The sequence below is a fragment of the Rhodococcus chondri genome, assembly GCF_036327435.1.
GTDB lineage: Bacteria > Actinomycetota > Actinomycetes > Mycobacteriales > Mycobacteriaceae > Rhodococcus > Rhodococcus chondri.
The window spans coordinates 1-48,492 of sequence record NZ_JAUZMZ010000014.1 but is presented as its reverse complement, the minus strand read 5'-3'; the positions used below and the strand labels follow the sequence as shown (position 1 = coordinate 48,492).

General features: G+C 66.3%; 42 protein-coding genes and 1 pseudogene. 18 read left to right on the top strand and 25 right to left on the bottom strand.

All coding sequences use genetic code 11. The annotated features are described in order from the left end of the window. The 5 genes from Q8814_RS04490 to lhgO all read right to left on the bottom strand — a co-directional run. Nucleotides 1-615 (bottom strand): response regulator transcription factor (locus Q8814_RS04490; RefSeq protein ID WP_330150811.1); only part of this gene is annotated, 615 nt, incomplete at its 3' end. Next, nucleotides 612-1,832, bottom strand: a complete 1,221-nt coding sequence (locus Q8814_RS04485) for a sensor histidine kinase (protein WP_330150810.1) — start codon at nt 1,830-1,832, stop codon at nt 612-614. The genes Q8814_RS04490 and Q8814_RS04485, both read right to left, overlap by 4 nt. Further along, nucleotides 1,829-2,395, bottom strand: coding sequence for a DUF1772 domain-containing protein (locus Q8814_RS04480; protein WP_330150809.1), 567 nt, complete (start codon nt 2,393-2,395; stop codon nt 1,829-1,831). The genes Q8814_RS04485 and Q8814_RS04480 overlap by 4 nt, the downstream gene beginning before the upstream one ends. Nucleotides 2,396-2,477: 82 nt before the next feature. Continuing rightward, the gene (locus Q8814_RS04475; protein WP_330150808.1) at nt 2,478-3,128 is read right to left on the bottom strand and encodes an SDR family oxidoreductase; all 651 of its coding nucleotides are present in this window, start codon (nt 3,126-3,128) and stop codon (nt 2,478-2,480) included. Nucleotides 3,129-3,225: 97 nt separating this feature from the next. Then, nucleotides 3,226-4,434, bottom strand: coding sequence for an L-2-hydroxyglutarate oxidase (gene lhgO / locus Q8814_RS04470; RefSeq protein ID WP_330150807.1), 1,209 nt, complete (start codon nt 4,432-4,434; stop codon nt 3,226-3,228). 167 nt (nt 4,435-4,601) lie between these two features. On the opposite strand from lhgO, the gene Q8814_RS04465 reads away from it, so the two are divergent. After that, the gene (locus Q8814_RS04465; protein WP_330150806.1) at nt 4,602-4,940 is read left to right on the top strand and encodes a winged helix-turn-helix domain-containing protein; all 339 of its coding nucleotides are present in this window, start codon (nt 4,602-4,604) and stop codon (nt 4,938-4,940) included. Between the two features lie 6 nt (nt 4,941-4,946). Here Q8814_RS04465 and Q8814_RS04460 read toward each other — a convergent pair whose 3' ends face one another. Together Q8814_RS04460 and Q8814_RS04455 are read right to left on the bottom strand one after the other, a co-directional pair. Beyond that, entirely contained in the window at nt 4,947-6,143 is a 1,197-nt protein-coding gene (locus Q8814_RS04460) for an FAD-dependent monooxygenase (RefSeq protein ID WP_330150805.1), read from the bottom strand. A 53-nt stretch (nt 6,144-6,196) separates the two neighbouring features. Further along, nucleotides 6,197-7,450, bottom strand: a complete 1,254-nt coding sequence (locus Q8814_RS04455; RefSeq protein WP_408015829.1) for an MFS transporter — start codon at nt 7,448-7,450, stop codon at nt 6,197-6,199. Nucleotides 7,451-7,498: 48 nt separating this feature from the next. Here Q8814_RS04455 and Q8814_RS04450 point away from each other — a divergent pair, with 48 nt between their 5' ends. The 4 genes from Q8814_RS04450 (at nt 7,499) to Q8814_RS04435 (ending at nt 11,053) form a co-directional block, all read left to right on the top strand. Then, nucleotides 7,499-8,353, top strand: a complete 855-nt coding sequence (locus Q8814_RS04450; protein WP_330150804.1) for an IclR family transcriptional regulator — start codon at nt 7,499-7,501, stop codon at nt 8,351-8,353. 75 nt (nt 8,354-8,428) lie between these two features. Then, complete coding sequence (locus tag Q8814_RS04445) at nt 8,429-9,499, top strand: cupin domain-containing protein (RefSeq protein WP_330150803.1); 1,071 nt, start codon at nt 8,429-8,431, stop codon at nt 9,497-9,499. Nucleotides 9,500-9,504: 5 nt separating this feature from the next. Further along, nucleotides 9,505-10,326, top strand: coding sequence for a fumarylacetoacetate hydrolase family protein (locus tag Q8814_RS04440; RefSeq protein ID WP_330150802.1), 822 nt, complete (start codon nt 9,505-9,507; stop codon nt 10,324-10,326). Nucleotides 10,327-10,339: 13 nt separating this feature from the next. After that, nucleotides 10,340-11,053: a maleylpyruvate isomerase family mycothiol-dependent enzyme gene (locus Q8814_RS04435; protein ID WP_330150801.1), complete on the top strand. Its 714-nt coding sequence runs from the start codon at nt 10,340-10,342 to the stop codon at nt 11,051-11,053. 113 nt (nt 11,054-11,166) lie between these two features. Here Q8814_RS04435 and Q8814_RS04430 read toward each other — a convergent pair whose 3' ends face one another. The 3 genes from Q8814_RS04430 to Q8814_RS04420 all read right to left on the bottom strand — a co-directional run bounded on the left by Q8814_RS04430 (nt 11,167) and on the right by Q8814_RS04420 (nt 14,500). Continuing rightward, a complete protein-coding gene (locus tag Q8814_RS04430) occupies nt 11,167-11,550 on the bottom strand; it encodes an excalibur calcium-binding domain-containing protein (protein WP_330150800.1) in 384 nt (127 codons plus the stop codon). A gap of 118 nt (nt 11,551-11,668) precedes the next feature. Beyond that, nucleotides 11,669-13,612 carry a 3-oxoacyl-ACP synthase III family protein gene (locus tag Q8814_RS04425; protein WP_330150799.1) on the bottom strand — a complete coding sequence of 648 codons (1,944 nt, stop codon included), beginning with the start codon at nt 13,610-13,612 and terminating at the stop codon, nt 11,669-11,671. Between the two features lie 54 nt (nt 13,613-13,666). After that, on the bottom strand, nt 13,667-14,500 hold the full coding sequence (locus tag Q8814_RS04420) for a 3-oxoacyl-ACP reductase family protein (protein WP_330150798.1): 834 nt from the start codon (nt 14,498-14,500) through the stop codon (nt 13,667-13,669). 667 nt (nt 14,501-15,167) lie between these two features. Between Q8814_RS04420 and Q8814_RS04415 the strand changes: the two genes are divergently transcribed. Beyond that, nucleotides 15,168-15,989: an alpha/beta fold hydrolase gene (locus Q8814_RS04415; protein WP_408015830.1), complete on the top strand. Its 822-nt coding sequence runs from the start codon at nt 15,168-15,170 to the stop codon at nt 15,987-15,989. A gap of 111 nt (nt 15,990-16,100) precedes the next feature. Here Q8814_RS04415 and Q8814_RS04410 read toward each other — a convergent pair whose 3' ends face one another. Further along, nucleotides 16,101-21,596 carry an ATP-binding protein gene (locus tag Q8814_RS04410; protein WP_330150814.1) on the bottom strand — a complete coding sequence of 1,832 codons (5,496 nt, stop codon included), beginning with the start codon at nt 21,594-21,596 and terminating at the stop codon, nt 16,101-16,103. A 799-nt stretch (nt 21,597-22,395) separates the two neighbouring features. On the opposite strand from Q8814_RS04410, the gene Q8814_RS04405 reads away from it, so the two are divergent. The 5 genes from Q8814_RS04405 to Q8814_RS04385 all read left to right on the top strand — a co-directional run bounded on the left by Q8814_RS04405 (nt 22,396) and on the right by Q8814_RS04385 (nt 26,544). Next, nucleotides 22,396-23,580 carry a hypothetical protein gene (locus Q8814_RS04405; RefSeq protein WP_330150797.1) on the top strand — a complete coding sequence of 395 codons (1,185 nt, stop codon included), beginning with the start codon at nt 22,396-22,398 and terminating at the stop codon, nt 23,578-23,580. 152 nt (nt 23,581-23,732) lie between these two features. Next, a complete protein-coding gene (locus tag Q8814_RS04400; protein ID WP_330150796.1) occupies nt 23,733-24,194 on the top strand; it encodes a hypothetical protein in 462 nt (153 codons plus the stop codon). Between the two features lie 84 nt (nt 24,195-24,278). Next, nucleotides 24,279-25,136 carry a ParA family protein gene (locus Q8814_RS04395; RefSeq protein ID WP_330150795.1) on the top strand — a complete coding sequence of 286 codons (858 nt, stop codon included), beginning with the start codon at nt 24,279-24,281 and terminating at the stop codon, nt 25,134-25,136. After that, nucleotides 25,133-25,654 carry a hypothetical protein gene (locus tag Q8814_RS04390; RefSeq protein WP_330150794.1) on the top strand — a complete coding sequence of 174 codons (522 nt, stop codon included), beginning with the start codon at nt 25,133-25,135 and terminating at the stop codon, nt 25,652-25,654. Before Q8814_RS04395 ends, Q8814_RS04390 begins: the two co-directional genes overlap by 4 nt. 128 nt (nt 25,655-25,782) lie before the next feature. Beyond that, nucleotides 25,783-26,544: a hypothetical protein gene (locus Q8814_RS04385; protein WP_408015828.1), complete on the top strand. Its 762-nt coding sequence runs from the start codon at nt 25,783-25,785 to the stop codon at nt 26,542-26,544. Between the two features lie 4 nt (nt 26,545-26,548). On the opposite strand, the gene Q8814_RS04380 is transcribed toward Q8814_RS04385, so the two are convergent. The 6 genes from Q8814_RS04380 to Q8814_RS04355 form a co-directional block, all read right to left on the bottom strand. Beyond that, entirely contained in the window at nt 26,549-26,968 is a 420-nt protein-coding gene (locus Q8814_RS04380) for a CoA-binding protein (RefSeq protein WP_330150792.1), read from the bottom strand. A gap of 10 nt (nt 26,969-26,978) precedes the next feature. Further along, nucleotides 26,979-27,845, bottom strand: a complete 867-nt coding sequence (locus Q8814_RS04375; RefSeq protein WP_330150791.1) for a hypothetical protein — start codon at nt 27,843-27,845, stop codon at nt 26,979-26,981. Between the two features lie 30 nt (nt 27,846-27,875). After that, a complete protein-coding gene (fadD1, locus tag Q8814_RS04370; protein ID WP_330150790.1) occupies nt 27,876-29,444 on the bottom strand; it encodes a fatty-acid--CoA ligase FadD1 in 1,569 nt (522 codons plus the stop codon). Between the two features lie 3 nt (nt 29,445-29,447). Next, nucleotides 29,448-30,449 carry an alpha/beta hydrolase gene (locus tag Q8814_RS04365; RefSeq protein WP_330150789.1) on the bottom strand — a complete coding sequence of 334 codons (1,002 nt, stop codon included), beginning with the start codon at nt 30,447-30,449 and terminating at the stop codon, nt 29,448-29,450. 7 nt (nt 30,450-30,456) lie between these two features. After that, nucleotides 30,457-31,773, bottom strand: a complete 1,317-nt coding sequence (locus Q8814_RS04360; protein ID WP_330150813.1) for a flavin-containing monooxygenase — start codon at nt 31,771-31,773, stop codon at nt 30,457-30,459. A 107-nt stretch (nt 31,774-31,880) separates the two neighbouring features. Then, complete coding sequence (locus Q8814_RS04355; protein WP_330150788.1) at nt 31,881-32,654, bottom strand: SDR family NAD(P)-dependent oxidoreductase; 774 nt, start codon at nt 32,652-32,654, stop codon at nt 31,881-31,883. A gap of 255 nt (nt 32,655-32,909) precedes the next feature. On the opposite strand from Q8814_RS04355, the gene ctaD reads away from it, so the two are divergent. Then, nucleotides 32,910-34,664 (top strand): aa3-type cytochrome oxidase subunit I, encoded by a 1,755-nt coding sequence (gene ctaD / locus Q8814_RS04350; protein WP_330150787.1) that lies wholly within the window; start codon nt 32,910-32,912, stop codon nt 34,662-34,664. A 56-nt stretch (nt 34,665-34,720) separates the two neighbouring features. Here the strand turns inward: ctaD and Q8814_RS04345 are convergent, their stop codons facing one another. Beyond that, the gene (locus Q8814_RS04345; protein WP_330150786.1) at nt 34,721-35,395 is read right to left on the bottom strand and encodes a TetR/AcrR family transcriptional regulator; all 675 of its coding nucleotides are present in this window, start codon (nt 35,393-35,395) and stop codon (nt 34,721-34,723) included. A 175-nt stretch (nt 35,396-35,570) separates the two neighbouring features. Here Q8814_RS04345 and Q8814_RS04340 point away from each other — a divergent pair, with 175 nt between their 5' ends. From Q8814_RS04340 to Q8814_RS04325, 4 genes are all read left to right on the top strand, one after another. Continuing rightward, complete coding sequence (locus Q8814_RS04340; protein WP_330150785.1) at nt 35,571-36,413, top strand: urea amidolyase associated protein UAAP1; 843 nt, start codon at nt 35,571-35,573, stop codon at nt 36,411-36,413. 1 nt (nt 36,414) lies between these two features. Then, a complete protein-coding gene (locus Q8814_RS04335; protein WP_330150784.1) occupies nt 36,415-37,065 on the top strand; it encodes an urea amidolyase associated protein UAAP2 in 651 nt (216 codons plus the stop codon). 7 nt (nt 37,066-37,072) lie between these two features. Beyond that, nucleotides 37,073-39,043 (top strand): 5-oxoprolinase/urea amidolyase family protein, encoded by a 1,971-nt coding sequence (locus Q8814_RS04330; protein WP_330150783.1) that lies wholly within the window; start codon nt 37,073-37,075, stop codon nt 39,041-39,043. A 103-nt stretch (nt 39,044-39,146) separates the two neighbouring features. Further along, the gene (locus tag Q8814_RS04325; RefSeq protein WP_330150782.1) at nt 39,147-40,625 is read left to right on the top strand and encodes a sodium:solute symporter family protein; all 1,479 of its coding nucleotides are present in this window, start codon (nt 39,147-39,149) and stop codon (nt 40,623-40,625) included. A 62-nt stretch (nt 40,626-40,687) separates the two neighbouring features. On the opposite strand, the gene Q8814_RS04320 is transcribed toward Q8814_RS04325, so the two are convergent. Further along, a complete protein-coding gene (locus tag Q8814_RS04320) occupies nt 40,688-40,999 on the bottom strand; it encodes an antibiotic biosynthesis monooxygenase family protein (RefSeq protein WP_330150781.1) in 312 nt (103 codons plus the stop codon). Nucleotides 41,000-41,267: 268 nt separating this feature from the next. Between Q8814_RS04320 and Q8814_RS04315 the strand changes: the two genes are divergently transcribed. Beyond that, nucleotides 41,268-42,188: a phosphodiesterase gene (locus Q8814_RS04315; protein WP_330150780.1), complete on the top strand. Its 921-nt coding sequence runs from the start codon at nt 41,268-41,270 to the stop codon at nt 42,186-42,188. Nucleotides 42,189-42,197: 9 nt separating this feature from the next. On the opposite strand, the gene Q8814_RS04310 is transcribed toward Q8814_RS04315, so the two are convergent. Continuing rightward, nucleotides 42,198-43,625, bottom strand: a complete 1,428-nt coding sequence (locus Q8814_RS04310) for a stealth family protein (RefSeq protein WP_330150812.1) — start codon at nt 43,623-43,625, stop codon at nt 42,198-42,200. Between the two features lie 265 nt (nt 43,626-43,890). Then, nucleotides 43,891-44,556 (bottom strand): class I SAM-dependent DNA methyltransferase, encoded by a 666-nt coding sequence (locus Q8814_RS04305; RefSeq protein WP_330150779.1) that lies wholly within the window; start codon nt 44,554-44,556, stop codon nt 43,891-43,893. 361 nt (nt 44,557-44,917) lie between these two features. On the opposite strand from Q8814_RS04305, the pseudogene Q8814_RS04300 reads away from it, so the two are divergent. Continuing rightward, a pseudogene (locus Q8814_RS04300) lies at nt 44,918-45,715 on the top strand (MBL fold metallo-hydrolase); the annotation flags it as partial. Between the two features lie 150 nt (nt 45,716-45,865). On the opposite strand, the gene Q8814_RS04295 reads toward Q8814_RS04300, so the two are convergent. The 4 genes from Q8814_RS04295 to Q8814_RS04280 form a co-directional block, all read right to left on the bottom strand. Continuing rightward, the gene (locus Q8814_RS04295) at nt 45,866-46,591 is read right to left on the bottom strand and encodes a hypothetical protein (protein ID WP_330150778.1); all 726 of its coding nucleotides are present in this window, start codon (nt 46,589-46,591) and stop codon (nt 45,866-45,868) included. A 230-nt stretch (nt 46,592-46,821) separates the two neighbouring features. After that, the gene (locus Q8814_RS04290; RefSeq protein ID WP_330150777.1) at nt 46,822-47,193 is read right to left on the bottom strand and encodes a hypothetical protein; all 372 of its coding nucleotides are present in this window, start codon (nt 47,191-47,193) and stop codon (nt 46,822-46,824) included. 34 nt (nt 47,194-47,227) lie between these two features. Further along, complete coding sequence (locus tag Q8814_RS04285; protein WP_330150776.1) at nt 47,228-47,803, bottom strand: DUF3558 domain-containing protein; 576 nt, start codon at nt 47,801-47,803, stop codon at nt 47,228-47,230. A 137-nt stretch (nt 47,804-47,940) separates the two neighbouring features. Next, nucleotides 47,941-48,276: a hypothetical protein gene (locus Q8814_RS04280; protein WP_330150775.1), complete on the bottom strand. Its 336-nt coding sequence runs from the start codon at nt 48,274-48,276 to the stop codon at nt 47,941-47,943. Between the last annotated feature and the right edge of the window lie 216 nt (nt 48,277-48,492).

Here is a 48,492-nt window from a genome sequence, read left to right as displayed (position 1 = left end):
TACCAGCCCCGCACGATCGCGCGCGGCGAGTTTGGCGAGAATCCGGGTGACATGTGTCCGCACGGTTGCCGGGCTGATGAACAGCTTCCGCCCGATCTCGTCGTTCGACAGGCCCGTGCCCACCTCGGCGAGGATCTCCCGCTCGCGTTCGGTGAGCACGCTCAGCCGTCCCGCGTCGAGCGGCTGCGCGCTACGGGCAGCGGCCTGCATGACGCGCTCGGTGACCGCCGGGGACAGCATCGCGTCCCCGGCGGCAACCGTGCGGATCGCCGCCCGCAGATCCGTCGGCGACGTGTCCTTCAGAAGGAACCCGACGGCGCCGGCGCGCACCGCGTCGAGCACGTTGTCGTCGGAGTCGAAGGTCGTGAGCACCACGACCCGGACGTCCCGCAATGCCGGGTCGCGAGTGACGCGGCGAGTCGCCTCGATTCCGTCGATGCCGCGCATCCGGATATCCATCAACACCACGTCCGGAACCGTGGTGGTCACGACCCGGACAGCGCGGTCGCCGTCTTCGGCCTCACCGACCACGGTGATGTCGTCGGTGTGTTCGAGCAACGCGCGCAACCCTTCCCGGACGAGGGCCTGATCGTCGACGATCACCACCCGGATCACGGCCGCCCTCCGGCCGGAATCAGCGCTTCCACGACGAACCCGCCGCCTTCCGGCGCTTCGGTGCTCAGGGTTCCGCCGAGCAGTCCCACGCGTTCGCGCATGCCGGCGAGGCCCCATCCGCGCGACGTCCCGCCGCTCGGACCCCGGCCGTTGTCGGCGATCGACAACTTCAGAAGACCGTCGCGATAATCCAGCGCGACAACCACTTCCGTTGCATCCGCATGGCGCAGCACGTTGCTGAGCGCTTCCTGCACGACCCGATATGCGGTGGCATCGGCCACGGCCGACAACGATCCCGGTTCCCCCCGCGTCTGTACCCGCACGGCCACCCCGGCTGCGGATACGACGTCGCCGAGGTGCGTCAGGTCGGCGAGTCCCGGGGTGGGCCCTCGCTCGTTTCCCGCTCCGGCGTCGGCCGGCGCGCGGAGTGCTTCGACGGTGGCGTGCAACTCCCCGACGGCGCGGGTACACGCCGCGCGGACCGAGGTCAGTGAACTGCGCGCACGGCGCGGATCATCTTCCAGCGCTTCGGTGGCCACATCGGTGTGCAGTGAGATCACCGAGATCGTGTGGGCGAGCAGATCGTGCAGATCACGGGCGATCTGGAGCCGTTCCTGCTCGACGCGGCGGGTGGATTCACGCTCCCGCTCGATCTCGGCGGCGCGCACCCTGCGCACCATCTCTCTTCGCAGCATCCGGCGGGAGCGCACGCTGTCGCCGAGCGCGATCACCGCGGCCATGAGGCCGATGGACCCGGCCAGCTCGAACCCCAGCAGATACGACAGGTCGTCGCCCTGTCCGATCCGCACCGACGTCGACAGCACCAGCAACCCGGTCGCGACTCCGGCTGCCCATCGCAGGTATCCCTGTTCGGCGGCCGAGTACAGCGCGGCCGCAAGGGGCAGCGCCAGCCCGATCGGCGGGAAGGACAAGGCGTAGTACGCGACGAGAACCACCGCGGTGACGCCCAGGACCGCGACCGGGTACCGCCGGCGGAAGAACATCGGCGCGGCGAAGAACACTCCGAACAGGTAGGCGACGGGGGAGGCGACAGAATCGTCATCCACCTCGGACGCGATCGCGACACCCACCACCGTGAACACCGCCGCGGCGAGCGCGGCGTCGACCGCACGGTCTCTGCGGGGCGTGTTTTCGGCGGGTGGGGTGACCTCGACGGAGATCGCTGTCTCCTTCCTGTCGCGCCTGCCGCATCTCACCGACGCGGCGGTGATGCCACGTCGGTGAGATTACTGCTCGGCGCCGGTCGTTCATCACGGAACTGCGGGTTCTGCATCAGACGGAACAGCGCGACGAAGGCCAGGACAGCGGTTACACCGCTCACAGCCATCCGGACCCAGTGTCCCGTCTCGAACTCGGCGGCGGTCTGTCGCAGGACCTCGACAGAGTGCACGGCCGGACCTTCGTCGAACATGATGGTGTTGCGCGGCCAGAAGTACAGCGCGGAGAAGGCGAACTCGCCCGCGACGAGTGTGCACAGGCTCGCCGCCGCCCACAACCGTGCGGCCCGGTGGTGGCGCAGCAGCACGACGGTGGCAACGGCGAGGACCACGGTCGCGGCACCCAGGGGCCGGAAGTAGTCCCCGGGGCCGGCCTGTGAGAAGAACCGGTCGGCTTCCTCGAGCGAGGCGGGAGCGTCATGGAAGATATTGGGATACAGGATGATTGTCTCGGCGAGGATTCCGCCGAAGGCGATCAGCGTGATCCAGCTGTAGGCGACTGCGACAACGGTACGTGGAGCGTAGGGGTGCGACGACGACATACCGACGACGCTAGATTTCCGGTATGCCGTTGTCGTCCGCCCCAGGATGTATTTCCCGTACGACTTCGAACGTACGGCGGTCTCACCCGATGGCGTCGAGCGCCTCCTCGATGGGAATGTCGCCGGTGTTGAACTCGATCGTGCGGCCTACGGTGTGCCGACGATCCAGAACGGCCGCTGCCACTGCCGCGACATCCGCGCGCGAGACTGTGCTCCCGGACGAGGCGCCGACCTCGATCCGGCCGGCCGGCGGGTCCATCGTGAGGCCGCTCGGTCCCAGGATCGTCCAGTCGAGGTGTGTTCCCCGCAAGTGTGCATCGGCTGCGGCCTTCGCCTCCGCGTAGGCATAGAACGGATTGTCCGGTGCTACTCCGTGATCGGGTCCGGCACCGAAGTAGGACACCATCACGTAGCGCTGGACTGCGGCCTTCCGGGCGGCGTCCATCGATGCGATCGCAGCATCTCGGTCCACGGCATAGGTGCGATCCGGGTTGCCGCCGCCGGCTCCGGCCGACCACACGATCGCATCGTGCCCGGCCAGGAGCTTCGCGAGTGCGTCGGCATCGAGGTGCTCGACGTCGGCGACCACCGGTGTCGCACCGGCGGCGCGGACGTCGTCGGCGTGGTCCGGATTGCGGATCAGTGCGGTGGTGTCGTGTCCGGCGTCCGCGAGAAGCCGCTCGAGGTGTAAGGCGACCTTACCGTGTCCGCCGAATATCGCGACTCGTGCCATGTCGTCTCCCGTTCGTAGGTGTCGGTCTTCCTGTCGATCTGTCGATGCAGCATGCCCCGTGAACGCCTTCGGGGAACATCCGCGACATCGCCGCCGGTCAGCGGACCCGCTCGAGCACCTTGTCGACGAGATATTCCGCGATTGCCATCGACGACGTCGCGCCGGGGGATGGGGCGTTGCGCAGGTGCACGATCCGTCCGTGACCGGTGATGACGAAGTCGTCTTCGAGGGTGCCGTCGGCGTTCATCGCCTGGGCGCGGATGCCGCGCGGGCCGGGACGCACATCGTCGACGGTCAGTCCGGGCACATACCGGGCGGCTTCGGCGACGAAACGCCGCGTGCTCACCGCGGTGCGCAGTTCCCGGGAGGCAGCCGGGAGGTTGTGCAGCGCGAACCGCGCGAAGCCGGGAAACGCGACCGCGTCGCGCAGGTCGCGCCACACCCGGCCGCCGCGTCCGTACGCTTCCCGGCCGGGGGAGAGGAAGGCGTTGGGACCGACCATGACTTCACCGTCGATCCGCTTCGTCAGGTGAACCCCCAGGAACGGGTAACGAGGATCGGGCACCGGGTAGATCAGACCGCGCACCTTCGCCGCGGCATCCGGCTTCAAGAGTTTGTAGTCGCCGAGGAACGGAACGATCCGCGGATCCCGGACATCTCCGGCGGCGTGGGACAGACGGTCGGACTGCAGCCCCGCGCAGGTCACCACGACATCGAATGTGCTTGAATCGTCCGGGGTTTCGACGGCAACCTGGTTGCCCACGACGTGCAGGCCGGTGACGGGAGTGCCGGTACGCACCGTTCCTCCCGCGTCCGTCACGTCCTGCGCGAGCGCGTGTGTGACGGCAACGAAATCGGTGATGGCAGTGCGGGGCGAGTGCAGGGCGGAGATCCCGCGCGTGTGCGGTTCGATCAGTGCGATCCCGGCGCTGTCGAGGCGCCTGATCTCCGGTACGCCGTTGGCCCGCGCGCGGGACTCGATCGCGTCGAGTCGCTCGATTTCGGAGGTGTCCAGTGCGACGACGAGTTTCCCGCACTCGTCGTAGGGCAGGTCCTTGTCGGAGGCGAACTCTCGCAGCAACTCGACGCCGCGCCGGCACAGGCGGGCTTTGAGACTGCCCGGCAGGTAGTACAGTCCCGCGTGCACGACGCCGCTGTTGTGGCCGGTCTGGTGTGCCGCCAACCGGGGTTCCTTCTCGAACAGGGTGACGTCGGCGCCCAGCATCGTGAGACGCCGGGCGGTCGCGGCACCGATGATCCCGCCTCCGACGACCGCGGCGCGCAGTGTGGTTCGATCGCTCGACATCGCCCCTGCTTTCCGTTCGTTTCCGGTCACCTCGCGGCGCCCCGCAGCATGCCAGTCCTGGAGAGTCTGCATCTCGGGTCGCACTCGCGGTGGGATTTCGGACGGCCGCAGCAGTGATCGACACAATCGACTATGTCAGTAAACCGTAAAAGTGTTATTGTCGGGACATGGCTTACAAATACGAAGGTGTCGCCACCGACCTCAAGCATCGGATGACGTGGAAGGAATGGTCTGTCGGAGAACAACTTCCCGGCGTGCACGAACTCGCCGCTCACTACGATGTGTCACCGTCCGTCGTCAAGGACGCCCAGGAAGTCCTGCGGATGGAGGGGCTCATCGAAACGCGGAGGGGGAGCGGCTCATTCGTCGTCGCCATCCCCGAAGCGGGCGACATGACGCTCGGTATGCACCGGCAACTCGAAGCGATCCGGGACGACCTCGCCGCTGCGCGCGAGGCGGTGGTGAGGGCGGAGCGCAGACTCTCCGCCCTCACCGACCTTGCCTGAACCGGCTCAGCGGTTGCGGTCGGAGCTGTAACCCCACAGCCAGTCGGTGTACTTGTAACTCGAGGTGTCGCGGATGCGGAACAGCTCGTTGCGGCCTTCGCGGCCGGCGCCGTCGAGATGCCACAGATCGCCCCACATGCGCCCGACCGTCAAGATGCGGTTGCAGCGCGGTGCACGTTCGGCATTGACGTCCTGCAGGATCTTCGGCCAGTTGGCGTTGTCGCCCCTGTAGTCCTCGGCAGCGTAGTCGGCGAGGCACTTGGCGTCCTCGAGCGCCATCACGGCGCCCGACGCGAGGTACTGCAGCGGCGGGTGCGCGGAATCGCCGAGGAGGAGCATGCGGCCGTCGACCCAGTTGTCGATCGGGTTGCGGTCGAACATCGGCCACCAGCGATCGGTCCACAGGTACTTCAGTGCAGCCTGCACGGATTCGTGGCAGTGGTCGTACGCGTGCGCGAGTTCTTCAGGGCTGCCCCACATTTCCTCGCCACGCAGGAATGCCGGCGACTGGAACACGGCGACCTGGTTGAGCATCTCACCCTGACGCAGGGGGTACTGGATGAAGTGGCAGCGCGGGCCGATGTACCCGACGACGTCCTCGATCTCCTCTTCGAGCGGGACCTCGTTCATCGGGAACGTGCCACGGAAGGCCACGTAGCCGGACCCGACCGGCTTGTCGTCGGACAGCTTGGGACGCAACCGCGAGTGCAGTCCGTCCATGCCGAGCGCGATGTCCCCGACATGTTCTTCGCCGTTCTCGAGCACGACGCGAACCTTGTCACCCTCGGTGACGACGTCGGTGACGGTGGCGTTGTTGCGAAGATCGGCACCCGCCCTGCGCGCTGCGTCGACGAGGACCGAATGCAGATCGGAGCGGTGCACAACGAAGTACACGCCGCCGTAGTGCTGCTGGTAATCGTGTCCGAGGTCGACCTTGGTGAGGATCTCGGCGGTCACCGCGTCGCGGAAGACGAGGTTCTTCGGCAGCACGCCCTTGGCGATGACCTCGTCGTAGACACCCAGCGACTGGAGAATCCGGGAGCCGTGCGGGCCGATCTGCAGGCCGGCACCCACTTCGCCGAACTCCGGTGCGCGCTCGAACAGCGTGACCTCGGCACCCTTCAGGGCGAGGGCAAGGGCATTGGCGACGCCACCGATGCCGCCGCCGGCGATCAGAACTCGCGCGTCCTTCAGTTCGGACATGACACTCCTTCGGGTTTCGAAATCAATAGGTCTTGCTTCGGGGATGCGACGCATCAGTGCCCGATCGGCACGAGGCGGGGTGCGTCGTGGGTGGTCTCGTATTTGCGCCAGATCACGGTGAGCAGGATCGACGCGATGAGTGCGCTGACACCGAACAGGATGAAGTTGGAGTCTGCGCCGAGGCCGGCGGCGAGCAGCCAGCCACCGATCTGCGGGGCGGCGACAGCACCGATGCGTCCGACACCGAGCGCCCAGCCCAGCGCGGTCCCGCGCAGGTTGTCGGGATAGTACGACGCGACCGCGGCGATGATCAGGCACTGCGTCCCGTGAGTGCCGACACCGGCCAGGACGAAGATGACGTAGACGGCGGCCACCGGGGGATCGGTCAGCAGCAGCAACAGTGACACACCGGCGAGGAGCGCGGCGATGATGCTCGTCGGTACGGTGCCGAACCGGACGCCGCCCCAGGCGGTGATGAACGAGCCGGCGACCGCGCCGAGGTTCAGGGCGAGGGTGAAGGTCAGGGCGCTGCCGAGGTCGGTGCCCTCACCCTGCATGAGTTTGGGCAGCCACGTACCGAGTCCGTACCACGCGAGCAGGGTGACCACGGTGACCAGCGCGAACATGATGCTGATCATGCGGAACCGGGGACCGAGGAGTCGCTTGAACCCGGCACCTTCCGGATCGCCGGCGGCCATCGGATTGGTGTTCGGCAGGAACTTGATCGCGAGTGGCACGAGCACGACGAGGGGAACGAGGGCGAAGAGGAACATCGGACGCCACCCCCAGTTGGGGATCACCGGGATGCCGACGAGCGCCGCGACGGATCCGCCGATCGGGACACCGGACATCATCATCGTGGCAACCGCGGCACGCCACTTCGGCGGCAGGAGTTCGGCGGCGAGTGCGTTCGCGGTCGGAACCAGCCCGCCGAGGCCGAGGCCGGCGACGAGTCGCATCGCGCCGAACATGATCGGCCCGGTGGCTGCAGCGCAGAGCACCGTGAACACCGACAGGACCACGACGCAGCCGATGACCGCGGTCTTGCGCCCGATGGCATCGGACAGCCGGCCGGCGAGGACCGCGCCGATCATCATTCCCAGGAACGCCAGGCTGCCGAGTGTGCCGGCGGTAGAGGAGCTGATGCCCCACTCGTTCTGCAGGCTCGAGATGACGTTGCCGTAGACGATGAGGTCGTAACCGTCGAAGACGACGAACAGCCAGCAGACGATGACGGCCATAGCTTTGGCGCGCGGCAGGATCAATTTACCTTCGACCTGCGCAGCGGGTCCGGGGGCGGAGTGCATTCCTATACCGTGGTGCGCCTCACGCTCGCCACGCAATAAAGTTCTGTTATGCAGAAAAAACCGAGTCCGATTCGAAAGCCGTCGTACGCCCTGGAGTCGGTGGACAACGCCTTGCGTCTTCTTCAGTTGCTCCGCGATGTCGGAGCGTTACGGCTCAAGGACGCCGCCGAAGAACTCGGCACCGCCCCGTCGACTGCCCACCGGTTGCTCGCGATGCTCGTCTACCGTGGGTTCGCGGTGCAGGACGAGAAGCGGCGCTATCACCCCGGTCCGGCGATGGGAGTCGGGCCCGCGCGACAGGGCTGGACCCGGGAATTCACCGATCTGTGCCGCCCGCACATGGAAGCACTGGCGACCTTGACAGGGGAGACGATCAATCTCGTCATCCGCGTCGGATCCCAGGCCCGGTTCCTGTGGACCGCGGAAACCGAATCGATCCTGCGGGTCGGTGACCGGCAAGGTCAGGTGCTTCCCGCCGAGCTCACCGCAGGTGGGCGCATCCTGCTGGCGGAGCTGCCGCGGGCAGTGCTCGAGCAGCTGTATCTCAGGCCGGCGGACGAACCGCACATCACCCCGAGCCCGCCGCGGGCATACGAGACCGACCGGCGGATGGCCATCGGCGAATTCGAAGAGTTCGTCCACGAACTCGAGGCGGCACGGAAAGTGGGATTTGCGGTGAACGTCGAGCAGACCGAGGAGGGTGTGGCCGCGATCGGTGTCAAGATCCGTAACGGCAGCGGCAGCGCCATCGGGGCGCTCACCGCGGCGGTGCCGATCAACCGCTACCGGCAACACCTGCGCGGGCACCTCGTTGCCCAGTTGCAGGCGGGGGTGCGGGGCATCGAGGTCGATGTCGCGGGCCTCGAGCGGACCGACGACGCAGTTTCCGCACAGCAGAAATAGGTTCCCCCTCTCGAACGGTCGGGCCTACGTTGGAGCCGACGCCGGAAATGTGTTGCACGTTTCACGAGGAGAATCATGACCGCCACCGAGACCACCGCTCCCGAGCTGCAGAAGCTCTACGACGACTTCAAGACCGAGAACCTCAACCCGCTGTGGACGCAGCTCGGCGACCTCATGCCGATGGCTCCCGCCTCGAAGGCTGTGCCGTTCGTCTGGAAGTGGTCGACGCTCTACCCGCTCGCGCAGCGTGCCGGCGACCTTGTGCCCGTCGGGCGCGGCGGTGAGCGCCGTGCCATCGCGCTGGCCAACCCCGGTCTCGGTGGCGTCCCCTACGTCACGCCCACGCTGTGGGCGGCGATCCAGTACCTCGGCCCGAAGGAAACCGCGCCCGAGCACCGTCATTCGCAGAACGCCTTCCGGTTCGTCGTCGAAGGCGAAGGCGTGTGGACGGTCGTCAACGGCGATCCGGTCGCGATGCGTCGCGGCGACTTCCTCCTCACCCCGGGCTGGAACTTCCACGGTCACCACAACGAGACCGACCAGCCGATGGCGTGGATCGACGGCCTCGACATTCCGTTCGTCCACTACACCGACACCGGCTTCTTCGAATTCGGCGCCGACGGCGTAACCGACGAAAGCACCCCGGACATCTCGCGCTCCGAGCGCCTGTGGGTACACCCGGGTCTGCGTCCGCTCGTCGGACTCGACCGCAAGGCCAGCTCACCCATCGCCTGCTATCGCTGGGTGCACACCGACCGCGCGCTCAACGAACAGCTCGCGCTCGAGGACGAGGGCTACGCGGCGACTCCCGAACCCGGCCACGCCGCCATCCGGTACACCAATCCCACCACCGGCGGCGACGTCATGCCGACGATCCGCGCCGAGTTCCATCGCCTGCGTCCCGGTACGAGCACCCGCGCCCGCCGCGACGTCGGCTCCGTGGTGTTCCAGGTCTTCGAGGGACAGGGCCGTTTCCATCTCGCCGGCACGAGCCACGACGTCGCCAAGGGCGACATGATCGTCGTACCGTCGTGGGTGGAATGGTCGCTCGAAACCGACGGGGGCGTAGATCTTTTCGCTTTCTCGGACGCACCGATCGTGGAGCGTCTGCACTTCAACCGCACACTTATCTCCGAAGGAGCCTGAACCCCATGCGACTTGCCACCCTCCGACTTGCCGGTGCGACCGCCGCCGTGCGCGTCGACAGCGATTCCAGCGCAACCGTGATCGACGGCTACGCCGACCTGTCCGAGTTGCTGAACAACGCGGATTGGAAGACCGTCGCCGAGCAGGCATCGGGCAAGACCGTCGATCTGGCGACCGCCGACTACGCACCGGTGGTGCCGAGCCCGGGCAAGGTAGTGTGCGTCGGCCTCAACTACGGCACCCATATCAAGGAGATGGGCCGCGACCTGCCCGAGTTCCCCACCCTGTTCTCGAAGTTCAAGGAAGCCCTCACCGGCCCGTACGACGACGTGGTCGTTCCCGCCTACGCGGGTTCGCAGCTCGACTGGGAGGCCGAGCTGGCCGTGGTCATCGGCAAGCAGGCCTACCAGGTCTCCGAGGCCGACTCCGACGCCTACATCGCGGGCTACTCGGTGATCAACGACTACACGATGCGCGATTACCAGTACCGCACGCTGCAGTGGGACCAGGGCAAGACGTTCGAGAAGACCAGCGGATTCGGTCCGTTCCTCGACACCGACTACAAGCTCGGCACCAAGATCGAGACCCGTCTCGAAGGTGAGGTCATGCAGTCGTCGAACACAAGCGACCTGGTGTTCACCCCCGCCAAGCTCGTCGACTACATCTCGCACATCGTCACGCTGCAGCCGGGCGACGTCATCATCACCGGCACCACCGGTGGCGTCGGCCATGCCCGCAAGCCGGCGCGCTACATCCAGAACGGCGAGGTCTGCGAGGTCACCATCGAGGGTCTGGGCACGGTCAAGAACAAGACGATCATCAAGTAGGAGAAGGCACACCGTGGGATTCAACGATCTCGAACTCTCCGAACGTCTGCTGATCGCGCGGCGCGGAACGTCGTACCTGTCGCAGCGCCTGGCCGAGCTGACCGACGACGAGCTCAACGGTCCGACTCTGCTCGAGGGGTGGAGCCGCCGGCATCTCGTCGCCCACATCGGCTACAACGCCGCAGCGCTGTGCCGTCTGATGGACTGGGCCGCCACGGGTGTCGAAACGCCGATGTACGCGTCGACCGAGCAGCGTGGTCAGGAGATCGCCGAGGGAGCCACCCTCAGTCCCGCGGCTATTCGGAACCTGTTCGCGCACACCGTTGCTCGTCTCGACGAGAAGTGGCGGAACCTGCCGGAGGCGGCGTGGCAGGCGCAGGTACGCACGGCGCAGGGACGCCTGGTTCCGGCCGAGGAAACTGCCTGGATGCGTACGCGCGAGGTGTGGATCCACGCCGTCGACCTCGCCAACGGCGGCCGGTTCGGCGATTTCCCGCAGGTCGTGCTCGAGTCCTTGCTCGACGACATCGTCGGGATGTGGCGCAAGAAGGATCTCGGCGCGGGTATCGCGCTCGAGGTCGAGGGCCGCGCGCCGGTGGTCGTGAAGGACGGTGCCGACGTCACGCAGACGGTGCAGGGCGATTTGCCTGCGGTGGTCCGCTGGGCCGCCGGTCGCGGCGCCGTCGGTGTCGCGGGTGGTGAGCAGGCGCCCCCGCGCTGGCTCTGATCTCGAATTCCACAGCCCCAACCTTATTGAGTGAAGGGATCATCCCGTCGGAAAGTCCGGCGGGATGATCCCTTCATTCGTGCCGAGGCAGAGGTAGAGGTAGAGGTTTCCGGCTACCGCGGATCGACTTCGCAGGCCTTGCCGTCGTTGTCGCGGTCGAGTTTCGGCGCGTACCCCGGATCGTTCCGGTAGAGCGGCGCGGCACCCGCGTTCCATGCCTCGGTGCAGTTCTTGAACCCACCGCTCGGAGCCGACGGCTGCGGGGCGGACTTCGGCGCGGGGGCCGCCGGGGGTGCGGGGGATACCGGCGGCGCCGGGGGAGCGGGCGGCGCCGGGGGTGCCGGAGGCGCGAACGGGTTCACCGAACCGCTGGGAATCAGGTCGGCGATGCCCTTGGGAAGCAGATCGAAGAGAGTGAACGCGTTCGCTGTTGCCGGAGCTACAACGGTGAGTGCGACGCAGCTCAGTGTCGCGGCCACGATACGCCGAATCCTCATTGGTAATGCCTTTCGCCGATTGACGCCGATCGTCCGGAATGTCCGACCGACACGAACGTCGGTCCGCCCGCAACGAATGTTACGGGAGGACCGACGTTCGGTTTTACGTCTTCTTACGTCAGCGGAAGGCCAGCTCCACATCGGAAGGTGACGGGGGCTGCCCCTGCTTGGGGTCGATTTCGGCGTGCTCGGAAGCATGCTTGAACGGGGCGACCACGGCGGGATCGATCCTCATGACCGAGTATCCCGCGACTGCACCGGCGCCGAATCCGGGAGCGAAGATGCGCATCGGTTCGGTGATGACACCGTCGCGCACCGCGTCGTGGATGGCGAGCGGGATGCTGGCCGACGATGCGTTACCGACCTGCTCGATGTTGAAGTACAGACGGTCCTCGGACAGTCCGGCCGCAGCAGCGAGCTCGATGATCATGGTCTTGTTGGCCTGGTGCGGCACGATCAGGTCGATGGTGTCGAGCAGCGAGCCGGAGCCGTCCGAAGCCGGAAGCGCCTTGATCTCGTCGAGCATCTGCTCGAGGTACCGGCCGGCGAGCGCCTTGACCTCGGGTCCGTAGACCGTGATGTAGTTGTCGAAGTCCGGGTTGGGCCAGATGATCGAGTTCACCTGGCTCGTCGGTCCGCTCGCGTAGCTGTTGAGGAACTCGATGTCCGGCTCGGTTCCCTCCGGTGCGGGAGAGACAACGATGGCTGCGGCGCCGTCACCGAAGATCATTCGTGACGGACGTACGTTTCCGATCTTGTCGGAGAACTTCTCCACGCAGACCACCAGCACAGGACGCTTCACCTGCTGCATGATGCGGGTTGCCTCGGCCAGCCCGTAGGGCATTCCGGCGCATGCCGCAATCAGGTCGAACGACGCGTGGCTCTGTGCTATACCGAGCTCACCGGAAATCCAGGTGGCGAGCGACGGGATCAGCCGTCCGCTGGTGCACGTGCACACGATGACCGCGCCGATGTCCTCGGGACCGACCTTCGCGTGCTCGACGGCCTGCTTGGCCGCGGACAATGCGAGATCCTCGAACGTGCCGGATGTGTAGCGGCGCTGTTCGATGCCCGTCTTGGCGGTGATCTCGTCGGCCGTCATCGGCGACCAGTTGTAGGCGGTGTTGCGGATCAGGTCCTCGTTGGTGCACACCTGATCGCCGTGGGCGACCGCGATGGCGTCGATCCGCGGCTGAACCGCGAAGTCCTTGCGGACGTCGATCGCCGGGTAGGGCTTCGACGGCGGCACCGGAGTGGGGCTGGTGTATCCCACGGCCTTGCGGCTTCGTCCGGAGGCGGCACGAGTGATGAAGCGCTGCACCTCGCGATTGCGGGGATGGAACACCACCACGTAGTCGTCGTCGCGCAACTGGCCGACCTCGGTCAGCTCCATCTCCTGCCGGTCCCAGGGCTGCTGGTTGTGCAGCACCATCGACCAGCGTGCGAGTGCCTCGAGCTCCGGGATGCCCCCGTTGCAGTTGAGGATCTCGTCGTAGCTGAAGAACGGGTAGTTCGGGTCGTAGCTACGCAGCCGTGTGGTGACGTTCTTCGGGTCCGCGAGCAGCTGCTCGACGGTGGGCTTGACGGTCGGCAACGTTCCGGCGATGTGCTTGCGGGAACTGAAAACGTCGAAAAGCCTGGTGAAGATGGTGTCTTCGGCACCTTCGTCCCATGCGGCCGGCAGCTCACTGTAGGCGGCTGCGACCTCGGCCATCTTTTCGCCGGCGCCGGGCCACGGCGTGAGGGTCGGCATGTAGACGTCGTCGCGATTGCGGGGCACGTCGGCCCAGCGCGTCGCGCGCTTCTCGAACATGGTGAGGGTGAATCTGCTGGCCCAGAACACACTCAGGGCCATGTCTCGCATCAGTTCGAACTTGGACTTGTACGCGCCCTGCGCGCTGCGCGAGACGATCTCCGAGACCGTGGGTGCTTTGGTCTCGAAATCGCGGCGAATAACCGCGTCGAGATGTTCGAGGCTGGTGAGAGCCGAGAAGTCCAGATCGGGAAAGAAATTGGACGGAAAGACAATTCGGCCGTGCCGATTGAGCTCGAAAGGCTGCATTTACCCGGTTAACCGTTCAGTACGAGGTGGGTGGTGAAAGAGTTGCGGAAGTTGTCACATATCCAGTCCGCCGTTGACGCCCCACACCTGACCGGTGATATAGGACGACGCATCGGCGGCGAGGAAGTGCACGACGCGGGCGATCTCCTGCGGATCCGCGAGGCGCTTGACCGGGATGGAGTCGGTGATCCGGTTGAGAACCTTCTCGGGGATGGACGAGACCATCTCGGTGGCGACGAAGCCCGGGGTGATGGTGTTGACGGTGACGCCGATGCTGTCGGGGGTCAGCTTGCCCGTCTTGGCGAGGTGGAAGGCCGCTTCCTTCGCGAGGGTCTTGGTGAGGCCGAACAGACCCGCCTTGGATGCCGCGTAGTTGGCCTGGCCGATGTTGCCGGTCTCACCGATCACGGAGGAGACGTTCACGATACGTCCCGTGCCGCGCTCGAGCATGTGCCGCAGTGCCGCCTGCGCGAGGTAGAAGGCGCCGGAGAGGTTGACGGAAATGACGTTGTCCCAGTCCTCGTCCTGCATCTTGAGGATCGTGCGGTCGATCGTGATGCCGGCGTTGTTGACCAGGATGTCGAGCCGTCCGTGCTCGGCGATGACCTCGTCGATGGTCCGACGGCAATCCTCGGCGTTGCCCACGTCGCCCTTGTGGACGGAGTAGTTCACGTCTTTCTGGCCGTTGGACTTGAGTTCGGCCAGGAACTGGTCGGCCTGCGACGTGTTCCTACCGTATCCGGCTGCTACTGTCGCGCCCTGGCTGGCGAGACTGCGGCTGATCGAAGCACCGATTCCACGAGTACCGCCGGTCACGAAGGCGACCCGACCGCGCAGTTTGTTGCCCGCGACAGCGGTCTGAGGCGTGGGTTCGATGGTGCTGGTCATGTGATGGTCTCCTCGCGATGGCGTACGGCGATTCGTCGGTGCGCGAGAATGCAACTGTGCATTCTGACGCCCGGTTGTCTTGTGTCGGTGCGTGATACGAATCGTCTTCGCTGCTTCACGCACGTTGTCGAGCCCCCTGCGGCTCGCAACTCCCTGCGGTTCAATGATGCCGCACAAAGGCCTGCTTGTCATGCGCACTGCGTTAAACGGAGACGGTCGGTCCGTCCGCTTTCGGGGCCTCAAAAATGCACTGGAACAAAACAATTCGCTGTTCTACGGCCGCCATACCCGCCGGTACGAACAGGGTGCATGTTTGTACCGGCGTGGGAGGCGGAACGGTGAACTCCACGTTAATCGGTTGTGGCCCTGGAACTTACCTACTGGTCAGTTGTGCGACGGCAACCGGCTTGCCGATCTTGATCATTCGGACTGCTTGTATGAAATCTATTGGAGGCAACATTAATTCGTTCAATTGTGGTGCCCGATGGTTCTGGCATCGGATGCAGAAAGCGGAAAGCACTGCGTGCCAAAGTCTGATCGAACGAACGTGAAAACCAACCTTTCGGCCCGTGTCACAGATCACGCGGGAGCTCATGTGACCTTAGGCACATGAGTGTTTGCGCTGTGGCAGACGACGCTCGACCGGGCCCCGAACCGAGCTGCAATGATGACCGGCGTGACCCGTACACAGATCGTTCGCTCCGGTGAGATGGAACTGGAAGTCGTCACAGACGGCGCGGGTGACGAGGCGGTGGTGCTCCTGCCGTCCCTCGGCCGCGACTCGTACGAGTTCGATCCGATCGCCTCCGACCTTGCCGATGCCGGCTTCCTCGCGCTACGGCCGCAACCACGGGGTGTCGGCGCGAGCCGTGGGACGCTTACCGGACTGGACCTGCACGATCTCGCCGCCGACGTAGCAGTGGTCCTGGACCGGTTCGGCGTGGCGCCCGCTGTGCTCGCCGGCCACGCGTTCGGGCACTACGTCGCCCGCGTTCTCGCCGCCGACCGCCCGGAACTCGTCCGCGGTGTCGCGGTGCTGGCTGCCGGTGCGAGACGATTCCCGGCTTCCCTGACCGAACGGGTCGCGAAGTGCTCCGACTTCACCCTTGCGGACTCCGAACGCCTCGAGCATCTGCGGGCCGTGTTCTTCGCGGAAGGACACGACCCGTCGGTGTGGCTCGACGGATGGTGGCCGGACGCCATCGCCGCGCAACGCGCCGCGATGGCCGCGACCGACAAGGAATCCTGGTGGACGATCGCGCCGTCCCCGCTGCTGGACGTCCAGGCCGGCGACGATGTGTTCCGACCGCCGGAAACCCGCTCCGAACTCGTCGACGAGTTCGGTCCCGACCTCGTGACGACCGCTCTGATCCGGGGCAGCGGTCACGCTCTCGTCCCCGAAGTGCCGCACGAGGTGGCGAGGGTGCTGATCGAGTGGATTCACACGCTCGACCGGGGCCCCGAGCAGCACGGTTCCCACGCTCGATGAAGATTTCGTCAGTTTCGCTTCATGAGGAGCTCATGGGTGCGCCGACCCGTCCCGCAGACGCAGAAGGCCTCGCACCGGTAATCCGGTGCGAGGCCTTCTGCGTCGTAACTGTTACGCCAGCGTCTTCGCGATGCCGCGCTCGAGCGCCGCGATGATCTGGGGCCGCAGTTCGGCAGCCGGAACGATCGCGTGGACCGAGCCGACCTCCTGCGCCCGCTGAATGTTGTGGATCGCCTCGAACTCGCCGGCAACCTCGCCGAGCTTCTCCGACCGCACGGTCGTGCGCAGCGAGGCGAGCTCGACACTCAGACGCGCCTTCTCGCCGTCCTCTGCGGCCGCGATCTGGGCTTCCAGCTCGACCACACGCGGATCGTTCGCGGTGCGCTTGTTCACGTCGCGGGTGAACACCACGGCCGCGGCGGGAGCACCGCCGAGCACCGAGGCGAACGATCCTTCGACCGCGAGCACTTCCATGTTCTCGTTCAGCGCTCCGGAGAACACCACGAACGCGCCACCGTGGTAGCGGGAGACGACGACGAACACGATCGGGCCGTCGAAGTTGACGATGGCACGGCCGATCTCGGCACCGTTTTCGAGCTGCAGGTTACGCAGCGACTCGGGGGAGCCGTCGAACCCGGACAGGTTCGCAAGCACCACCAGCGGACGGTTGCCGCTGGCCGCGTTGATCGCGCGGGCCGTCTTCTTCGACGACTTCGGGAACAACGTGCCGGAGGTCCACTGATCGGGGCCGTCGGTCGGGAACCAGCCCTTGCGCGGGATGGCCCGCGACTCGATGCCGATGACGGAGACCGCGTGGCCACCGAGGTGGGCGTCGAAGACGACGGAGGTGTCGGCGTCGGCCATGTCGGCCCAGCGCTCGAGCACCGCATGGTCCTGGTCGACGACGGCGCGCATCACGGTGCGGATGTCGAACGGCTTCTTACGGTCCGGGTTCGTCTCCGACGAGAAGATGTCACCGACGGTGGTGAAGTCGCTCGACGGGTGCACGTGCGGGTAGACGCGCACGTCGCGGTCGATGGGGTCGGTGGAATCGGCCTTGCGGGGGAACCGCTCGCCGGGAGCGACGTAGGCGTGGTCGTAGTGACCGAACAGCACGTCCACGGCCGCGGTCAGGTTCGGGGCCCAGTACTGTGCCTGGCCGTTGGGGCCCATGACGCGGTCGTAGCCGCCGATGCCGAAGTTGTCCTCGGCGGAGACGCCACCGGAGTAGTCGAGCGACTGCTTGCCGGTGAGCACCATGGCGCTGTCCGGGGTCATCACGAGAATGCCCTTGGTGTGCATGAGCATCGTCGCTTCGGCGTTCCAGTACGGCTGGGCGCCGACGTTGATGCCGGTGACGACGACGTTGATCTCGCCACCGTTCTGCGTGAACGTGATGATCCGGCGCAGGCCGCGCGAGACCCAGTCCATGTTCTCGGTGCCCGAGTCCATGGAGATGGTGGCGCCGGACGACAGCGCGAACCACTCGACGGGGGCGCCGAGCTGCTCGGCCAGGTCCACCGCCGCAACCAGGCGGGCGCATTCGGCCTCGGCGACGGTGCCGAGCGCCTTGGTGGGATCGCCGAACAGCGCGACACGGGTCATACCTTCGGGGTAGCGCGCCGTCGGGGCTGTGACGACACCGACGATCAGGCCTGCGGTGTTGCGGCCGTACGGGCGGTCGACGGGGACGAGCTTGCCGTCGAGACCGCTCGTTCCTTCCTCGAAGTCGTACTCGACGAAGCTGCCGTCGTTGCCGGTGAGCAGCGGGATCAGCTCGTACGGGTAGACCGTGCCGCGGGCACGCGAACGCTGCACCTTCTGCGTGTACTCGTCGAGCGGCTTGAGCGGCTCCTTCGGCGGATCGGTCATCTTGACGACCACACCGGCACCGGAGCGGTACGAGAAGCGCAGCGCCACCTCGCGGGCCGGCTTGCCGTGGTGCTCGCGCAGCCACCCGATGACGGTGATTTCCTCGAGTCCGGCACCGACGGTCAGCGGAGCGGCGCCCTGGCCGATGCGGCGCAGGTCGTCGAGGCTCAGATCGACCACGGGCCACACGAACAGCACGACGCGGTTGGCGTCGAGCCGGCGTCCGCCGCGTCCGGCCTGGGCGCGGCGAATGCCGTCGAGCGAGCTTGCGAGTGCCCGCTCGAACGCGGGCAGGCTCACGACATTGCCCGACTCGTCGCGCTGCGGTGTCAGGTCGCGCACCTCGGCGAGTGCGATGAACCGCTCGTCGGACGGGTTGTCCTGCGCCGCAATGTGATACAGGTACGTATCCGGGTTGGCGGGAAGACGGGTGCCGTCGAAGTTCTTCAGGCGCCACAGATCCAGTCGCTGACCGGTGAGCGGATGGATGTCGCGGATGTTGCTTTCCTCCGCATACCCCGACTCGTAGGGCCGGAACGTGAAGACGTGCTCTTCGGCGTTGTCGGTATGGCAGACGGTGACCGTCACGCGGCGGGCGGTCGCGGTGACCTCACGGGCGGTCAGCGCCGTCCGCAGTGACTCGGCCTGGGCGTCGGCGTCGACGGGCGCGTCGTCCCACGCCACGTACAGGTCGATGACCAGGTTCTCGGTGCTCGGCAGCGGCTCCGCGCATTCCTCGACGGAGTCGAGCGCCGCCGCGAGGTCGTCGTGCCGTGCCACGGCGGAAACCAGGTACAGGCGGGTGCCGCGCAGATCGAAGTTGCCGGTGACGAACTGACGGCCGTCGAGGATGCATGAGCGTACGTCCTCGAGCGTCCGGATCTTGTACGCGCGGCGGGTGATCACCTCGAGCAGCGGTCCGGGAACGGTCTCGGGCCGGGTGATCTGCTGCGCGAGCAGGTCGATCAGCGGCTCCGGTGTCGCCACGAGCGCTTCGACGCGCTGCGTGTAATCGGCGGCCTCCGGGTTGTCGGACAAATAGGCGAGCGACCCGCGCACGCCGTCGTAGACCTGCTCACGCGCCTTGCGGATCACCGGCTCCTCGAAGAACCGGTAGCGCAGGTTGCGGGCAGTGTCACCGATGACCGGGAAGCGGACCTGGGTGGCCACGATGAGCCGGTCGAGAACCTCGTTGAGGTCGCTCGACACGCCGGTTTCGCTGTTCCCGCGCTCGACCCAGCGCTCGAGCAGCGCCGACACGACCGGCACCTGCGCCTCGATCCGCTCCTGTGCCAGGAACAGGCGATAGACGGCTTCCTCGAGTTCGGGGGTGCGGTCGAGTTCGGTGACGTCGTAGTGCTGCAGTGCACGCGAGAGCCGCGCACGGAAGCTGTCGGGCAGACCGCCGACCTCGACGTCGAGCGACTGCAGGTACCCGTGGAAGAACTCGCGCGGGCTGTGCACCCGGTCGTCGCTGTTCTCCTCGTCCTGCGTGGGACGGTTGCGCGACAGTTCGCACACGTCGGCGAACGTGGTGAGCAGCGCCAGCTCGGCACGCACCAGGCCGCATTCGGCGGAGGCGTCGGCGGAGAGCCGGTCGTACTCGGCGAGCAGTGTCGCGGTGCGCTTGGCTGACACGTCGTAGCCGGTGATGAGGGCTTCGAGGGTCTCGAGGCGGGCGAGCGCGTCGGTGGAAGCGTCGTCGGTCAGGGTCGGCGCGGGGGAGGGGAACTGCACCCGCTCGACGGTTTCGGTGACGGTTTCCTCGACGATCTGATCGACTCGGAGCAGCGGGGCACCGGCGTCGACCTGGGCGTTGACGACAGCGAGGATCTCGCGAACCTTGCCGGCGAACGGCGCACGCACCGCGGTTTCCATCTTCATGGATTCGAGCACGACGAGCGTCTGCCCGGCCTCGACCTCGTCGCCCACGGCGACGGGCACCGCGACGACGACGGCGGGCGCGGGAGTACGCACGACACCGGCCTCGTCCTGGCTGATCTGGTGGCTGATGCCGTCGATCTCGACGAGGAAGTGCGCCGGTCCGGCGATCGAGACCACACTGTGCCGCTGACCGGCGAGGGTGAGGCGGGACTCGTAGTCGCTCAGGCGGTCGATGTCGACCTCGAGCTCGTTGTCGCCGGTGTCGATGCGGTACCGGTGCGGACCGACCTGGCCGACGATCAGTTCGTACGCCTGACCCTGGTAGCTCAGCTCGATCTTGCGACCGACGGTGTGCCCGGCGCGGGGGCGTCCGCCGCGGGCGGAGGCGAGGAACGCGGCGCGCTCGCGGGCCTCGTCGGCGTCGTAGACGTCGACTGCGGTGGCGATGAGAGCGATGTCGGCGACCTTGGTGGGGCCGGTCGCGGTGCCGGCGCCCGTGCGATCGAGCCAGCCGGTGTCGGCGCTGGCATCGATCACTTCGGGACGATCGAGCAGTTCGAGCAGGAACGATTTGGTGGTGGTGCCGCCGTCGAGAACGACGGTGGTTTCGCGCAGCGCGGTGCGGAGGCGGGCGAGCGCTTCGTCGCGGTCGCGGCCCCACGCGATGACCTTCGCGACCATCGAGTCGTAGTCGGGCGGGATGACGTCGCCCTGGGCGATGCCGGTGTCGACGCGCAGCCCGGAGCCGAGCGGGAACTTGAGCAGCTGCACGGTGCCGGGAGCCGGAGCGAAGCCGTTGTCGGCGTCCTCGGCGTTCAGGCGGGCCTCGACGGCGTGGCCGAACTCGGGCGGGCAGTCACCGGGGAGTTCTTCGCCGGAGGCCACGAGGATCTGCATCTTGACCAGGTCGATGCCGGTGGTGACTTCGGTGATGGGGTGCTCGACCTGCAGGCGGGTGTTGACCTCGAGGAACGTGAAGATCTTCAGGTCGGGCTGGTACAGGTACTCGACGGTGCCGGCGCCGCTGTAACCGGCGGCGCGCACGAGGTCGGCCGAGACCGAGCGCAGGTGGTCGGCCTGGTCCTTGGTGAGCAGCGGGGAAGCGGATTCCTCGATGACCTTCTGGTTCTTGCGCTGGATGGAGCAGTCGCGCACGCCGGGCGCCCACACATTGCCGTGGTTGTCGGCGATGACCTGGACCTCGACGTGGCGGGCGTCGGTGACGAGACGCTCGATGAACACGACGGGATCGCCGAAGGAACGTTCGGCCTCACCCTGGGTGCGCTCGAGGGCGAGTTCGAGTTCGTCCTCGGCGTAGACCTTGCGGATGCCGCGGCCACCGCCGCCGGATCGCGCCTTGATGATCAGGGGGTACCCGATGGCCTGTGCGTGGCGGCGGGCATCGGCGCGGGAGTCGACCGGACCGCCGGACCACGGAGCCACGGGAACGCCGACGCGTTCGGCGAGAAGTTTGGCTTCGACCTTGTCGCCGAGCAGGCGCATGGCGTCGCCGGACGGGCCGATGAAGGTGATGCCCAGGCGGGCACACATGTCTGCGAACGCCGGGTCCTCGGCCACGAAGCCCCAGCCGACCCAGACCGCGTCGGCCTTCGCTTCGAGCAGTGCATGCTCGAGCGCGGCGTGGTCGAGGTAGGACGTGGCCGCTGTGGTGGACGGCCGGAGGGTGACGCCCTCGTCTGCCTGTCGGACGAACATGGCCCGACGCTCGGCGTCCGTGTGCAAGGCGATCGTCTTGATGTCGTAGCCGTGCTCGGAATTGAGCTCCCGGACTGCTCGGATGAGGCGTACTGCCGCCTCACCTCGATTGACCACTGCGATCCGCTTGAACATACTCGTTGTCACCGTTCTCCATGGTTGTGCGCGATTGGTGCGCTCGTCGAAGCACCACACCAATTGAGGAAGTCAAGTTAACCGATCGCCATGGCCACGTCACGACTTGATAACGCGAGTGGGTGCATGTATCGGTCTACTCCTCGAGGTTGGCATAGGCCTGCATTCGGGTCACCGGTCCGGCCGACCCACCCCAGGGGCGGCGGTTAGACGGTCAGGGCAGATCCACCCAGCTATCCACGGCCGCCTCCATGGCGGCAGCGCCCCCAGATGCGGGTGATCCGTCCGCGTACAGCATGGAACAAACATGAGGCTTTGTCACGTTCTGGGGCTTCCCGTGCTTCTCCGGTCCGGGCTGCCCGGAGAAGAGGCTCGTGATCCGTTGAAGTGCAATGTATCCCGTCGGCCGAGGCCTCGAGTGTGGTCGTCGTCCTCGGGCCGGAGTCGGATGTACCGCCTGGTAACACCGGTGGGTAACTTGAGGGTCGCGGCCGGGCACCCAACCTACCGGTGAGTAGATGTATTGGGGTAGAACAACTTCGGGCTCTCTCGGCGGCGATGGAGAGGCATTGTGCGGTGAAATCGCCACTCCGGCGGATTTGAGATGTGACATCTGTCACCGTGGCCGAATGTCGCATCCGGCCAATCGAACTGACCCGAAGCGGCGTCCGGCGCCGACGCTGCGCGCAACCCTTCCGCCGCCCGATTCCGACCCTGGACGAAGACCCGGCAAATGTCCGACCGGCCGCCGGTAGGCATTTTCTGGAACAGTGGAGGCCAACCGGCATGAGGAGGACCGATGCCCGATCCCGGCGAACAGCGGAACCCGGTGGGATTCGAACCCGCCGAGCAGCGTCGCGAGCGCATTGCCGCACAGGTGCGCCGCTGGTGCGAGCAGTGCCGCATCGACGGTCGCCACGCCCCCCTGTCCGACGAGGCTGCGCTGGCCCTGGCCGCCGGTCACCTCGACGAACCCACTCGCGCGGTCTTCACTGCCCGTCGCCTCGCCGGGCGGTCGTATCCGCCGCTCGGTGGGTACGGCGAGCTGCGTCGCCTCACCGACGAGCACGCACGGCTCGTTGCCCGCGCCGCAGCACAGCGGCCCGGTGCCGCCCGCGTGGTCGCCGAGTACCGCGCCTCCGAACTCGCCAAGAAACTCCGGGCCGCGCGTTACGGCCTCGTGCATTCTCCGGCGCACTACGCGCAGGGCGTGCGGGCCGTGCGCCGACAACGCCGCGACGGCATCCACCTCGATCTCGAGCAGCGCGAAGCCCTGTTCGCGGCGCTGCAACGCACACCGGCTCCCATCCCGGTCCCGACGATCGAGCAGGCACGTGGCACGGTCCTGTCGATTGTCGGCGACCGCGTCGCCCGCTGGTCGGAACGCACACCGGCGGCGGAAGCGGGCCGGCGCGCGGCAGAGGTCCTTGCCCGGCAGGTCCCGGGGGAGGACGACCACTTCACCGACCGCTACGACACCCTCCTGTTCCTGGCCGGCTCGCTCTACGACCGGGTCCAGTCCTCGAGTGCATGGCGTTCGGAGTACCTGTCGGTTCAGCGGGCGCAACTCGACCTCGCCGAGGAACTCACCCAGATCTCCGTGGACACCGTCGCCCTGCGCGGACTGCTCACCGAGTTGAACGACGCGATCCGCAGCGTCCCCGCCGCACGCGCGGGTCTCGCGGCGCGCGTCGCGGCGCTCGGCCCGGTGTGGGATCAGCTTCTCGCCCGGGTCGCCGCGCTGGCACGGATCGGGGATCTGCTCGGTTCTGCGGAAGGCCGGCTGCACATGATGCGGATCGCCGAACGCACGGCCAGTCTGGACATACGCATCGACGACCTCATCGGGCGCTCCGGAACGCGGGAGCTCTCGGCGGAGAACACCAACTTCGTCGGCGATCAGTTCGGCGATGCGGCCGGATTGATCGGGTCGCTGCAGTCGGCGCTGCACGGCGACATCGCGGAGCTGACCACCAAGGACTGAGTCGCGTGTTGTAAAGACTCACAGTCGATTCCCGCATCGGTAGCAGGGCTGATACCGGCCCGCAGAAGTGACACACCTCACTGGTGCAACCGCGCGCTTCGGTGGTACCTTCCTCGCGTTCGCAGGGGGCTCGAGTGGCAGAGGTGACAGAAGTGGCATCAGGCTATGCGCGGATGGTTGTGGTACTCGGGGTCACGGCGACGGTGGCTGCCGTCGCCTGCGGCTCCGGTACCGTCGCCGTCGTGGACGATCCGAACCTCGAGACGGCCTTCGAAAATGTGCTGGTGCAGGGAGAAACCCGCACACTCGGCGAGATCGCCGAAGAGGCGGGTATCGACGGCAGCTCGTGGGATCGCATGTATTACTTCAGCGTTCCGCTGCTCATGAGCGAGGTCAATCGGATGCTCGGAACGGCCGGTGTCGTGTGGGAAGGCCTTCCCGGTGTAGGAGCCGAGGGACTGATGGTGTTCACCTCGGACGGCGAGATCGTGCATGCCGTCACCGACTACGAGCCGCCGTTGGCGCTCAATGGTTTTGCAACGGCCGATTCCGTCGTGAGCCCCGGCGACCTCGTCGGTATTCCACGCGTTTCGGTGGAGGCCAAGGGGCGCTGATCCCGGGCGCCGCCGTACCCTGTGTCCGGCTTCGGGTAGTTTGCTGCAGCGAACCAATAGCAATTCTCCCGAAGAGGTGTGCAGGTGGCGCGTGCGATCGCGACGATCAACCTGAAGGGCGGTGTCGGCAAGACCACGACGACCGCCGCGCTGGCCGAGTTCATGGCCGCGGAGTTCGGGCAGCGCGTACTGCTCGTCGACCTCGACCCCCAGACGAATCTCACGACGATGATGGTCGGCGAGGAACGCTGGAAGGAACTCAACGAGCTCGGCCGGACCCTCGCGACACTGTTCCGCCGCGCCATCGACCCCACCGCGGACGAATTCGACATCGAGAAGGCGCTGCAGCACGACGTGTCGCCGGTCAGAGCGGTGCGGGGCGTCGACCTGCTCGCGTCGTCGCTCGATCTCATCGAGATTCAGGAAGGCCTGAGCCACCAGCAGTACGCCGATCCCGAATCCGCCCGCCCCATCGAGGTGTTGCGGTCGGCGATCGCACCGATCGCCGACCGGTACGACTACATCCTCATCGACTGCCCGCCCAACCTCGGCATGCTCACCTTCAACGGGCTTCGACTCGCCGACGGCTACCTGATCCCGACGATCCCGGACATCCTGTCGACCTACGGAATTCCGCAGCTGCAGGCACGGGTGCAGAAGTTCGCAGACAAGTCGGGGCACCGCATCCGCGAGATCGGCCTGGTCATCACCAAGTACCGCAGTGCCTCGAACCTGCATCGCAGCATCATCGAGCAGCTCCAACGCGACGACCGCATCGCCAACGTCGTTCCCGCCTGGGTTCCCGAGGCCAATCAGATCGCGGCGTCGGCCGAGTTCGTTCCGTACGGCACCCTCAAGCGGAAATACGGCAACACCGGCCAGTTCGACGCACTTCGCATGCTCACCGAGACCGTCCTGATGAATGCGCAGGTGTATCTGTGACCGCCTCCGACCGCACCGATGTGCGGCTGCGCCTGCAGATCGGCGAAGCAAGTGCCGCGCTACTGCGGCTCGACGACTCGACGCCCGCTGCCGCGACTTCGCTGGTCGCCCTGGTGCGAGTTATCGCCGACGAGGCCGCGCGCAGCCCTCGATTCGCGAACGCCCTGGTCGCGGCCCTCTCCATCCCTGCCGAAGCGTCCACCGCGCCGGGTGGGGCGGCGGCACCGGTGAAGAGAAGCGCACCCGGAAAGCCACACCCGTCGGGCAAGCCGCCGGTCCGGCGCGGCAAGCGCGCCGCCGGTCCGTTCGACCCGTTCGCGGTGTTCCGTGAGGGCGGTGAAGCCGGATTGCGGGACAAGCTGGCCCCGCTCGATGTGGACGCGCTGAAGGACATCATCGCCGAGCACGCGATGGACTACGACAGACTCGCCATGCGCTGGCGCACACCTTCCAAACTCCGGGATCGCATTGTCGAGCGTGTCAAAGCACTCGCGACGAAGGGCGATGTGTTCCGGTGATGCGTCACAGGTTGTATCGCGTTCGGGTGGTGTCACCGTATGGTGGCAAATGACCCATCCGAGTCGTGCTGCGTATCCCGTCGTCTCACCTCTCGTCGTTTTACGCACGGGAGAATGGACTGCGCGACATGGAAGATATTGCCGGTATAGGTATTCACGCATTCGTCACAGAGGTCGTACAGCGAGGTGGGCGAGCCACCCCTCTGGACGGCAGCAACCGAACCGTGAAGATGTGGGGCGCCGACGGGAAGAGTCGTGTCGTCCGACTTCGCTGCACCGCGCGCGGTGGATGGATGGCACGCCGTCAGGACGGCACGCCGGGTAGCGACGGGACCGGGTCGTCGCACTGGGTGTTCGTCGACCTCGCGAAGCCGGACCCCCAGTTCTACATCGTCGAATCCGGCGAGGTCGAGGCCGGTATCGAGTCCGACGTCGAGCTGTGGCTCGCCGAACGCCCGGGCCGTACCCGCACCGGCAGTCATCCCATCCCGATGAGCAGCGTCGCCCACGGCCACGACCGTTGGGATCTGCTCGAGCTGAACGCCACCAAGGACACGAGCCGGCGCACAGCGGCTCGTCCGGTCGCCCGTACCCGTCCGAAGGCCACCTCCCGCGTCGCCGTCGAAGCCGAAGTGGTCGACCCGCGCGCCGTCGTCGTGGCCGACTTCGGTGGCTACCGGATGCAGGGACGATTCGACCTCGCGACCCGCGCACTCGAGATCACCCGCGGACCGATGGAAGGCCGCCGGTTCCCCGATCCCACCACCGCCGCGAACGCCGTCGCGAGCTTCCTCAGCGGCGACGTCGAATCGTGCGACGGCGACACCTTCTGGCGGCTCGACGGCACCAAATCCACCTCGCTCGGAAAGTACGTCGCGCGCAGCAGGTGACGGATCAGCTTCCGGCGCGCCTGTTCCACTCGATGGCCGGGCAGGTGTCCATCACCATCGCGACACCTGCCTCCGCTGTGCGGGCGAACGCGTCCTCGTCGATGACTCCGAGCTGGAACCACACGCCCTTCGCGCCCACCTGAACCGCCTGGTCGGCGAACTCTCCCGCCGACTCCGAGCGCCGGAAGACATCCACGACCTCGACGGGAAACGGCACGTCGGCGAGCGAAGCGTAGCCCTGCTCACCGAGGACGACCGGTGCGCTCGGGTGGATCGGCACGATCTTCTTGCCGCGTTCCTGGAGCAGCTCGGCGATGCGGTAGGCGGTCCTGGTGGGGTTGCCGGACAATCCGACCACCGCCCACGTCTTGCAGTCGTCGAGCATGAGGGAGACGGCGTCGGGGTCCTGCCACGATGTGCTCATGCGTTCCACGCTACGACGCGCCGCGCTCGGATGTCAGCGTGCAGAATGCGTCCGCCGCGCCGGACGGCACCTGATCGAGCAGTGCCTGTGCCGGTGCCGCGAGCGTCGGGTCGCCGGCGAGCCAGGTCAGCGCGGGGCAATCCTCGAGCCGGTACCCGGAACGCGGCTCGGTAGGGCCCCCGTCGGTGAACGCCCCGAGCACATGCTCCGAGAGCTGCGCGGCCGACCCGTACGTCGACGCGGCCACCGAAAAATCGGGACCGAACGAGGCGGACGCGTGGAACGAGCGGTCGTCGCTCCAACCCCATTTGGTGCCGATGACACCGGCCAGTAGCGCCGTCCCGAAATTCTGCGGGTATCCGTCGGCGGCCGTGCCGTAGGCCGACGCCATCGCGCCCAGAACCGGCGAATCCGGGTCCGTCACCTTCTTGGTTTCGAGGTAGCTCACCATGTCGTGGGTCGACGTGGTCCCGACACCCCAATACCCGGGAACGTAGGTGTCGGTGAGCCCGAACTCCGCTGCGGTCGTCGAAATCGCCTGCGGGTACTTCGCGTACAAGCGGTCGGCGATCGCGTCGTTCGACGCCCTGATCATTTCGACGGCGTCGGCGTGATCGGCGGGATCGCCGTGCCGCACGACGTACTCGGCCAGGTACAGCTTGACGATCGACACTCCCGCCCGAGACTCGTGCTCGTTGGCGGTTCCCGCCCGGAAACCGGTCGGGGTGTGGGCGAAAGAGATCTGTGTGCTGCTCGGGGCGACGATGGCCCCTCCCTCGTCCACCACCGGTGACGGTGCCGCGGCGGCAACGTGACCGCCCGCTGCGCCGAGCGCGGTCAGTGTGACGACGACGACGGTCTTCGCGAGCGTGCGCATGAACGCTGATGCTAGCGGATACAAGGACAACTACACCGGTTCGTAGCGCCCGCCCCGGTGTTTCCACAGGACGCCGTCGCCCCTGGTCGGTCCCTGCGCCTTCAGTTCGCGTTTGAGGATCTTGTTGGTCGCGGTGATCGGCAGGTCGGGCGCGATCCGGACGTACCGCGGCCACGCTTTCGGCGAGAGATCGGCCTGCGCGCAGAGGAACTCGGTGAACTCGTCGGGAGTCAGTGTCGTGCCGTCGCGCAGCACGAGCGCGGCCATCACCTGATCGCCGACGTGTTCGTCGGGCACACCGTAGACGGCGACCCGGCTCAATTGCGGCAGGCGCTGCAGGATCCGCTCGATCGGTGCGGCGGCGAGGTTCTCGCCGTCGACACGCATCCAGTCGGCGGTGCGGCCGGCGAGGTAGATCCAACCGTCGGCATCGGTGTAGGCGAGGTCACCGGACCAGAACATGCCGTGCCGCAGTCGCTCGTCGGTCGCCTCCCGGTCGTTGTAGTAGCCGGAGAAGAACCCGGCTCCCTGGGTGTTGACCAGTTCTCCGATCGCCTTGTCCGCGTTGAGAAGCGCGCCGTGCGCGTCGAATTCCGCAGGTGGGCACTGCGTGACGGTGCCCGCGTCGTACACTGCGACGCCGGGCAGACCCCTGCCGATCGACCCGGGCGGGGTGCCGTCGTCGCGGGTGATGATGACGGCACTCTCGGTTGATCCGAAACCGTCCCACACCGTGCAGGCGAAGCGCTCGGCGAACTCGGCGATGTCGCGGTCGGTGGCCTCGTTGCCGAATGCGACACGCAGCGGGTTGTCGGCGTCGTCGGGCTGCGCCGGTGTCGCGAGGACGTAGGCGAGGGGCTTGCCGACGTAGTTCATGTAGGTCGCGCCGTAGCGACGGATGTCGTGAACGAAGTTCGAGGCCGAGAATGTCGCGGGCGCCATGGTCGCACCACTGCACAGCGACACGCACCACCCGGCGAGGATCGCGTTGGAGTGGAACAGCGGCATCGACAGATATGCGACGTCGTCGGTGGTGATCGAGAACCGGTCGACGAGGTTGTTGCCCGCGAACAGCACCATGATGTGGGCGAGACGAACAGGTTTCGGGTCGCCGCTGGTGCCGGAGGTGAAGATCAGCATGAACGGGTCCATCGCCTCGACCTCACGGAACGGCTCGAGATCACCGGTTCGTGCGACCAGGTCCGCCCACTCGGGACTCGACACGTCGACGACCCGGACGTCGCCGAGTTCGAGTCCGTCCAGCAACGGCAGGTGTTCGGGGTCGGTGAGCAGGATCTGGCAGTCGGCGCGGCGGATGTCGCGGGCCAGTCCGTCGCCGCGGCGCGTGTTGTTGATGCCGACGAGTGGAAACCCGCCGAGTGCTGCCGCGGCGATCGCATGGAGCATGTCGGGCGTGTTGCCGAGTAGCGCGCCGACGTGGACGGGCCGGTCGCGGTCGACGAGCGACAGCAGCACCGACGCCTGTGCGGACGCGTGCGCGAGGTGCTCGCGCCAGGTCCAGGTGCCGGTGTCGTGGACGATTGCGGTGGTGTCGTCGGCCAGGCGCTCGCGGAGCGCCTGCTGGACGGTGTCGGCCATGGTCTACCTCGCGGTGGAAGGGGTGGCGGGGAGAGGCGGTGCGATGCCCGGTCCGGATCGCGGTTGGGGAGTGCTGACGAGATGACGTGCAAGGAAAGCGATTTGGTGGTCCACGGCCGGTCCGAACCAGTCTTTTCCGGGCCACACGTCGAAGTGGTCGCAGGGATAGTGCCGCACCTCGGCGCGTGCCCGGAACGCTGCCTGCGCCGCGGCGTGGGGCGGAGCACTCCGGTCGAAGTCGGCGATCTGCACGAGCACGGGGCACGACACGTGCGATGCGTACTTGCCGGGGCGGTACGAGCCCAGGGTCAGGGCGATGCGGGCGTCGATCTCGTTGCGCCACGTCGGTCCCGCGAGCGCAAGGTAGTCGTCGTAGTATCCGGCGAGGCTCAAAGCGGCTGTGTCACCGGGACGCCCGACGATCGGGATGGTGACCGCCGGCTGCCCGGCCAGCGTCCCGAGGCGGCTGCGCACTCCCGTCGCGGCGGACCGCAGCAGCGACGCGGTCGGGTACTGGCGCACCGCGAGCGCACCGGCGGCGATGCCGTCGACCAGCGGTGTCAGTGCCACCACCGCGGCCACACCGGAATCCCCTGCGGCTGCAGCGAATACGTGTCCACCGGACAGCGACACACCCCACAGCACCACGCGGTCCGGGTCGGTGCCGTCGAGTCGGCGGGCGTCAGCGACCGCGGCGCAGTAGTCGGCGATCTGCCGGTGCGGGTCGACGGTCTGCCGGGGATTGCCGCCCGACGCACCGAATCCCCGGTAGTCGAAGGCCAGGACGTGCAGACCGGCATCACTCAGTTGCGCAGCGAAGGGGCCGAGCCCGGAATCCTTGGTGCCGCCGAGACCGTGGGCCATGACGACGACGGGTGCCCGGCCGTCGACCGTGAACGCGGCACCCACGGCGGGGAAGTGCCACGCGTCGATCTCGTCTGCTCCCGAGCGGAAGGTCAGCCGTCGGTAGGCCGGGGGCGAGGTGGGCGCGGCGGTCGAGTTCATCGGAACCTCATCGGGTGGCGCGGGCGAGTCCGGCGGGCAGTTCGCGGGTGCGGATGTCGTGCTCGTACACGAAGTAGTCGAGTTGCTGGGTGTGCCGGGGGCGGTCGAGCATGTGCCCGGTGAACTTCTGCTGATCGCTCGCGATCACTCGTTCCATCTCGTCGGCCGGCGGCAGCGCATACCGGCCGATCGCGTATGCGGCGATCAGCCGGGCCTGGCATTCGACGAACGGGAACAGCGTCGGTGTGGCCTGTGCGAAGCCGGCGAACGCCAGGTCGCCGATGCCCGGCTTGAAAATCCGCTTGTACAACGAGATGTGGTTGCCGGGTGCGCTGATGAACTCCGGGTCGAAGAACGGGAAGGTGATGTTGTAGCCGGTCGCGTAGATGATCACATCGAACTCGCCGGAGGTGCCGTCGGTGAAGTGGACTGTCTGCCCGTCCAGCCGTGCGATGTTCGGTTTCGGCGTGATGTCGCCGGAACCGAGGCGCAACGGTAGCTCGACCGATTGTGTGGGATGGGCTTCGAAGAACTTGTGATTGGGTTCGGGCAGTCCGTAGCGCTCGGGGCGGCCGGAGAGCAGCGGCTGGCCGAGCTGCGCCAACTTGCGCTGCCACGACAGCGGCACGTACGGCACGGTGCGGTAGTACTTGTCGGCGGGCCGGCCCGCGATGTATTTCGGGACGATCCACGCACTGGACCGCGTCGAGAGCGTCACCTCGGTCCGTAGCGCCTTCGACGACAGTTCCACCGCGATGTCGGCGGCGCTGTTGCCGATGCCCACGACGAGGATCCGCTTGCCCGCGAACTCGAGGGGCGTACTCGGATCGATGTAGTGGTGGGAGTGGATGACCTCGCCGGTGAACTCGCCGGGAAAATCGGGGAGGCGCGGATCCCAGTGATGACCGTTGGCGACGACGAGGAACTCGAAGTGCCGGGTGCTGCCGTCCTCGAGGTCGAGTTCCCAGCCGGCCCCGGGCAGCCGACGGGCGTGGCGCACGCCGTTGCGGAATTCGATGTGTTCGCGCAACCCGAATGCGTCGGCGTACGCGTCGAGATAGTCCTTGATCTGGGTGTGGTGCGGAAAGTCGGGGTAGGACTCCGGCATCGGGAAGTCCTTGAACGACAGTTGATGTTTGGATGTGTCGATGTGCAGCGACCGGTAGGCGCTGCTGTGGCCGTTCGGGTTGCCGAACGCCCAGTTGCCACCGACGCGATCCGACGTTTCGAAGCAGGTGTAGGGCACTGCATAGTCGCACAGCATCTTGCCCGTCGTCAGGCCGCTGATGCCCGCGCCGATGATCGCGGTGGTCGGTGCCGTCATGTAAGGGGCCGCTCCGATGGTCGCGTATCCGGACAACTGTCCGGTGATATCGGTCACAATGTAGAACACGTTGCAAGATTTGTACACATGCCGGCGCCGAAGGTGGATCAGTGCTGGTCAGGGGCCATTGCGGCGATGTGCGCAAGGAGATCGGGGTACCTGCGGGTGTGCGCACCCCCGTTGAGATCGATCGTCGCACCGGTCATCCAGGACGCGGCATCCGACGCGAGGAACGCCACTACCTCGGCGACTTCCTCCGGGCGCCCGGCACGGCCGAGGGGCATGTTTTCCAGATAGTCCTCGCGCAGACCCGGGACCAGCCCGACGCCCGCGGTCATCGGGGTGTCGACCAGCCCGGGGGAGACCGCGTTGACGCGGATTCCCCGGACGCCCAGTTCGAGCGCGGCGACCTCGGTGAGCATGAGGACTCCTGCCTTCGCCGCACAGTACGAGGCCATGCCCCGCGCCGGTTGACGGCCGTTGAGCGAGGCGATCGTCGTGATGCTTCCACCGTCCTGCAGCACCCGCCCCGCGTGCTTCATCACCAGGAAGGCTCCGGTCAGGCACACGTCGAGCGTTCCCTTCCAGCCGGCGAGGTCGAGGTCGGTGATCGCTCCGGGAACCGAGACCCCGGCGCACTCGACCACTGTCCCGGGCGGGCCCTCCTGCGCGACGACGCCGGCGAACAGCGCCTCGACGGAGCTCTCGTCGGTCACGTCGACTTCACACGCGCGTGCCCGCTCCCCGAGGTCGGCCGCACGCTGCTGGGCTGCCGCAAAGTCGAGGTCCGCGATCACCACGCTCGCGCCGCGCGCGTGCAGAAGTGCTGCCGTCGCCCATCCGATCCCGGATGCCCCGCCCACAACCACCGCGATGTTCATGGACGGATACTAGAAAGCGGCCTGGACACTTGTCCGATGATCGGGCGATGTGGGCGCAACCCGACGAGCGCGGTGCACGGCCCGACGGCCGCGCCCGCACAGGTCTGCGACGTGCCGGGGCGACAAGCAGATGAATACCTCGCGCAGAGCGGGCTTAGGGAATAGTCTCAGGGCACCCGTGTTTCGTCGCGATGCGCCCGGGTGCGCGTCGTGGGGAACGCAAGTCGCTTCAGTGCGTCGCCTCGAGGAGGTCCGATGAACCCGGTAGTAACCGACGTACCGGCGGTACGGCCCTATCCGCCGCGCTATGCGCGCAAAGGGTCGGTGCTCTACCGGCTGCTCACCACTACCGATCCCAAGACTCTCGGGATCATGTACATTGTCACCTCCTTCACCTTCTTCCTGGTGGCCGGGCTGATGGCGCTGCTGATTCGTACCGAACTCGCGGTCCCGGGCCTGCAGTTCCTGTCGAACGAGCAGTACAACCAGCTGTTCACCATGCACGGCGGCGCCATGCTGCTGATGTATGCCACGCCCGTGGTGTTCGGTTTCGCGAACTACATCCTGCCGTTGCAGATCGGCGCGCCCGACGTCGCCTTCCCGCGTCTGAACGCGTTCAGTTACTGGCTGTTCCTGTTCGGCGCACTCGTCGTGATCTTCAGCCTGGTCACTCCCGGCGGTGCTCCCGACTTCGGCTGGACCTCGTACATGCCGCTCGCGGACGACATCCACAGTCCCGGCATCGGCGGAAACCTGTGGTTCGGCGGCCTGGTGGTCATGGGCCTCGGCACCATTCTCGGCGGCGTCAACATGATCACCACCGTGGTGTGCCTGCGTGCCCCCGGCATGACGATGTTCCGGATGCCGATCTTCACCTGGAACATCTTCATCACGATGATCCTGGTACTGCTGATCTTCCCGCTGCTCGCCGCAGCGTTCATGGGCGCCCTGGTCGACCGCGTTCTGCAGGGGAACATCTACGACCCGGCCACCGGTGGAGTGTTGCTCTACCAGCACCTGTTCTGGTTCTTCGGTCACCCCGAGGTGTACGTCATCGCGCTGCCGTTCTTCGGCATCGTCTCGGAGATCTTCCCGGTCTTCAGCCGCAAGCCGATCTTCGGCTACAGCGGCCTCGTGTACGCCACGATCGCCATCGGCGCCCTCTCCATGGCCGTGTGGGCCCACCACATGTACGCCACCGGCGCGGTGCTGCTGCCGTACTTCTCCTTCATGACCTTCCTGATCGCGGTACCCACCGGCGTGAAGTTCTTCAACTGGATCGGCACCATGTGGCGCGGGCAGTTGACGTTCGAGACGCCGATGCTGTTTGCCGTCGGCTTCATCATCACGTTCCTCTTCGGCGGCCTGACCGGCGTCATCCTCGCGAGCCCGCCGCTGGACTTCCACGTGCACGACACCTACTTCGTCGTCGCGCACTTCCACTACGTGCTGTTCGGCACCATCGTGTTCGCCACCTACGCGGGCATCTACTTCTGGTTCCCGAAGATGACGGGCCGGATGTTGGACGAGCGGCTCGGCAGGTGGCACTTCTGGCTCACCTTCACCGGTTTCCACACCACGTTCCTGGTGCAGCACTGGCTCGGTAACGAGGGCATGCCCCGTCGCTACGCCGACTACCTGCCGTCGGACGGCTTCACCACCCTGAACACGATCTCGACGATCGGCGCGTTCGTCGTCGGTGCGTCGACGCTGCCGTTCCTGTGGAACGTCTTCAAGAGCTACCGGTTCGGCCAGGTCGTCACGGTCGACGACCCGTGGGGTTACGGCAACTCGCTCGAGTGGGCCACCACGTGCCCGCCGCCGCGGCACAACTTCTACGAGTTGCCGCGGATCCGGTCCGAGCGTCCGGCGTTCGAGCTTCACTACCCGGATATGGTCGACACGATGCGCGCCGAGGCCCATGTCGGCTGGGGTAGCGACAAGCGTGAGGTGAACGTGCTCGAGGGCGCCGACCGCACCCCGGCCGACGAGACGGATACGGGCCGCTGAGACAAGGGCCGCTGACCCGATCCCTTACTATCCGCACCCCGGTGTCCTGGAACTCTCTACGGGCACCGGGGACGGATTTCCGACGCCTCACCGGGAGCGCCCACGACGAGAGCGTGGGCCCGATCGAGAATGTCGATGTCGGTCGTCCGGCCGAGCACTCGTAGCGCCGCGATTGCCAGCACCTCGGGAAGGTGCGGGTCGAGGTCTTCGTCGTCGGCGCGGATCCCGATGACCGACTCCACGAGCCGGAACGGCAGGCCGGCGCGCGGATCGTCGGTGCCCAGCACCTCCACCGCCAGCGCGCGATAGCGCCGAGCCAGCTGCTCGCGTGCGTTGCGGAACGGCGCGAAGCGATCCTCGCGTAGCTCGGGCAGGGTGTAGAGCGCTCCGAGATTCCAGCGACCGGCGCACAACTGTGCGGCGTCGAACCACGCGAGCGCGCACAACCGCACGGTCGGGGGTGTGGCGTCGTCGAGGGTGTCGACGAACTCCAGCGTCGGATCCACCGTGTCTTCGAGCAGCGCCACGAGGATGTCGCTCTTCGTCGTGAAGTGGTTGTAGAGCGAGGCCTGACGGACGCCGACGGCATCGGCGATCAGCCGCGTGGACGTCGGCGCAAATCCGCGCGTGGTGAACAGCTCTGCCGCGGCATCGAGGATTTCGGCGCGTGCGGTTGCGCCCGGGCGGCGCGGTTCGCGCAGACGGGGGCGGCCGGGTCCGGCTTGGGTCACCTCTTCACCATCGCACAGCGACAATGCTTGTCGCCCTCCCGGTTCGGTGCGTGAGGGTCTGGTCATCCGCTCGAAACATCGGTCACGGAGTCGTTACTCCGGGGTCATCCGGAGAAGATGCGCGGTCTGAAAACTGTCACTCGACAGTTTCCCGCCCGTCACGAACCGGAGCGCCATGACCGAGATTCTCGCGACCGCCACCACGCACGCCGCCCGCGCGCATGCCAGGGCCCAGGCCGGCACCGTCACAGACTCCATGCCGATCGTGCCTGCCACCGCGTGGCCCACCCCGCCAGGCGGCCGCGCCGCGTCGATGACCTTGGCCGAAACCGTGCCCGGTGGCCGCTACACCAGCAAGGCCCTGGCCCGCGGCACCCGGCTGCGTCTCCGCGACCTGCACGGCGCCGCGTGTGCCCACCTGCTGGTCTTCCGGGCCGACGCACCACACGAGCGACTCAATGTGGCCGATACGGTGAAGGTTCCCTGGCAGGCCTACCTCGGGGTCGGACACCCACTCTTGTCGGATCAGGGACGCGTCCTCGCTACCGTCGTCGCCGATACGTCCGGGAAGCACGACGCCCTCTGCGGCACGACCCATTGCGCGGGGAACACCGCGAAGTACGGTGCCGGGGAACTGCACTCGCACTCTCCGGCAGGACGGGAACTGTTCACCGTCGCCGCCGCCAAACACGATCTGATGCCGCGCGACCTGCCGCCGTCGCTGTCCTTCTTCCACGGCGTGCGTGTCGCAGACGACGGCACCCTCACCAGCACGGGCACCGCCGGTCCCGACACGTTCGTCGAACTGCTCTTCCACCTGCCGGTCATCGTGCTGGTCGCGAATACCGCGCATCCCCTCGACCCGGATCCCGAGTTCGCGACCTCCACGGTCGAGATCCTCGCGTGGCAGGCACCCGCCGACCTCGACGCCCTGCCGAACACCGACCCCGAATATCACCGGGCCGTGCTCAACACCGAAGACGCCTGGGCTGCCGCCTCTTCCGGAACGGAGAACTGACATGACCGCCACCCTCGATGCCCCGGCGCTCGTTCCCGGCGCCGTCGTGCGCGACGAGATCGCCGCTCCGCGCGGACCGTGGTCGGCGATCGTCGCCGCCGGTGACGTGCTCACCATCGTCGACCTGCACGGCAACCAGGCCGTCGACACCCTGATCTACGACGCACACGACCACTCCTCGCGCTACAGCGCCGCCGCGACGATCACCGCCCAGGCCAACCTGTTCCTCACCACCGGGTCGGTACTGCGCGACGCCGACGGTGCGCCGCTGATGACCCTCGTCGGCGACGAAGTCGGCAGCCATGACACCGTCGGCGGTGCCTGCTCGCAGGAATCGAACACGCTGCGCTACGGCCACCACACCAGGCATCAGCACGCCTGCGTCGAGAACTTCCTCATCGAAGGCGCCCAGTGGGGACTCGGCAAACGAGATCTGGTGTCCAACATCAACTTCTTCATGAACGTTCCCGTCGAGGCGGACGGCACGCTCGGCATCGTCGACGGTCTGTCCGCCCCCGGCAAGCGACTCGCGATCCGGGCCGACCGCGACGTACTCGTGCTCGTCTCGAACTGCCCGCAGATCAACAACCCGTGCAACGGTTTCGATCCCACCCCGGTGCGGATGATCGTCACACGCCCCGAGGAGCGGTGAGACACCCATGACCACGAAGATCACCGTCGAGCGACCCGGAATGCTCACCACCGTCCAGGACTATCCCGGGCGCGTCGGATACTGGCAGATCGGAGTGCCGCCGTCCGGGCCGATGGACGACCTCTCGTTCCGCCTGGGCAACGTCGCACTCGGCAACGACGAAGGCACCCCCGGGCTCGAAACCACGATGGCCGGTCCCGCATTGCGCTTCACCGACAGCGCGGAGGTGTGTGTGACGGGCGCACCGGTCTCCGTGCGGGTCGACGGTGTGGTGGTGCCGCAGTGGCGGCCGGTGACGGTGCCCGCCGGTGGCCTGCTCGATATCGGCACCGTAGCCGGACCGGGTCTGCGCGCCTACGTGCTCGTCCGCGGTGGCCTCGACATCCCCGAATTCCTCGGCAGTGCCTCCACGTTCACACTGGGCACCTTCGGTGGTCACGAGGGACGCACCCTGCGTGAGAGCGACGTGCTCGTCGTCGGTGATCTCGGCACCCGCACCCCGACACCTGTTCCCGCCGAACATGTTCCGGCATTGGGTACCCGCTGGGAAATCGCGGTCACCGAGGGACCCCACGGCGCGCCGGAGTTCTTCACCCGCACCGACATCGACACCCTGTACGCCACCGACTACGAGGTGCATTTCAACTCCGACCGCACCGGCGTGCGCCTGATCGGACCCAAACCGCAGTGGGCCCGCGCCGACGGTGGCGAAGCCGGCCTGCACCCGTCCAACATCCACGACAACGCGTACTCGGTGGGCGCACTCGACTTCACCGGCGACACCCCGATCCTGCTCGGACCCGACGGCCCGAGCCTCGGCGGCTTCGTGTGCCCGGTGACCGTGGCCGCCGCCGACCGCTGGAAGCTCGGCCAGCTCGCGCCGGGCAACACCGTGCGGTTCGTGCCCGTCCGCGGTGGACAGGCCGCATCGCGTCGCGAACTCGGTGTCGCGCGCCGCGCCGGACTGTCGCTGGTCAATTCCGCGGGCGGAGACGGCGACGACGGGGTGATCGCCCGCCGCGACGGCCACACGCCGGTCACCTACCGCCGCAGCGGCGACGACAACGTCCTCGTCGAATACGGCGACATGACCCTCGACCTGGCGCTGCGCGCACGGGTGCACGCGCTGCACCAGCGGCTCGACACCGACCGGCCCCGCGGACTCCTCGAACTCACCCCCGGTATCCGGTCACTGCAGGTCAAAGTCGACCCCGACGTGCTGTCCGTCCCGACGCTGCTCGGCCTGCTCGCCGAGGTCGAAGACACCATCGGCGACAGCGACGAACTCGAGGTCGCCAGCCGCGAGGTGCGACTGCCCCTGTCGTGGGACGACCCCGCCACCCGCGAAGCGATCCAGCGCTACATGCACGGCGTGCGCTCCGACGCCCCGTGGTGCCCGTGGAACATCGAATTCATCCGGCGGATGAACGGCCTGGACACCGTCGCTGATGTGTTCGACACCGTCTTCGCCGCCGAGTACATGGTGCTCGGTCTCGGTGACGTGTACCTCGGTGCGCCGGTGGCCACCCCGCTCGACCCGCGGCACCGGCTCGTCACCACCAAGTACAACCCGGCCCGCACGTGGACCCCGGAGAACGCCGTCGGCATCGGCGGCGCGTACCTGTGCATCTACGGGATGGAAGGCCCGGGCGGGTATCAATTCGTCGGACGCACCACCCAGGTGTGGAATCACCGGCACTCCCAGTCGGCGGGACCGTTCGAGAACGGAACCCCATGGCTGCTAAGGTTTTTCGATCGGATCTCATGGTACCCGGTCGACCCCGAAGAACTGCTCGACCTGCGCGCCGACCTCGCCGCCGGTCGCGGCGGTGGAGTGGACATCACCGAGAGCACCTTCTCGCTCGCGGAACACCGTAAGTTCCTCTCGCGCAACACCGAATCCATCGACGCGTTCCGGGCCGTCCAATCCGTGGCCTTCGCCCAGGAGCGAGGGCGGTGGGAGGCCGGCGGCGCATGACGCGCCGCGACCCTCTTCCCGACAATGCTCGTCCTCCCCGATCGCTCGGACGCGAAGCCCAATGCAGCGCTCCCGTCGTCTGATCCACTCAACTGGAGTTGCCATGATCATCACCGGTGTAGCTGTCTGCCTCGCCGTCCTCGTCGGCGCCGGTTTCTATTCCACCCGTAAGGTCCGGGGCGAAGCGGGAAACTTCCTGCTGGCCGGGCGTTCCCTCGGGGCGCCGATCCTCGCGGTCCTGCTCATGTCGCAGGTCATCGATTCCAACGCCACCCTCGGCAGCGCCGACCTCGCCGCCGGATTCGGGTTCTGGGCCGGGGCGGCGATGCCGCTCGGTGTCGCGCTCAGTGTTCTGCTCATCGGCCTGTTCTTCGCGAAGAAGCTGCGGGCCACCGGGGTCGTCACGCTGCCGGAGTACTTCGCGCAGCGGTTCGGCCGCGGTACCGAGATCACCGCCGCGGTCCTCACCGTCGGCAGCTTCGGCATCCTGCTCGCCGGCAACCTCGTCGCACTCGGCTACCTGCTCGAATACTTCATCGGCCTCGACTACACAGTCGCAGTGCTCGTTCTCATCCCGTTCGTGCTGGCCTACACAATGGCCGGGGGCATGTTCGCCAGCGTCTACACCGGGATGGTCCAGTTCGCCGTGATGGCCGTCGGCATCATCTCGCTCCTGGTGTGGGTGGCATTCGGACCCGGTTTCTCCGCCCCCGACGGGCTCGGCATCGGCGGCTTCGGTCAGCTCACCGACCCGGCGCAAGGCGCCGCGATCAACTGGGCCACGCTGATCGCGCTCGGTCTGGGCAACATCGTCGCCATCGATCTCATGCAGCGCGTGTTCTCGGCGAAGAGCCCGCACGCCGCGCAGCGCGCCTGCTTCTCCGCCGCGACCGGCATCCTCGTGCTGTGCGTCCCGCTGTCGTTCGTAGCGCTGGCCGCAGTCACCATCGTCGGCGACCGCGCGGTCGACGGCCCGATCCTGTACGTGCTGCTCGGCGAGTACACCCCGCAATGGCTGTCGATTCTCGTGCTGTCCGGATTGGTCATGGCGTCGCTCACCACCATCAGCGGTGTGCTGCTCTCCACCGCAACGGTGCTGGTGCGCAACCTGTTCCGCGTCGGCGGTGAACACGCCGGAATGTCGCCGGACGTCATGAAGGTCACCCGGCTCCTGATGCTCCCCATGGCCGCGTTCGGCGCGATCGTGGCACTTCGGGTGCCGCAAACCGGCATCCTGCTCACCCTCACCTTCGACCTGCTACTCGCCTCGCTGGTGGTGCCGTTCATTCTCGGACTGTTCTGGAAGCGCGGGGACGGACGCGCCGTGGCAGCAGCCGCCGTGGGCGGCATCGCCGTGCGCATTGGGTTCTTCGTGCTCACTCCGACGATCTACGGCGTCGACAACACCTTGCTGTACATCCCGAACACTCTGGTCACCGCCGAAGTCGACGGTTGGACCACATTCCTCGCCGCGATCGTTTCGCTCGCCGCCTACGTGACGGTCGCGCTGGTTACCCGAGCGCCGCAGCCGGAGCCGCCCGTGGTCTCCGTGGTGGCCGAGCGGCAGCCGGTCGCGGTGTAGAGCTTCCGAACCGGACATGCCGGTGCCCACCAGAGATCTCTGGTGCACCGGCATGTGTGCGGCTACTTCTCGAAGACGATGTCCTCGATCATGGTGTGCTGCTCGACGGCCGACGGAGCCTGCATGCCCGGCGCCTGATCGTCCGAGTGCGCGGCCTTGAAGGAATCGGACCGCAGCCAGGCGAGGAAATCGTCCTTGCTGTCGAACTCCATCGTGGACAGGTACGGCAGGCCGTCGGCCTCCGGGCGGAGCAGCGCGGTCCGGTTCAGGCCCGGCACCCCGTCGAGAGTCGTGCGCATGCTGTCGACGAAGACCTTCTCGAACGCCTCGGCGGTGTCGGAGGGAACCTCGATGCGGTTGGTGATGACGTACACGGCAGGCCTTTCTCGATATGGATGCGAACGTTCGCAGATTAGATCGAACGATACCGACACGCTGTACGCTGCCTCGGCTCGCCGGATACGACACGCTGTGAGTCGGAACACACGATTTATTCCACTTCGCGTTCTCGCAGGTCACCGCGAGTTTGCATACCGGTTTCCCGAAGGTATCCGCGTAGACGTGCTGGAGACGTAGAACAGAGGTGGCTACCGTCGAGAATGACGGTATCCCCAGCGCGTCGCCGAACGGAAGCGAGAGATCATGGGCAGCTTCGCCGGAACCAACCGAGAAGCCGAATATCCCAAACCGTCGCACACTCTCCTGCACATCAGCGACACCCACCTCGTCGGTGGGGACGAGTTGCTCTACGGCACGGTCGACAGCGATGCGCACATCCGGCAGGTCGTCGAGGATGTCCGCGCATCCGGCGTCCGGCCCGATGCCGTGATCTTCACCGGCGACCTCGCCGACCGGGGCCAGGCCGATGCGTACATCAAGCTGCGCGCGATCGTCGAACCCATCGCGCAGGAACTCGGTTCCCAGCTCATCTGGGCGATGGGCAACCACGACGACCGCGGCGCATTCAGGGAGCATCTCCTCGATCAAGCTCCTGACGCTGCGCCGGTCGACCACGTCTACGACGTGAACGGGCTCCGCATCATCACCCTCGACAGTTCCGTTCCCGGGTTCCACCACGGTGAAATCGCGCCCGAGCAACTCGACTGGCTCGCCGCCGAACTCCAGGTTCCCGCACCCTTCGGAACGGTTCTGGCGCTGCACCATCCGCCCGTGCCGTGCGTCTTCGACCTCGCGGTGCTCGTCGAGCTCCGAGATCAGCGCGGGCTCGCCGACGTTCTGCGCGGATCCGACGTCCGCGCGGTCCTCGCCGGGCACCTGCACTACTCGACCACCGCGACGTTCGCGGGGATTCCGGTGTCGGTGGCGTCGTCCACCTGCTACACCCAGGACCTCAACGTTTCGATCGGCGCACAGCGCGGCCGCGACGGTGCCCAGGGGTTCAACCTCGTGCACGTCTATCCCGACACGATCGTGCATTCGGTGGTGCCCACCGGCAGCTATGCCACCGCCGGCCGGCACGTCACCGCGGAAGAAACCGTGCAGCGCCTCGCAGACGCGGGGGTCCGGATCCCGGAGAACCCGGACCTCGCGCTCAGCGTCTGATCGGGCGGATCAGCCGGGGAAGTCGGTCTCCCACGGAGCAGGAATCGGGTAGTACCGCTCCAGGAACTGCGTCACCTTCGCGGTGCGCAGTTCGAGGTCGACCTCGGGATTGCTGCCGTCGTTGAGGCAGAAGAAGTCCATCTTCCGCTTCGCCAGCAGGGTGTCGAGTTCCCGCAGACCCGACCTCGCCGTGGTGTCGACGTACTTCACGCGAGCCGACGTCTGCGGCACGGCGCGTCCGGTCAGCAACGCGTAGTAGTGGTAGAAGGAGTTCGTCACCGAGATGTTGTCGACCGCACGGAACGGACTTCCTGCGGTCGCGGCGAACTCGTCGGCGAACTCCCGCTCCATCTCCGAGACGATGCTCTTGCGCAGCGGCGCCGGCGCATGTTCTAGATGACGAGTGATCGTCACCCCGAAACGTTCCCTCAGCAACTGCCGATTGACGCGGGCCGAGTTCTCGAACCCACTGCGTTCGGTGTGGTTTCGGCCGAGCCCGATACGCGTGTCGGCCTCGATGAACTTGCTGATCCCGGCGGGGGAGAAGAACACCAGTGGGCTCACTGCGCGACCGAAGAACATGTCGTCGTTGGAATAGATGAAGTGCTCCGACAGTCCCGGAATGTGATGCAGTTGCGCTTCGACCGCCTGCGAATTGTGGGTCGGCAGCACCGATCGATCGGTGAAGAACTCCTCGCTTCGGACGAACGTGACACGGTCGTCGTCGGCAAGCCACTCGGGTCGATCCGAGTCGGTCGCGACGAAGATTCGCCGTACCCACGGGGCATACATGTGTACGGATCGGAGTGCGTACTTGAGTTCGTTGATCTGCCGGTAGCGTGCGGCGGAATCGTCACCCTCGCCCACTACGTACGTCTGCATCAGCTTGGCCCGTTTGGCCTGAAACGCCTTCGACGAACCGTCCACCCAGGAGAAGATCAAATCGATCTCGAACGGTACATCCGACGGATGCACATCGAACATGCCCTCGATGCTCGGCCAGCTGCGCCCGTACATTTCGACGGTGGTGAACTCGAGCTCGTCGCTCGGCACGGTCGTGCGCGTCAGCGCGTTGACTCCGGGAAGGACCATCTGGTTGCCACGCCGGCGCCACAACTCGATTCCGATACCGTTCGACGCGCCGTACCGTAGGCCGGTCGCCGGTTCCACACGCGGGCGATACAGCCGGAACGCGCGTGCCTTGCTCACGCGTGACAGCCGTCCGTCCGCGACAAGAACGGGGCGAACACCTTTGGCGCCGACGGTCTTCGAATAGAACGGCTGTTCCGCGCACGCGGACGCCAGGCTCGACTGCAGTGACTTACGGTCGCTCCAGTCCACAGCGAGAACCGGGCGGCCGTCGTCGTCGCGGACGAGTACGTAGGAAATGCCCGCGGCATCCAGGACGCGGCGAACGAACAGCAAATCCTCGACCATCGCCTTGTGCGGCGTGGTCGTGGTGATGGGAAGGGCGAATCGATCTTCGTCCCAGACCACGTGCTGCGGTTGGTCCCGTACCGGGGTGAGAATTGACGCGACCCCGGCGGACGGCGTCACGGGGTCGAGAAAAGCTGAGGGCTGAGCAGGCGTAGACGTTGGAGTGCTCCCTTCGAAACGGATCTTCGGGTAAGGATCCATCCTAGTCGCAAATGTTCCACGAGTGAAGTCGAGAAGATCCGCGTGACCAGGGGTGACGGTGTTGTCAGTCGCCGCGAGTTCCTGCCGCGCTCGCGATCAGAAATGCCTGCGGTGTCGATTCGAATCCGTCGTCGTCCCGCTCACGCAGGATCCTGGCCCGCATCGTGAAGCCGGCGCGTTCGAGGCGGGCGGCAACTTCCTCCGGCTGTCTGCGCTGGAAGGTGAGGGACACAGCGTGGCCGAATGCGTCGGTCAGGTGGCGTGGAGTGTCGCCCACCTGGAAGGCCACCAGTAGGTGACCGCCGGGGACGAGAACGCGGGCGAATTCTGTGAAGACCGCGTCGAGGTGATCGTCCGGGATGTGGATGGTCGAGTACCACGCCACGACACCCGCGACAGTGCCTGTCTCGACGTCCAGGCTCGTCATCGAACCCACCTCGAAACGAAGGGCGGGATTGATCCGGCGTGCCTCGGCGACCATCCCCGGCGACAGGTCGATGCCGTAGGTCGGTACACCGAGGCCGTTGAGTATCTCCGTGACGCAACCGGTTCCAGCGCCGACATCGACGACGGGGTGTTCTTCGGAGGCAGAGACCAGACCGCCGAATCCGATGAGAACAGCCCGGTCCAGTGGCTTGTCATCGAGGTGCCGATGGAAGCGTTCGGCGTACTCGGTCGCGGTGGCGTCGTAACCCTGTCGCGTGGTCTGGAGGAAGTCGGATTCGGCCATGAGGGCGACAATAGGGCCTCCGGTGCACTCGCATCCGGCTTGATTCGCAGGGTGACGTCCGTCACAATCGGTACGCTTTGTGTTTACTGTGTACGCAATGCGTACGAGGTCGCCGGCGAAGAGTGGAGCGGAAATGAACCGACGGCTGTCTCGACCACGCGCCGGGCGCAATGCAGCAGTTGCCCTGATCAGTGCATTGAGTATCGCGACCGCAGGGTGCGCGTCGAATGCCGCCCATGGTCAGGACACCGAGTCCGGCGCGACACATCCCGCCGCCGAACCGCCTGCCGCAAACGAAATGCGGGTCACGCTACTCGGGACGGGCAGTCCCGTACCGAGCACGTAGCGCTTCGGCAATTCCACCCTCGTGCAGGCCAACGGACTAGATCTGGTGTTCGATGCCGGGCGAGGAGCGTCGATCCGCTTAACCCAGGCCGGTGTGCCGATGGGGCAAATCGACGGTACGTTCCTCACGCATTTCCACTCGGACCACATCAACGGACTTTCCGATCTGTGGCTGAGCGGATTCATCCCCGCTCTGGGTGGCAGGGAGGGAACCTTCGACCTCTACGGACCGGTGGGCGTCGAGCACATCGGCGCGGGTCTGGCCGACACTTTCCGCAGCGACATAGACGTACGTGTCGCCGACAAGGAAGTCGACCGCGAGACGACGAAGATCGTGGCCCGGGAATTCGCCGCCGACGGAGTGATTTTCGACCGCGACGGTGTCAAGGTCACCATGTTCACCGTGCAGCACGATCCGGCCGGTGCCATCGAGCCTGCCGTCGGCTACCGGATCGACTACGCGGGCAGATCTGCCCTCATCAGTGGCGACACAGTCCCTACCGAGAACGTCCTGACCTACGGCGAGGGCGTTGACGTCCTCGTCCACGAGGTAGCCGACTTCGAAGATCCGTCTGCGCTTCCGAGCGTCTACGCCCACCACACCAACCCCAAACAGGCCGGCGAGATATTCGAGCAAACCCAGCCGAAGATGGCCGTCTACAGCCACATCGTCAACGGAATCCCGGGTCGGGTTCCCGGAATTTCGGAAGAGACACTCGTCGAGCGGACCCGCGAAAGTTACGACGGACCGCTGACGGTCGGCGCAGATCTGATGAGTTTCCTCATCACCGAAGACGACGTGCAGGTGAGCTGAGGTACGAGGGCGCTGTGGAAGCCGGGGCCTCACCTGTAAAGGCGCGGAGTACGAATGGCGGTGTCGCCGACAGCTTGCCCGATCCCTTCGGGTAGTTCATCACGCGCTGAATGGTTCTTCACGTCTGTCGTAACGGGCGTGAAGAACGATTCAGCGAGCCGGTTTCAGTTGTTTGCGTCGATACCGCTCGACGGCGCGTTCGAATCGGTGCACGACGACCTCGAAATGGTCGAGCTCGGTCCAGTTCCAGCGGATGACTTCGAGCCCGAGGTCGCGTATCGCATCCTCGCGATCCTTCTCGGCGACGAGGTGGTGGCGTTCCGTGTACTTCAGTGCACCATCGAACTCTCCGACCACCCCGTACTCCTCCCAGAAGAAGTCGACGCGGTAGCGGCGGCCGTCGAGAGTGACGACCTCGTGTTGCAGATCAGGGAGGGGTAGGCCGTACTCGCTCATCCGTACCCGCGACAGTGATTCGCCGACGCTCTCACTCCGACCGTCCAGGAAGGCGAGAACGGTCTTCGCGCTGAGGATTCCGTGCTTGCTTCGCGAGGCAGCGAGAACCTGGGGGATTCGAGCCTGCGTACCAGGGGCAAGGCGGAGTGCGGAATCGCCGACGACAACGGCCTGTGGTCGCGGCAGCGTTCGTGCCAAATCGACGACGGTCCGGGCAATGGAAGTGACGGCCACCCGTTGATGCCGTACGACGTCGTCGTCGAGGTCTGTGGTGTGGGTGTGGAGTTCGGAGGTGACGCGGCCGGCCCTGTCGCGTGGACGGGAAACGTGGATGCGTTGCAGCGGAGTGCTCCAGACATCGAGGCCATGCAGGGTCGCAGCCGAAATATGGCTGATGGCTTCGCCTTCCGGAAGAGCCATGCCGATGCACCTTGCCCGCACTCGATGTTGGCCGACGGGTCCGAGTTCCTCGAAATCCGTTCGACGCAAGTACATCCCGCGACCGATCTTCACCACGCTTCCATCCCGCACCGCCTTACGCAGCAGATGCTCGGATATTCCCTTTGCAGCGAGCGATTCTCTGGTCAGCGCCACCGGATCTCTCATGAGCGAGATCCTGCCGCACGGTTACGGTGTCACCGCTCCGAAAACTATCCGGACGCCGGATCTGTGGATAGAGCGGACGCCTGTGGAAAACTCTGCTCCTCCATCGCGCGGAGACGCTGTGCCCAGTCGGAATTCGCGTCGATGAACGCCTGCCCGCCGGAGGCGAAGGCATCCCTCAGGGCTGTGAGGTTTTCGATGAACTGATCGATCCGCTCACGTGCGGACTCGGGGGTCCCTGCGCCCTTCCGGGCGTAGCCGGCAGCGAGTTGTTTGGCGGATTCGAAGTCGCCGAATCCCTCAGTCCTACGTAGATCTTGAGCTATTTCTCTTGCGATGTCGAGCTCATCAAGCATCGTCTTGCAGATGGCGGTGATCTCACCGATGACGTGGGGCTCAAGACGGCTATACTCGATCACTGGTCATTCTTCCTTCCGGATATGTAAGGATGAGTCAGTCCTTGATGAGCGGCTCGATCATTGAAACTGCCGTCTCAAAGTTTGCGCACCACTCCGCCTCAGGGACCCGGCGGTTATGGTCAGCGTTGTAACTCCTGCTGAGTATGACGATCCCGAAATTTGTCTGAAGTACGTACGCGCATGTGTCTTGGAGGTCCGGATCGATTTCGACCAATGCTCGTCGGCCTCCGATATTGGCCTCTCTTGCGACATGACCGTTCTTTGCGAGTTCTTCTTCAATGCTGACATTGCCCGACAGGACGCTAAGTCCGTAGCGACGAAGAACTCCAGGAATGTGGAGTGTGCCCCTGTAGCGGCAGCTCAAGAAGGTATAGCTACCCATCGGATAGTCGGTGACTTCCTCGCTCTTCGGGTCGTACCCCGCCTCGATGAGAAGTTCATCCGGGATGTCGAGGCACGGATCGAAAGTGATCTGCGGACGGCCCGAGTCATCGACCACTCTCGGCGTGCGCGTCGTCGAGGTTGCCGCCTCTGCAGGTTCGTCAGGTCCGGTCGCTGCACTTCCCGACCCACACGCCGTCGCAAAAGTCATTCCGACGACGAGTCCCACGCTCCCCGCGACACGTCTCCACCTGCCCACGCGACCCCCCGATCCGCTGCTAGGAGAGCAGGCTAACACAGGCGCGTTGCCGCGCTGAATCGTTGTTTACCACGGTTATTACGGCAGCAAAGAACGATTCGGCGAGCTTAGAAGGCTGACTCAGTCCCCATTGTGTTGAGTCGTTGCGCCCACTCGGAGTTGGCATCGAGGAAGTCGGCGCCGCCGGAGGAGAAGGCATCTCGGAGAGCTGTGAGGTTTTCGATGAACTGATCGATCCGCTCACGTGCGGACTCGGGGGTGCCTGCGCCTTTCCGGGCGTAGCCGGCAGCGAGTTGTTTGGCGGATTCGAAGTCGCCGAAGCCGTGGGTCTGGCTGAGTCTGTCGCCGATCTCGCTCGCTGCAACCAGTTCGGCGAGCATGGTGTTGCAGATGGCAACGATTTCACCGATGACTGGTGGATCAAGCCGGACAAAGTCAGCCATGGAATCGCTCCCTTCCAGGGGCGTAGTTACTCGTCACGGATCAATGAGGTTTTCTCAGTAAGTTGATCTTGCTGGGATGGGGTCGTACCCAGGGTGCCGTAGTTGTTGACTTCCGGGGCTGTGACCTGCAGTTTCATGCGTTCAGGACCAGGTCGACCGCGTGGTCAGGGTTGGCGGCCAGTCGTCGGCAGGCCCGGGCGATGTTCGACTGCCCGG

Bases quoted from the DNA above. Each gene is read 5' to 3' on its own strand.
- Q8814_RS04480 (WP_330150809.1), bottom strand. From the start codon at position 2,395: ATGTCGTCGTCGCACCCCTACGCTCCACGTACCGTTGTCGCAGTCGCC.
- Q8814_RS04475 (WP_330150808.1), bottom strand. From the start codon at position 3,128: ATGGCACGAGTCGCGATATTCGGCGGACACGGTAAGGTCGCCTTACAC.
- lhgO (WP_330150807.1), bottom strand. From the start codon at position 4,434: ATGTCGAGCGATCGAACCACACTGCGCGCCGCGGTCGTCGGAGGCGGG.
- Q8814_RS04465 (WP_330150806.1), top strand. From the start codon at position 4,602: ATGGCTTACAAATACGAAGGTGTCGCCACCGACCTCAAGCATCGGATG.
- Q8814_RS04460 (WP_330150805.1), bottom strand. From the start codon at position 6,143: ATGTCCGAACTGAAGGACGCGCGAGTTCTGATCGCCGGCGGCGGCATC.
- Q8814_RS04455 (WP_408015829.1), bottom strand. From the start codon at position 7,450: ATGCACTCCGCCCCCGGACCCGCTGCGCAGGTCGAAGGTAAATTGATC.
- Q8814_RS04450 (WP_330150804.1), top strand. From the start codon at position 7,499: ATGCAGAAAAAACCGAGTCCGATTCGAAAGCCGTCGTACGCCCTGGAG.
- Q8814_RS04445 (WP_330150803.1), top strand. From the start codon at position 8,429: ATGACCGCCACCGAGACCACCGCTCCCGAGCTGCAGAAGCTCTACGAC.
- Q8814_RS04440 (WP_330150802.1), top strand. From the start codon at position 9,505: ATGCGACTTGCCACCCTCCGACTTGCCGGTGCGACCGCCGCCGTGCGC.
- Q8814_RS04430 (WP_330150800.1), bottom strand. From the start codon at position 11,550: ATGAGGATTCGGCGTATCGTGGCCGCGACACTGAGCTGCGTCGCACTC.
- Q8814_RS04425 (WP_330150799.1), bottom strand. From the start codon at position 13,612: ATGCAGCCTTTCGAGCTCAATCGGCACGGCCGAATTGTCTTTCCGTCC.
- Q8814_RS04420 (WP_330150798.1), bottom strand. From the start codon at position 14,500: ATGACCAGCACCATCGAACCCACGCCTCAGACCGCTGTCGCGGGCAAC.
- Q8814_RS04415 (WP_408015830.1), top strand. From the start codon at position 15,168: ATGACCGGCGTGACCCGTACACAGATCGTTCGCTCCGGTGAGATGGAA.
- Q8814_RS04410 (WP_330150814.1), bottom strand. From the start codon at position 21,596: ATGTTCAAGCGGATCGCAGTGGTCAATCGAGGTGAGGCGGCAGTACGC.
- Q8814_RS04405 (WP_330150797.1), top strand. From the start codon at position 22,396: ATGCCCGATCCCGGCGAACAGCGGAACCCGGTGGGATTCGAACCCGCC.
- Q8814_RS04385 (WP_408015828.1), top strand. From the start codon at position 25,783: ATGGAAGATATTGCCGGTATAGGTATTCACGCATTCGTCACAGAGGTC.
- Q8814_RS04380 (WP_330150792.1), bottom strand. From the start codon at position 26,968: ATGAGCACATCGTGGCAGGACCCCGACGCCGTCTCCCTCATGCTCGAC.
- Q8814_RS04375 (WP_330150791.1), bottom strand. From the start codon at position 27,845: ATGCGCACGCTCGCGAAGACCGTCGTCGTCGTCACACTGACCGCGCTC.
- fadD1 (WP_330150790.1), bottom strand. From the start codon at position 29,444: ATGGCCGACACCGTCCAGCAGGCGCTCCGCGAGCGCCTGGCCGACGAC.
- Q8814_RS04365 (WP_330150789.1), bottom strand. From the start codon at position 30,449: ATGAACTCGACCGCCGCGCCCACCTCGCCCCCGGCCTACCGACGGCTG.
- Q8814_RS04360 (WP_330150813.1), bottom strand. From the start codon at position 31,773: ATGACGGCACCGACCACCGCGATCATCGGCGCGGGCATCAGCGGCCTG.
- Q8814_RS04355 (WP_330150788.1), bottom strand. From the start codon at position 32,654: ATGAACATCGCGGTGGTTGTGGGCGGGGCATCCGGGATCGGATGGGCG.
- ctaD (WP_330150787.1), top strand. From the start codon at position 32,910: ATGAACCCGGTAGTAACCGACGTACCGGCGGTACGGCCCTATCCGCCG.
- Q8814_RS04340 (WP_330150785.1), top strand. From the start codon at position 35,571: ATGACCGAGATTCTCGCGACCGCCACCACGCACGCCGCCCGCGCGCAT.
- Q8814_RS04335 (WP_330150784.1), top strand. From the start codon at position 36,415: ATGACCGCCACCCTCGATGCCCCGGCGCTCGTTCCCGGCGCCGTCGTG.
- Q8814_RS04330 (WP_330150783.1), top strand. From the start codon at position 37,073: ATGACCACGAAGATCACCGTCGAGCGACCCGGAATGCTCACCACCGTC.
- Q8814_RS04325 (WP_330150782.1), top strand. From the start codon at position 39,147: ATGATCATCACCGGTGTAGCTGTCTGCCTCGCCGTCCTCGTCGGCGCC.
- Q8814_RS04315 (WP_330150780.1), top strand. From the start codon at position 41,268: ATGGGCAGCTTCGCCGGAACCAACCGAGAAGCCGAATATCCCAAACCG.
- Q8814_RS04310 (WP_330150812.1), bottom strand. From the start codon at position 43,625: ATGGTCGAGGATTTGCTGTTCGTTCGCCGCGTCCTGGATGCCGCGGGC.
- Q8814_RS04305 (WP_330150779.1), bottom strand. From the start codon at position 44,556: ATGGCCGAATCCGACTTCCTCCAGACCACGCGACAGGGTTACGACGCC.
- Q8814_RS04295 (WP_330150778.1), bottom strand. From the start codon at position 46,591: ATGGCTCTTCCGGAAGGCGAAGCCATCAGCCATATTTCGGCTGCGACC.
- Q8814_RS04280 (WP_330150775.1), bottom strand. From the start codon at position 48,276: ATGGCTGACTTTGTCCGGCTTGATCCACCAGTCATCGGTGAAATCGTT.